At 39.8% G+C, this 57,671-nt stretch carries 55 protein-coding genes and 1 other RNA gene (2 of these 56 cut by a window edge); 49 read left to right on the top strand and 7 right to left on the bottom strand.

Going from position 1 to position 57,671, the window contains the following annotated elements:
* Positions 1 to 164, bottom strand: partial view of a hypothetical protein gene (locus tag ESZ50_RS00605; protein ID WP_148621654.1) — the beginning only. Its footprint begins 196 nt before the window's first position; 164 of the gene's 360 nt are visible here — the first part of the coding sequence; it begins with the start codon at positions 162 to 164; its stop codon lies off the left edge, out of view.
* Between the two features lie 14 nt (positions 165 to 178).
* Positions 179 to 454, bottom strand: coding sequence for a hypothetical protein (locus tag ESZ50_RS00600; protein WP_148621653.1), 276 nt, complete (start codon positions 452 to 454; stop codon positions 179 to 181).
* A gap of 415 nt (positions 455 to 869) precedes the next feature.
* Here ESZ50_RS00600 and ESZ50_RS00595 point away from each other — a divergent pair, with 415 nt between their 5' ends.
* From ESZ50_RS00595 to ESZ50_RS00565, 7 genes are all read left to right on the top strand, one after another.
* A complete protein-coding gene (locus ESZ50_RS00595) occupies positions 870 to 1,142 on the top strand; it encodes a hypothetical protein (protein ID WP_148621652.1) in 273 nt (90 codons plus the stop codon).
* Complete coding sequence (locus tag ESZ50_RS00590) at positions 1,132 to 3,483, top strand: toprim domain-containing protein (protein ID WP_187387488.1); 2,352 nt, start codon at positions 1,132 to 1,134, stop codon at positions 3,481 to 3,483. Before ESZ50_RS00595 ends, ESZ50_RS00590 begins: the two co-directional genes overlap by 11 nt.
* A 1-nt stretch (position 3,484) precedes the next feature.
* Positions 3,485 to 4,030 (top strand): hypothetical protein, encoded by a 546-nt coding sequence (locus ESZ50_RS00585; RefSeq protein WP_148621650.1) that lies wholly within the window; start codon positions 3,485 to 3,487, stop codon positions 4,028 to 4,030.
* Positions 4,031 to 4,033: 3 nt separating this feature from the next.
* The gene (locus tag ESZ50_RS00580) at positions 4,034 to 5,929 is read left to right on the top strand and encodes an AAA family ATPase (RefSeq protein WP_148621649.1); all 1,896 of its coding nucleotides are present in this window, start codon (positions 4,034 to 4,036) and stop codon (positions 5,927 to 5,929) included.
* Entirely contained in the window at positions 5,922 to 9,080 is a 3,159-nt protein-coding gene (locus tag ESZ50_RS00575; RefSeq protein ID WP_148621648.1) for a type IV secretory system conjugative DNA transfer family protein, read from the top strand. The genes ESZ50_RS00580 and ESZ50_RS00575 overlap by 8 nt, the downstream gene beginning before the upstream one ends.
* A gap of 12 nt (positions 9,081 to 9,092) precedes the next feature.
* A complete protein-coding gene (locus ESZ50_RS00570; protein WP_148621647.1) occupies positions 9,093 to 11,075 on the top strand; it encodes a pLS20_p028 family conjugation system transmembrane protein in 1,983 nt (660 codons plus the stop codon).
* Positions 11,076 to 11,186: 111 nt separating this feature from the next.
* Complete coding sequence (locus ESZ50_RS00565; protein WP_148621646.1) at positions 11,187 to 11,693, top strand: hypothetical protein; 507 nt, start codon at positions 11,187 to 11,189, stop codon at positions 11,691 to 11,693.
* A 54-nt stretch (positions 11,694 to 11,747) separates the two neighbouring features.
* Here ESZ50_RS00565 and ESZ50_RS00560 read toward each other — a convergent pair whose 3' ends face one another.
* Together ESZ50_RS00560 and ESZ50_RS00555 are read right to left on the bottom strand one after the other, a co-directional pair.
* Positions 11,748 to 12,041: a hypothetical protein gene (locus ESZ50_RS00560; RefSeq protein ID WP_148621645.1), complete on the bottom strand. Its 294-nt coding sequence runs from the start codon at positions 12,039 to 12,041 to the stop codon at positions 11,748 to 11,750.
* Between the two features lie 17 nt (positions 12,042 to 12,058).
* Entirely contained in the window at positions 12,059 to 12,859 is an 801-nt protein-coding gene (locus ESZ50_RS00555; RefSeq protein WP_148621644.1) for a ParA family protein, read from the bottom strand.
* A gap of 364 nt (positions 12,860 to 13,223) precedes the next feature.
* On the opposite strand from ESZ50_RS00555, the gene ESZ50_RS00550 reads away from it, so the two are divergent.
* The 35 genes from ESZ50_RS00550 (at position 13,224) to ESZ50_RS00380 (ending at position 48,200) form a co-directional block, all read left to right on the top strand.
* On the top strand, positions 13,224 to 13,556 hold the full coding sequence (locus ESZ50_RS00550) for a hypothetical protein (RefSeq protein ID WP_148621643.1): 333 nt from the start codon (positions 13,224 to 13,226) through the stop codon (positions 13,554 to 13,556).
* A 2-nt stretch (positions 13,557 to 13,558) separates the two neighbouring features.
* Entirely contained in the window at positions 13,559 to 14,200 is a 642-nt protein-coding gene (locus ESZ50_RS00545; RefSeq protein WP_148621642.1) for a hypothetical protein, read from the top strand.
* Positions 14,201 to 14,213: 13 nt separating this feature from the next.
* Positions 14,214 to 16,163 carry a type IV secretion system protein VirB4 gene (locus ESZ50_RS00540; RefSeq protein ID WP_148621641.1) on the top strand — a complete coding sequence of 650 codons (1,950 nt, stop codon included), beginning with the start codon at positions 14,214 to 14,216 and terminating at the stop codon, positions 16,161 to 16,163.
* Positions 16,163 to 16,405, top strand: a complete 243-nt coding sequence (locus tag ESZ50_RS00535) for a hypothetical protein (RefSeq protein WP_148621640.1) — start codon at positions 16,163 to 16,165, stop codon at positions 16,403 to 16,405. The genes ESZ50_RS00540 and ESZ50_RS00535 overlap by 1 nt, the downstream gene beginning before the upstream one ends.
* A gap of 12 nt (positions 16,406 to 16,417) precedes the next feature.
* On the top strand, positions 16,418 to 17,710 hold the full coding sequence (locus tag ESZ50_RS00530) for a phage tail tip lysozyme (RefSeq protein WP_148621639.1): 1,293 nt from the start codon (positions 16,418 to 16,420) through the stop codon (positions 17,708 to 17,710).
* Positions 17,711 to 17,733: 23 nt separating this feature from the next.
* On the top strand, positions 17,734 to 18,138 hold the full coding sequence (locus ESZ50_RS00525) for a thioredoxin family protein (protein WP_148621638.1): 405 nt from the start codon (positions 17,734 to 17,736) through the stop codon (positions 18,136 to 18,138).
* Positions 18,139 to 18,150: 12 nt separating this feature from the next.
* Complete coding sequence (locus ESZ50_RS00520; protein ID WP_148621637.1) at positions 18,151 to 18,696, top strand: hypothetical protein; 546 nt, start codon at positions 18,151 to 18,153, stop codon at positions 18,694 to 18,696.
* Complete coding sequence (locus ESZ50_RS00515; protein ID WP_148621636.1) at positions 18,680 to 19,276, top strand: hypothetical protein; 597 nt, start codon at positions 18,680 to 18,682, stop codon at positions 19,274 to 19,276. Before ESZ50_RS00520 ends, ESZ50_RS00515 begins: the two co-directional genes overlap by 17 nt.
* A gap of 37 nt (positions 19,277 to 19,313) precedes the next feature.
* Positions 19,314 to 19,598, top strand: coding sequence for a hypothetical protein (locus ESZ50_RS00510; protein ID WP_222860774.1), 285 nt, complete (start codon positions 19,314 to 19,316; stop codon positions 19,596 to 19,598).
* A complete protein-coding gene (locus ESZ50_RS00505) occupies positions 19,598 to 20,575 on the top strand; it encodes a hypothetical protein (RefSeq protein WP_148621634.1) in 978 nt (325 codons plus the stop codon). Before ESZ50_RS00510 ends, ESZ50_RS00505 begins: the two co-directional genes overlap by 1 nt.
* A gap of 133 nt (positions 20,576 to 20,708) precedes the next feature.
* The gene (locus tag ESZ50_RS00500) at positions 20,709 to 21,077 is read left to right on the top strand and encodes a hypothetical protein (protein WP_148621633.1); all 369 of its coding nucleotides are present in this window, start codon (positions 20,709 to 20,711) and stop codon (positions 21,075 to 21,077) included.
* A 28-nt stretch (positions 21,078 to 21,105) separates the two neighbouring features.
* Positions 21,106 to 23,460, top strand: a complete 2,355-nt coding sequence (locus ESZ50_RS00495) for a hypothetical protein (protein WP_148621632.1) — start codon at positions 21,106 to 21,108, stop codon at positions 23,458 to 23,460.
* Positions 23,461 to 23,462: 2 nt separating this feature from the next.
* Positions 23,463 to 24,326: a class A sortase gene (locus ESZ50_RS00490; RefSeq protein WP_148621631.1), complete on the top strand. Its 864-nt coding sequence runs from the start codon at positions 23,463 to 23,465 to the stop codon at positions 24,324 to 24,326.
* Between the two features lie 21 nt (positions 24,327 to 24,347).
* On the top strand, positions 24,348 to 26,135 hold the full coding sequence (locus ESZ50_RS00485) for an isopeptide-forming domain-containing fimbrial protein (protein WP_148621630.1): 1,788 nt from the start codon (positions 24,348 to 24,350) through the stop codon (positions 26,133 to 26,135).
* Between the two features lie 11 nt (positions 26,136 to 26,146).
* Positions 26,147 to 27,295, top strand: a complete 1,149-nt coding sequence (locus ESZ50_RS00480; RefSeq protein ID WP_148621629.1) for a MucBP domain-containing protein — start codon at positions 26,147 to 26,149, stop codon at positions 27,293 to 27,295.
* A gap of 156 nt (positions 27,296 to 27,451) precedes the next feature.
* Entirely contained in the window at positions 27,452 to 29,209 is a 1,758-nt protein-coding gene (locus tag ESZ50_RS00475) for a hypothetical protein (RefSeq protein ID WP_187387487.1), read from the top strand.
* A gap of 427 nt (positions 29,210 to 29,636) precedes the next feature.
* Positions 29,637 to 29,807, top strand: a complete 171-nt coding sequence (locus tag ESZ50_RS00470) for a type II toxin-antitoxin system RelB/DinJ family antitoxin (RefSeq protein ID WP_148621627.1) — start codon at positions 29,637 to 29,639, stop codon at positions 29,805 to 29,807.
* Between the two features lie 445 nt (positions 29,808 to 30,252).
* Complete coding sequence (locus tag ESZ50_RS00465; protein WP_148621626.1) at positions 30,253 to 31,290, top strand: IS30 family transposase; 1,038 nt, start codon at positions 30,253 to 30,255, stop codon at positions 31,288 to 31,290.
* A gap of 425 nt (positions 31,291 to 31,715) precedes the next feature.
* Entirely contained in the window at positions 31,716 to 33,593 is a 1,878-nt protein-coding gene (gene dnaG / locus ESZ50_RS00460) for a DNA primase (RefSeq protein ID WP_148621625.1), read from the top strand.
* A 17-nt stretch (positions 33,594 to 33,610) separates the two neighbouring features.
* Entirely contained in the window at positions 33,611 to 34,747 is a 1,137-nt protein-coding gene (gene rpoD, locus ESZ50_RS00455; RefSeq protein WP_148621624.1) for an RNA polymerase sigma factor RpoD, read from the top strand.
* Between the two features lie 102 nt (positions 34,748 to 34,849).
* The gene (locus tag ESZ50_RS00450) at positions 34,850 to 34,969 is read left to right on the top strand and encodes an LPXTG cell wall anchor domain-containing protein (RefSeq protein ID WP_148621623.1); all 120 of its coding nucleotides are present in this window, start codon (positions 34,850 to 34,852) and stop codon (positions 34,967 to 34,969) included.
* A 17-nt stretch (positions 34,970 to 34,986) separates the two neighbouring features.
* Positions 34,987 to 35,697 (top strand): sulfite exporter TauE/SafE family protein, encoded by a 711-nt coding sequence (locus ESZ50_RS00445; RefSeq protein ID WP_187387486.1) that lies wholly within the window; start codon positions 34,987 to 34,989, stop codon positions 35,695 to 35,697.
* Between the two features lie 71 nt (positions 35,698 to 35,768).
* The gene (locus ESZ50_RS00440; protein WP_148621621.1) at positions 35,769 to 36,494 is read left to right on the top strand and encodes a response regulator transcription factor; all 726 of its coding nucleotides are present in this window, start codon (positions 35,769 to 35,771) and stop codon (positions 36,492 to 36,494) included.
* Entirely contained in the window at positions 36,494 to 37,867 is a 1,374-nt protein-coding gene (locus ESZ50_RS00435; protein WP_148621620.1) for a sensor histidine kinase, read from the top strand. The genes ESZ50_RS00440 and ESZ50_RS00435 overlap by 1 nt, the downstream gene beginning before the upstream one ends.
* A 23-nt stretch (positions 37,868 to 37,890) precedes the next feature.
* On the top strand, positions 37,891 to 38,532 hold the full coding sequence (gene udk, locus ESZ50_RS00430; protein WP_148621619.1) for a uridine kinase: 642 nt from the start codon (positions 37,891 to 37,893) through the stop codon (positions 38,530 to 38,532).
* Positions 38,533 to 38,546: 14 nt separating this feature from the next.
* Positions 38,547 to 39,620: a glutamyl aminopeptidase gene (gene pepA, locus ESZ50_RS00425; protein ID WP_148621618.1), complete on the top strand. Its 1,074-nt coding sequence runs from the start codon at positions 38,547 to 38,549 to the stop codon at positions 39,618 to 39,620.
* 18 nt (positions 39,621 to 39,638) lie between these two features.
* Positions 39,639 to 40,280, top strand: coding sequence for a YtpR family tRNA-binding protein (ytpR, locus tag ESZ50_RS00420; RefSeq protein WP_148621617.1), 642 nt, complete (start codon positions 39,639 to 39,641; stop codon positions 40,278 to 40,280).
* A 16-nt stretch (positions 40,281 to 40,296) separates the two neighbouring features.
* Positions 40,297 to 40,656 (top strand): hypothetical protein, encoded by a 360-nt coding sequence (locus ESZ50_RS00415; protein WP_148621616.1) that lies wholly within the window; start codon positions 40,297 to 40,299, stop codon positions 40,654 to 40,656.
* A gap of 50 nt (positions 40,657 to 40,706) precedes the next feature.
* Positions 40,707 to 42,053: a UDP-N-acetylmuramate--L-alanine ligase gene (murC, locus tag ESZ50_RS00410; protein ID WP_148621615.1), complete on the top strand. Its 1,347-nt coding sequence runs from the start codon at positions 40,707 to 40,709 to the stop codon at positions 42,051 to 42,053.
* Positions 42,054 to 42,144: 91 nt separating this feature from the next.
* Positions 42,145 to 42,855 carry a Bax inhibitor-1/YccA family protein gene (locus ESZ50_RS00405; protein WP_148621614.1) on the top strand — a complete coding sequence of 237 codons (711 nt, stop codon included), beginning with the start codon at positions 42,145 to 42,147 and terminating at the stop codon, positions 42,853 to 42,855.
* Positions 42,856 to 42,981: 126 nt separating this feature from the next.
* The gene (gene polA / locus ESZ50_RS00400; protein WP_148621613.1) at positions 42,982 to 45,687 is read left to right on the top strand and encodes a DNA polymerase I; all 2,706 of its coding nucleotides are present in this window, start codon (positions 42,982 to 42,984) and stop codon (positions 45,685 to 45,687) included.
* Between the two features lie 158 nt (positions 45,688 to 45,845).
* On the top strand, positions 45,846 to 46,247 hold the full coding sequence (locus ESZ50_RS00395; protein ID WP_148621612.1) for a cupin domain-containing protein: 402 nt from the start codon (positions 45,846 to 45,848) through the stop codon (positions 46,245 to 46,247).
* 259 nt (positions 46,248 to 46,506) lie between these two features.
* Entirely contained in the window at positions 46,507 to 46,707 is a 201-nt protein-coding gene (locus ESZ50_RS00390; RefSeq protein WP_148621611.1) for a CsbD family protein, read from the top strand.
* 128 nt (positions 46,708 to 46,835) lie between these two features.
* Positions 46,836 to 47,366, top strand: coding sequence for a GNAT family N-acetyltransferase (locus ESZ50_RS00385; RefSeq protein ID WP_148621610.1), 531 nt, complete (start codon positions 46,836 to 46,838; stop codon positions 47,364 to 47,366).
* Between the two features lie 102 nt (positions 47,367 to 47,468).
* Positions 47,469 to 48,200 (top strand): DnaD domain-containing protein, encoded by a 732-nt coding sequence (locus ESZ50_RS00380; protein WP_148621609.1) that lies wholly within the window; start codon positions 47,469 to 47,471, stop codon positions 48,198 to 48,200.
* Between the two features lie 59 nt (positions 48,201 to 48,259).
* Here ESZ50_RS00380 and ESZ50_RS00375 read toward each other — a convergent pair whose 3' ends face one another.
* Positions 48,260 to 48,469, bottom strand: a complete 210-nt coding sequence (locus tag ESZ50_RS00375) for a hypothetical protein (RefSeq protein WP_148621608.1) — start codon at positions 48,467 to 48,469, stop codon at positions 48,260 to 48,262.
* A gap of 204 nt (positions 48,470 to 48,673) precedes the next feature.
* On the opposite strand from ESZ50_RS00375, the gene ESZ50_RS00370 reads away from it, so the two are divergent.
* On the top strand, positions 48,674 to 49,360 hold the full coding sequence (locus ESZ50_RS00370; RefSeq protein ID WP_148621695.1) for a YoaK family protein: 687 nt from the start codon (positions 48,674 to 48,676) through the stop codon (positions 49,358 to 49,360).
* Between the two features lie 80 nt (positions 49,361 to 49,440).
* Here ESZ50_RS00370 and ESZ50_RS00365 read toward each other — a convergent pair whose 3' ends face one another.
* Both ESZ50_RS00365 and recU read right to left on the bottom strand, forming a co-directional pair.
* A complete protein-coding gene (locus ESZ50_RS00365) occupies positions 49,441 to 51,696 on the bottom strand; it encodes a transglycosylase domain-containing protein (RefSeq protein WP_148621607.1) in 2,256 nt (751 codons plus the stop codon).
* On the bottom strand, positions 51,693 to 52,310 hold the full coding sequence (gene recU / locus ESZ50_RS00360; RefSeq protein ID WP_148621606.1) for a Holliday junction resolvase RecU: 618 nt from the start codon (positions 52,308 to 52,310) through the stop codon (positions 51,693 to 51,695). The genes ESZ50_RS00365 and recU overlap by 4 nt, the downstream gene beginning before the upstream one ends.
* A gap of 176 nt (positions 52,311 to 52,486) precedes the next feature.
* Here recU and ESZ50_RS00355 point away from each other — a divergent pair, with 176 nt between their 5' ends.
* The 6 genes from ESZ50_RS00355 to ligA all read left to right on the top strand — a co-directional run.
* Complete coding sequence (locus tag ESZ50_RS00355) at positions 52,487 to 53,035, top strand: SLOG family protein (RefSeq protein WP_148621605.1); 549 nt, start codon at positions 52,487 to 52,489, stop codon at positions 53,033 to 53,035.
* A 68-nt stretch (positions 53,036 to 53,103) separates the two neighbouring features.
* Positions 53,104 to 53,472: a cell division regulator GpsB gene (gpsB, locus tag ESZ50_RS00350; protein ID WP_148621604.1), complete on the top strand. Its 369-nt coding sequence runs from the start codon at positions 53,104 to 53,106 to the stop codon at positions 53,470 to 53,472.
* A gap of 28 nt (positions 53,473 to 53,500) precedes the next feature.
* Positions 53,501 to 53,869: RNase P RNA component class B (rnpB, locus tag ESZ50_RS00345), an RNA gene on the top strand.
* An 81-nt stretch (positions 53,870 to 53,950) separates the two neighbouring features.
* The gene (locus ESZ50_RS00340; RefSeq protein WP_148621603.1) at positions 53,951 to 55,081 is read left to right on the top strand and encodes a THUMP domain-containing class I SAM-dependent RNA methyltransferase; all 1,131 of its coding nucleotides are present in this window, start codon (positions 53,951 to 53,953) and stop codon (positions 55,079 to 55,081) included.
* A gap of 38 nt (positions 55,082 to 55,119) precedes the next feature.
* On the top strand, positions 55,120 to 57,372 hold the full coding sequence (pcrA, locus tag ESZ50_RS00335) for a DNA helicase PcrA (RefSeq protein WP_148621694.1): 2,253 nt from the start codon (positions 55,120 to 55,122) through the stop codon (positions 57,370 to 57,372).
* An 18-nt stretch (positions 57,373 to 57,390) separates the two neighbouring features.
* Positions 57,391 to 57,671: the start of an NAD-dependent DNA ligase LigA gene (gene ligA, locus ESZ50_RS00330; RefSeq protein ID WP_148621602.1), read on the top strand. Its footprint extends 1,738 nt past the window's final position; 281 of the gene's 2,019 nt are visible here — the first part of the coding sequence; the start codon lies at positions 57,391 to 57,393; its stop codon lies beyond the right edge, outside the window.

The following is a 57,671-nucleotide window of genomic DNA, read 5'->3' as shown; positions in this document are numbered from 1 at the left end:
AAAAGGTTAGTAAGTTCATTTTTTGAAAGACGGTATTCAATTTGTTCTTCCCTATCTTCATTAGCTCTATTTGCTATCCATTCACGAATTTGATTAGCTTTGCGCCAGTAGAAAACCATACGTTCTTGCTTGGTTGTCGTTGAAAGATACATATCTAGTCCCATTATTTAATCTCCTCTTATCTTGTGTACTTTAAGGCAATAGTTAAAATATCCGTTACATTGAACAGATTTACAAACTTATTTTGGTAGGAATACCAATAGGTAACTTCATGAATTTTATGTGTTAGCCGGTTGGCATCATCCACATGCCACAGTGAGATAGTAAGTTTCCCGTGCCTATCAGGGTTCTCATCAGCTAATAAAGCTAATCGGCCGGGCAGGTACATAGGTTCTTTCCCTTGTGCTTCAACAAAACGTAAAGCACGGTCAAACAAAGGTTCTTTCTTTTTCATGAAAAAACTCCTAACTAAAAAATATAGATTTGTCACACAAAAACCTTTCGGACGGCTGTCGCCTGTTACAGCTGTTTTTTTGTCGTCGTGACATAGAATTAATTGCAGTTGGCAGCCGAGATACAAGGGCGGCTTGCCGTTCATTTACCCTTGTATCTTGGCTAGAGTGGTTTACAAGCTTGCTTGTTAGCCACTCTGCCAGATGCTATAAATTTGGTGGCACAGAGACAAAATAGCTGTGACTGGAGGCAGAACGTACGTAGTAAATTTGACCCCGCTTGCGGGGACTGGGGCCGGTTGGATAATTAAAAATCGAATATTAAAGAATCAGTCTTTTATTTTGGCGCAATAAATTTTTGGTTCTTTTTTTTTGTGTATTCTATGTTCGTAATCAAACAAATATAGGAGAAATACTATGGCAACAGTAAATGCAAAGAACAAATTAAAGAAGAAATTGGAACAATTGAACGTCGCTCAAGAAAAAGTCAATGAACTTGCCGAGATCACAAAGCAGGCTAAGGATGAGTACCTAATTGAGTTGATGGGAATCCTTCAAACTAACTTGGAAACTGATGATCTTGATGAAATCGAACGTTTTGTTAGAAGTGTACGTCCATTACCAAAGTCACAAGATCAAGCTAGTCACATGGAGAGTGGTGCAGGAATGGAGGTTAACCATGGCAATTAATCGTGAAGCGATGAAAGCTATTCCAATTAAGGCCTATTTGGACCACAAAGCTATTGGATACGAGCCACATGGCCGCAATACGATTCATTTAACAGAAAAAAACGGTCATGGATTAGTTGTAAATCTTGAAAAGAATACCTTCCAGTGGTACTCAAGCCCTGCTGGAGATGTTTATGGTGACTTAGGTGATTTTATTGAGAACTGGTTTGAAATGGATAAAAAGTCTGCTTGGAAAGAATGGGCTGCCTTCAGTCGAGCTTATGGGTCAATGGATGAAAGTACAAAAGCTGATTACACGGCCCCAGTTTCTAAGAAGGAAGATTTTGATTTTGGACGCTGGCGTACTGCAAAGACCACTACAAACACTGAAGACTACCTGATAAATGTCCGTGGCTTTCATCCAAAGTTTGTTGAACCTTTACTGAAGAGTGGGGTTATCAAACAAGGTACACCACGAAAAGACAAAGAGACTGGTGAATGGATGAAACCAGCAATTTTATTTCCGTGGATCAATGAAGACTCGAAAGTTGTTGGTCTAGATGTCCAGGGGACGGACGTTGACTTTGAAAAGTTTGGTAAACGTGGAACTGAAAAGCGAATTGGCTACTCTTCCGATACAAATTATGGCTTCAATCTGAAATTTGGTAACGGCACGGATAACCTAATTGTTTTTGAAGCGCCAATAGATGCGCTTTCCTATACGCAACAAAATCTAGGAACGTTACGTCACGAGAATACAACGGTGTTGTCATTATCAGGGCTTAATACAAATAAGGTATTAAACCAACTTAATATCATGACCCAAGCAAGAAATAATTCATTACCTGAAAAGTTGATCATTGCCACTGATAATGACCTGGCAGGAATGAACTTTGCCAATGAGATTTATACCGGCTACAGCTGGCATGAACATATGGAAGTAGTTCGACAAATACCAGTCGAGGGCAAGGATTGGAATGATCAGCTAAAAGCTGGAGTTAAAGGTATTGAGCAGTTCTCACTTGAAGAGAATAAAAAGCGTTATGACACCTTGTATAAGCTTCGAGACCTTGATAGTTCATTCATACCTAGTAGAGGCGATAACGTGGTCGGAGCTAGAGCAAAACAAAAGCCCCTTAAGGATGTTAATAGTGTTGGTTCGAGTTCAGCAACTAATAAGACCACAACTAACAAGGAAGATCGTGCGCTGGAAAACCGTACCAGGAATGTAGCTATCATTTCGAATGCGATGAAAAATGTCCAAGCGAGTCAAAAGGATAGTGCGAAAGTCCGTGAGTTGCTTGATTTTGTAGCACAGGGTCAAAAATTCTCACCTAGTAATAGTTGGGCCATTTATGGTCAGCGACCCAATGCAACGATCGTTATGGGATACGAACAGTTCCAAAATGAAGGTATCCAAGTGCTGCACGAGCAAGCCAAAGGAAAAGGTATCAAAACATTTGGCGCGCCCAAAAATATAAAGACAATCGTTACTCCTGATGGTGAGATTGTGAGATGGAATCAAGCAACTGAGCAGCAACGTAAAGATGCGAATGCCGGTATTTTAAATACCAAGGAAAGTAAGTTTTATCCGATTCAGAACGTATTTGATATTTCGCAAACAAATGCGACAACTGAGGATCTAAAGAGGCTTTTACCTCAACGCCCAATTGATTTACATATTGATAATTCACCACAGCACTTGGCAAATGCCTATGGCGTGTTGAAACAATATGTCGAGAAGCAAGGTTATCGAGTTGTTGATAACGATGCTCAAGCAAATACGTTCTTAGATAACAACGCTAGTCACAGTCCAAATGAAGTTTATGGTGGGGCTTTCAGTCACAAGGGTGCAATTTATACAGATAGTAAACATCCTGAGAATAATACGATTATTCTTCGCCCCGATATGTCTAACCTCGATAAGGTACAGACACTCGCCTATGAGGTAGGTAAGGTCTCGCTATATCAAAATTCAAATGATGCAGCAGTTGATAAAGATAGCCATTTACGGGAAGCAAAAGCTAATTTGACAAGTTATGTCGTGCTTAAAAACCTAGGACTTGATCCAGAAGAATTGTCGCAAGTGAACTCAAATGGATCCGCTGAAGGTCAAGAGGGTAAAAAAGGCAGTTTGACAGATGCATTTATGAATTTAGCCGATTCGGATAAGAGCGCAGAACTCATGGAGGTAACGCATGCAGGATCCGAGGTGACGCGTTTTTTATCAGACAGGCTGGCAAACGGAGAAGTAATCCACTACGAGGCGTTAAGCAGCAAGACAGTTAAGAGTAACAATGCAACTAAATTACAAGAACAAGTTATTCAAGATCAATCACAGGAAGCCGTAAGGACTAGATAAGATGAAAAAAACAATTATTGGAATGCTGTTAGATGTTGCCTATGGCAGAGGTTATTACGTTCTATCAGTACAGATTTCAAAAGAGGATTCAGTAACTTTGGTTGTGAATGGGGAAGAGTATTCAATCATCTTCCCAGCTGGAGCCCCATTATTGCGAGAGATTTACGAATTTGAAATACAAATTATTGAAGACAAGCCAGTTGTAACGTCTGTTTTCCCGATGAATGCAGAAGTCATTGCAGCTGAAGATATACCAGATTTTGAAGCAATTAGGAATTTAGAAGTTAGAGGGAGAAAAGCTATGGATTTCAAGAGTTTACAAGAAGCACATGACAAGGAATTGAAAACCATTGAAGGTGATAATGCATTGCAAGATGAATTGGAAGCGATGGTAAAAACCGAAACAGAGTGGCGAAAGTCCAGTATTAATAATCGGTTGAGTGCGGTTGGTGTAGAACAGCTTTTTAGTGACTCAGATGTTGATACTATTACTAATTCAGACAAACCAACATTGTCGGAGTTAGCACGCCGTAGCCGTGGGGAATAAGCGATGGCAGAAGATAACTATATTGAAAGGTTTACAACTAACTTTTCTAAGCTGGTCGCACAAGATCCAGGTAAATATGGAGCCTTTGAGCGTGAGAGTGAATTAAGACAAATCATTCGTACTTTGAATCAGGCCCGTAAGAATAGTGTTGCTATTGTCGGAGAAGCCGGTGTAGGTAAGACAGCTTTAATCGAGGAATTGGCCAAAAAGATTGAATTTGAGCCGGATGATTTACCTGAAAACCTGAGAGCGAAAACCATTTTAGGACTCGAATTATCAGCACTAATGGAATATCAGGATGGAGCAACTTTTGCGTCAAATCTTTATAACTTAGTGGATCATGTGAAAGCTGATAAGAGCATTATTTTATTCATTGATGAAATGCACGAATTAATTGGTACTGGATCAGATGGTAATTCAAGTATGGACGCTGCCAATATCTTGAAACCAGCAATTGGTCGCGGTGAAATCCAAGTGATTGGTGCTACTACTCTGGAAGAGTATCACGAATACATTGAATCAGATAAAGCAATCAGACGTCGATTTAGCCGTGTGCATTTGGATGAGCTAACGACTCAGCAAACTCTTGCGGTCCTAAATAACATCAAAGCTGATTTTGAAAAGCGAACGGGTGTTAATGTTCCTGAAGGTAAAGGGTTGCTAGAGGCAGTCGTATCATTCTCAGATCGTTTTATTACCACTGAATATTTCCCTGATAAGGCAGTTACATTACTTGATAGTGCACTTTCAGAGGCTAAATTAAATGAGCATTCATTATTGGAATTTGATGATATCGCTGAAATTATCCATGAACAATACTTTGTCCCTCTTGCGGTCTTGAATGAAACTGACAATAGTCGTTTATACAATTTGCTAGAACGTATGCAGGGTGACGTAATTGGCCAAGATGAGGCTTTAAAGAAAATTACTAATGGTATTCGCGTACGGGCGGCCGGTCTTGGCGATATGTCTAAACCCTTATCGTTTCTGTTAGCTGGTACGCCTGGTGTTGGAAAGACGGAAACTGCAAAATCATTGGCTAGGCATTTTTTTGGTGGTGAGGATCAAATTATCAGATTTGATATGTCTGAGTTCAAGTTTGCTAAAGCGTCGATGGAGCTTTTCATTGAACGTGCAGCTGAAGCAGTTAAATATCATCCATACTCTGTTCTTTTGCTAGATGAGATAGAAAAAGCAGATCCCATGATTTGGGACTTGCTGTTACAGATATTAGATGATGGGCGGCTAACTGATCGCTACGGTCAATTAATCAACTTCAAAGACCTGATTGTCATTATGACCACGAATATCGGCCACAAGCTAATTCTTGATCGTGACGAACGAAGCGAAGAATACAAACGTGATGAAGCAAGCAAGAATACTTTTAGTCAAGACTTTGAAAGTGCATTACGAGGAGCTGGTATGCGACAAGAATTGATCTCTCGTATTGGTTCAGTCGTTGTGTACAGCCCACTTAGTGATTTAGATGTGCTTCAAATTATTGATCTAAAGATGGCAAAGCTATCAGCTCAAGCAGCAAAACAAAACTATCAAATTATTTACAAACAGGATCAAATTGAAAAATTGATTCCAACTTTTGCCGAGAATTATGAAGAAATTGGAGATGAAACAACGGGTTCTTTTCCACTATCAGATTATTTACTTGAACGTGGTTATAAGCGTAATCAAGGAGTTCGACCGTTAGATGATGTGATCTTGGACCATGTCGAAGCATTGGTGGCTGAAGGGATTTTGGAAGAGCGTCGAACTGGAATCTCTAAAGGTCATTCATTTGTGTTTAGGACTTGGGGAAATCCACCCGATGATACACACCCTCGTGGACGTTGGGACACAGTTGTGACTCAATTTGAAATCGAGGAGGTGGCCTCAGATGTTTAATCGAAGGAGATACGAACGCGAGCGTGGTTTTGAACAGAAAAGTCAGATCCGCTTACGTGGAAAACTTTGGTATCAAGTATTCATATTCTTTTTGTATGTCGCTGTTGGACTTTTATTAGCACTCTTAGTTGGTACATTTGCAAGAGTGCTTTGGTATGTTTTAGCAAATGGTTTGGGTAATTTGATATTTAACCCGCTTGGTTATTATATTGATCCGGCGTTTAGCTTGGATTACCTGAAACGGTATTTTATGTTTTCGATATCTGGCGGGACCTTCCAGGATAGGTCATGGATCACATGGATATTGATGGGAATCACTTTCCTATTGATCTTACGACTAGCATTCAAAAACTCTTATGACTGGCTTCAAAAGTTCAGTGATCGAACTACTAATCAAAATCGGTGGGCAGAATTGAAGGAAATTGATGCAGTTTATAAGTTAATTCCGGATAGAAATAAATATTATAAGGGCCAAGCTGGAGAACCAATTGTTCACATTTCTGGTTACTCTTTACAATTTTTGTCGATTCACCCACTTTTGTGGGTAATCCAGTTTCTCAAGCTGCCATTTGGGCTGAATATGCAGATATTTCCCTTATACTACCGGTTCATTAGAAAGATACTGTTAAAGACACCAATTGGAAGCAAGTTGTTTCAAGGGCAAGAGAATGTCAAAGGTGGTTTTTCTGGTTTTTATTGGATTGATACAACACCCACGCATACTAGTATTACCGCTCCGACCCGAATTGGTAAGGATCAACGAATTGGATATCCGACGATTGATGTAATAAGGCGCGCAGAAATCCAGCCAAATATTATTGATACTGATGCAAAGAATGAAGATGGAAAAATGGCGTTCATTCCATTGTTGGAAGCTGGATATGATGTGAGTTTCATTAATATTATGGATCCCTATTGGTCAGAACTTTGGAATCCTTTGCAAGTAGCGCTCAATTACGCCATTGATGGTGAAATGGACAAAGCAATAGATGAATCAAACGTTATCGTACAGATTATTGGAAGTGCTGGAAATACCGATCAATTTGGAGGAGATGATCAATGGGATAAATCGGCCGAAGATACACAACTAGCAATTATTCTTGTTCTACTCTGGTTGGCAATTGATCATAATGATCCAACCTTTGCAACTCCTGCTAGTGTGCCACAATTTATTAACTCATTGGGCCAATTTAGTGATCCAAAGGATAAAAACAAGGATGGCTTATCAGAATACTTTAAAATGCTCAGTCAACTTGACCCAAAGCCACCGATAATTGACCAAGCGATTCTGAAAGCAGCATCGTACCTTCAGTCAACTGGTGATACGAGAACTTCAGTTATGTTCACACTGCAACGACATTCTAGTCTGTTTGCCAGTCAAACTGTAGCAAAGCTTACTTCACGGTCAACCATTCAAATATCAGATTATGGTTTCCCAAGAATGTTAAAGATAATGCTGCCAGTGGCTTATGCCGGTCTGACAGCTTACGTCGAATTATATGACCTATTGAGTGATGATCCTAAAAAATTTGTGGAACAAGATTCCATGAAGGTTAGTAGCACAGGTGTGATCCATTATCCTTTTAAAAAATACTTCTCTGAACAGTGGGAAATTCGTGTTCACTTTAAGAGCAATGACAATCCGCATCATCTGAGAAATGACTGGGTTCGTCTGCAAGGTGAAAAACGGCAGAAGCATTCAATCGGAGGTAAACCATTATTTGATAAGTATTCTGGAAAACCTGTATTAAAAATTGTACCAGGGGCTTTGAAATTCGAGTTGTTTGAAAACGGACGTGCAAAGTATGACCTTCGTTATTCTGAAAAGCCAAAGGCAACCTTTATTGTGGCTCCGCAGAATAATGATAATTACTCTGCACTAGCATCGCTGTTTATTGGCCAAGTTTTTTCGGTCAATACAGAAATTGCGTCACAGATTACTCGTAGGAAGATGGATCGTTGGATTATTTTCAAATTGAATGAGTTCTCGATGTGGCCAAAAATTCCAGGCTTTTCAAATTTCCTTACCCGCGGACTTACTTATGGGCATATTGTGAATCTTTATTTACAAGATGATGTGCAGATAAGTAAACACTATTCAGATATTGAAAGTAAAGAAATTAAAAGTAACATGTTGACTCAGTATTACCTCCAGACCAAGGATTCAGGAACTAAGGAAGAGGTATCAAAGAGATTAGGAAATATCGAAGTACAGAAGGAATTGGTTAACTCACAAATGGGTGAGCAACAACAAGATCGAGGTAATCGTGTGGTTTCAATTGACAGCGTGCCCCTCATGCCAGAGAAAAACATCGAAGAAATGCTAGAAGGTGAGGCAATTGTTTTCAGAACAGCAAAGCGTTCTAACCGCCATTGGAAGCCTGTGCGTGCGTTACCGATCTTTGATACGGAAGGAACGGCGATGCCTAATTCGCGTGACTTAATTGGTAAGTCATACAGATTAGACTATTTCACAACAAAGTTACCAATCAAGAATCACATCAAGAACTTTACTTATGATGATTTGTTCCAGGACTTCAGTAGATATTTCTATGAGCTTCAAGAACGTCTCTCTCTTAATGCTCGTGTTGGAGATGACTTAGGCACTATGTTGAAAGATGCTACCGACCTTAAGGCAGTCATTGATGAGGCTTATGGCCGTGATCATGTGCAATTGTCGGAGAAGCAGGTTAGTGATGAAGATTATCGAACAAAGTGGCGTGAACAATTTACTGCCAACTTGGATGAGCCATTTATACCTGAAGATCAAATGAGTAATCTGTCAGTCGTAATGGAAATTGAAGAACTCATTAACGGTATTCTTTCAACAAAGCACTACCTTAGTCGAACGGTTCCTCAGACTAATGCCTTACAACTATCAGAACGCGGTGAACTCTTCGCGACGATGCCACAGTTAAATACAAACCGAAAGTTGCTCGATTTGTTGGATCGAAATATGGATTCGATGTTTGAACTTCAGAAGCGATTAGATGGTCGAACGCATACACCATCAGCATCACAGGATGCTGATGATGAGGCGGAAGATTCAGAGAATGCTGAAGTAAGCAAGGATACCGATACTACCGGTATGTCTGATGATGAATTAAGACGTTTAGAAGAGGCTCAAGGTCTGTACGATGAAGAAAATTAGAAAGGAAATATAATGCAAAATATTTTTTACCTGGCAGCTTTAATGAAAGTACCGGATGGGGGACCAAACACGGCTTTCTATGATGCCTGGTCAAATTATCTGTCACCAATGCCACGAGTGTACCTAAGCATGATTGAAACGATCATGCATGGTATTGCAGAAATATTTTTCGATCTTGGTAATGCAGTTCTAACTGCATGGACCAAGGTTTGGGATTTAGCTGATTTTAGTGGAATTTTTGTGGCCAACACGCATGGTGATATCACTGGCTACAACCTTGGACAGTATGTACCAATGTTTGCAACGATTGGCTTTGTAGTATTTGCTATCATGATGTACATTAGCCTGTTTATGTTCACTCTTACCAACGGTGAGAAAGGTAAGGAATGGCCTAAGGGAATAATAATAATCTTTATGGTGCTTGGAACTATGCCGTGGCTTATTACAGGTGGTACTGCGATTAGTAAGAGCGCTAATGATACTTTCTTACCAAAAGATAATAATGTCCTTGTACAGGTTTGGAAGAATAATAGTGTGGATCTTGAAAAAGTCGCGGATAAAAACTTTGATGTAAAAGTCGAAGAGCTCAAAAATTACAGTCCAATTAAAGATGGAGATGATCCAGCAATAGTACATGCACCATTCTTTTCAAAGGTGATGGATGATAATGAAGTTAAAAAAGTCACAGGTGATAATGCCAGAAATAATCAAGATGTTTTCAAAAATAAAAGAGGTGTTGATGAACAAAAAGAGGAATTAGACAAGGGAGTATGGTTCACTGGTGGAATATTTAATGAAATTTATCCAATGATCAAGGTTAATTGGATGGGAATTATTGGAGCTGAAATAACGTTTAGTATTGTTGGCTTTCTAGCAATAATTGAATTAGTCGTGCGTTTATATCGAATTGCTTACTACACGATAACAATTCTAGTGTTTGCCTTCCGTGACCTGAAGGGTGAAAAGGCCATGCAGATTATGCATCTGATTGAAGGTTCATTTATCGGAATGGCCTTAATGCCATTAAATGTAGTCTTGTTTTTTGCCTTCATTCAATGGTCAATGACTAAGCTTGAAAGTATGGGCCTCAGTACAATGCCATATACAATTCTCTCAATCGGAATCATGATCGGTGGCGCAAAAGGACTGTTTGGTGGATTCTCATTAATTGATGACTGGACGGGTGTACCCACTGGACATGGTAATACCGCACAATCATTAATAGCTGGAGGTATGGCAGCAGGAGCAGTTGGAAACATGGCTAAGAGTGCTGGAAATACTGCTAAGAGTGGTTTGGGTGCAACTAAAGCCCTAGTGGACAAAGCTAGTGCTGCTTCTGGAAAAATATCAGATAAAGTTGCCGAGAAAGCGAACGACTTGGCTTTGAAGCATAAGGCTAAAAGTATGCAACAGCCACTTAATAAATCAACAAATGGAGATGATGCCAATAAACCTGATGGCAGTGGCTCGAAAAATGATGGAGGTACAAATACAGACACAGACGAAAATAATCCACAGTCATCTGGAGGAATGGGATCGAGCGATAATAACGACCAAGCGGGACAAGATGGTGCTGGCCAATCAGGATCAGATGCGCCTACGGCCCCTCCTAATCCAGCTGGTCCACAATCTTCAGAATCAAATGGAGATGAGAGTGGAATAGGCGAGCCAGGTAGTGATAACTCTAGTACGAATAAGGTACCACAAACATCTAAAAATTCCGCTTCAAAGGGTGATACCGGCACAGTACATGTACCGATGAACGCTGGTTCTTCTAAAGGTCAAAATAGTGCTGGTAATAATTCTAAGGCAAAGACGGGAATGGCGCCGATTAATACCCCAAGTTTTGTAGACTCATCTGATAACCGTCCTGGTGATAATTCAACTATGACCTCAACAGATGATTCAAATTACCAAGACTTCGAGCAGAACATGCCACCTTTGCCTACGCAAGCAGAGTTAGACGAAATGATGCCTCCTATTGAATTATACTGATGATTATAAAAAGGATATATCCATCATTAATTGATATGGATATACCCTTTTTTTATCACTGTGATTAAGGTAACATTAAGGTAATAAAACGATTTGGTGGAGTTGAAAATTATGACAAAGAAAATTTGGTGGATTATTGGTGTTCTGCTAGCAGTGGTGATTGCTGGTGGTGGTACATTTGCATATGTTAAGGCTCATCCAACCAAGGCTGCGGCAGCTAAGATGTCTGATGCTGAGTGGCGAAAACTTGATATTAAGAAGCAATTTGAGTTAGCTCCGGAAGGACATTATGTGCATCTTACTAAAACAAGTAAGTTTTTATATAAAACCACATGGACCAAAAATGATTTGTATAAGTGGTACGGTTCTGGTAAGCTCCCAAATGATGAGAAAAATACATTTGGAACAAGTAAGACCTTTGACAATACCAAAATTGTTGATACTTCTCTTGATAGTGGAGAAGTAAGTTATATCTGGGGTGCGTTAGCAGATAATGGTGAATTTAATAAATATGCCACGAAATATCCAGATAAGGTTTACGAACCTTACTTTGACAATTTGAAGGATGCAAAGAAAGATACCGATGTAAGTCAATACGTAACAGAAATTGTTAGATAAATAATTTAAGCTAAAAAGGCTCTAAAAGCATTATGCTTTCAGGGCCTTTTTTGTTTACTTGTTAAAATCGATCATCTTTTGAAATACATCTACTGCGAATTCTGACAAACCTGAATAACCATTTTGCTTTGCTAACTCAAGAAGTTGAGCTTTCATGGTAGGCGTCATTGTGATTGAAACAGATTGCTTGCGTTCCTTTGAAGACTTTTTCATCGAAAGATCCGAAACAAAGTTATCAACATTGAACACTGCATTTTTTAATGGATTCTCTTGCATGGCCTTGGCCATTGCTTCCTTATCGGAACCAACCATAGAATCAAGCTGTTCTTTTTTTGAATTCAATGACATTTGCGTCCTCCTAAAATTTAATTCAAGTTATCAATTACTCTTTGGATTTTCGAGAACTCATCAACTAAATGGTCCTTATAGCCCTTGTAAGAGCGAAGTTTGTCGGCGCTCATATTTGTGACTGCAACCTTTGTAAACGTCGAGGTGGGCATTATTTCGCTAAATTTAATGACCCCAATATTATTAGGAATACTTAGCAATTCTTCACGGAATAAGCGACTCGATGTGGTGGTTGTACGTGCTTTACTACCGACGAAAAAGACTTGTGCGTCAATATCACTCGTATTAGTACGAGGATCAATGCTGGCTTCTCTAAATTCAGCCATACGAAGCTCAAACTGATTCTTTAGTTGTGTAAAGCCATATTCACTTGGCTCAAGAGGAACAATCACTGCATCACTTACGGCAATCATATTCTTAGTCAACATACTAAATTCTGGATGTGTATCAATAAATACATAGTCATAAGTGTAGATAAGATCTTCATTCTTATGCATCCAGTTTAGTAGCATGTATTCACGGAACATTTTACCTTGAATCAATGTTTCTACTTGATCGAGATTAGGCGAAGCCGGTATCAGATCTATGTTTTCTGCAACGTGCCGCACGGTTGGTTCTCCGCCCATGAACACATCTAGTAATGTATGTTGATTGGTTATTACGTTGAAAGTTGAGCTTAGACTTGCTTGAAAGTCTGCGTCAATAAGTAGAATCTTTTTTGAATTTGTAGCAAGCCAAGAAGAGATATTAAATAGAATGGTTGTCTTTCCAACACCACCTTTAGAACCTGTAAATGTAACAATTTTTGTATTAGCCATTGTAATTTCCTCGCTGTTTAAAGTATTTGTCAAAATGAAATAAACAGTAGTTAATCAAGGATATTATCAATTACAACTATCATTATACTCTAGTTATAATGATAAGTATACGTTTAATGATACTTATAAGCATAATTAAAAGTATAACTAAAAGTATAATTAGAAATATAATCATAAGTATACGTATAATTTTCTTAATAAGTATAACGGAAGTTATACTTTGAAGTATGTTTTCTGTTTAGCAGAGAAATGAGACTCAGCAATATTTGCTGGTCTTTTTTTTTGGCGCAAAATTTTTTTCGGCCTTTAAAAATAAGTATTCTTAGCCTGTAGTTAATCAAGGAATAAAAAAGGAGATAGTAATTTGGCACAATATATAACATTTTCGCCAGGTAATAATATCTGGAAAAAGCCAGCGCGCGTAATGGCGCTGAGTTTTGAAAGAATAGGAATTGCAGCCGGACATGGCATTTTTACCTATGTAATTGTGAATACAGCATTCTCGTATCAATTTTCGGTTTTGCAGCTAGGTTTCATTATCACGATGATTGTAGCGGCGATTTATGCAATGTTACCAGCTCCAAGTAATCCACATGCGACGGTATTATCTGAAGTCACCGTACGGTCATTTAAATCAATGTTCCACCCTCAATTGCGAGGATCAATCAAAGTGTTGCCATTAGAAAGAGAGGACTAGGAATGGCTTTCAAACGAAAAAGCAGCAAGGTTCTTAATGCTAAGGATGTTGTGTCTTTCAGATCTACAATGCCTTTAGTTTCATTGCTACCTTGGCAAAAATTTGAGGGGACAGATAACTTACTCAGATTAGCAAATGAAGATGGTGAGCCTGATGGATATTTAGACATGCTATCAATTGAAGGTAAGGACTTGGACTTTGTTTATGGTATTGGTTCAGATGGAGCAAGTCGAATTATTCAGGACTATCACATGCTACTTAATACCTATCTAAGTGATTTTGACATCCTAATAACTAAGATGCCTGCATCTACTACAATTCAGCAACGGAGCTGGATTAATAATCGTGACCAAATATTAAAAGAACTACAAAACAGTTCTGATGCAAACTTGCGAGAACAGTTACGGCGTCGTTACATGGCGGCTGAAAAGATCGTGGGTAATTTACAGACAGTTGAAGATGTAGTTGTGCACCAAGCTTATACTGCGTTGATTTACGGCGATTCGATGAGCGAGACTAGGGAAAATCGTGATTCATTTATTAGGCTGGGCGGCATGGCTATAAACGCTAAACGAATTTCATTGAAACAGAAAAAGAATGTTCTTTCAATGCTTCAAGACCCAACTCGTCAACTAAAAAACTAAAGGACTAAGAACTATGAAGAAAAGTGAGGCATCAAAGTTAAGGGGTAGGGGTTATGACCTAGATTTAATTCATGAGGTTAAAAATCCAGGTCCTACAATTTATCACTCAAACTATATTGAGTATGGTGATGGTGTTGCAAGTATTACCACTGTTTGGGATTACCCCAAAGAAGACCAACAGCAAATGTGGTTTAGAAATCTATTGGATACGCCCAACTCAATTACACAATTAAAGATTGGTACTGAAGATCGTGCGAAGGTTCAAAAAGCATTGAACGATGCGTTAAATGCAAATGAAGGAATTGCTAATGATAAGCTTCAAAATAAGCAACGTCAGATTTTAGCGGTCGACGAATACCAACAAGACCGTGAGGATTTACGTAATGCTGTGAATGGGCTGGATGTCTATAAGCGTCTGTATACACGTATCATGCTGATCGCTCGAACGCCTGAAGAGCTGCACAAACAAGAAGATGAATTCAGGCAAAAAGTGATGAACTTTAAAACCAAGATTTTCATGGATGAGATGGTGAATCAGTCTATACAGTTCTTGAAACCAGCTACAAAAATTGAACATCTTGGGTTAAGAGATCGCGGTTTTCCAATGAAGGCTAAGGCTCTGGCGGGAACATACGCGTTCAATCAGACGTTCCTATCTGATCCTCGTGGTACCTGGCTAGGTACTACCTTTCAAGAAGGTGAAGTGACTTTTGATCCCAGTCATTCTGACGGTCAACATCGAAATACAGCATACAATCTTGTAATTGGAGATGCTGGCTCTGGTAAGACAACTTGGATGCATCAAAATTTAGATCCCTTATTCGCAAGAGGCGATACTATTTGGGCTTTTGATCGATCGCAGCGATATATACCTCACATTAAAAATCTTGGTGGCATTGTTATGACTATGGATGGTAGTAAGAACATGGTAAATATTCTCCATATATTTGCTACCGAATTAGATGAAGAGGGTAACGTCAATACCATTGCTTCATTTATCAACCACTTAGATAAGGTTGAGAATTACTACCGTACGATTAATCCTGAAGCTGGTGAAGCTGAAGTAGCACTAGTTTCGACTGAGTTGCAGAACTTTTATCAAGATCTGGGTATGTGGTCTAGCTCTCCTGAAGATCATCCTGAAAAGCTGAAAGTTCTAGGATTGGCTAATGATGCATATCCAACATTGGAAATGTTCATCAGTTATTTGAGATCTAAGGCTTTAGAGGCTAACAGCATGAGCCCTAAAGATTATGAACGCTTAGATTCAATAATCACAACATTTGGCGCACTTCTTAGAAAGTACGGTTCAAAGGTCAGTGGATATACAAATGTACCCGATTTATCTAAAGAGAATTTGATTCTTTTTGATACATCAGGAATGTCTGCTTGGGACAAAAAAGTTTACAGTGCTCAGTATTACAACATTTTATCGTTAATGAGCGCTTATGTTGTTATGAATGGGTTCACCCAACTGAAGCGTGAGAAAAGTGGTGAGATTTCAAGGGCTACCATGCTAGATGGAACCGCTGCACCCAAGTATTTCTGGTGGATTCAAGATGAAGCTGATGACATCATCAATGAAACTAATCCACGTGGAGCAATTTTTGCAGATCAAATGATGCAGCAGCAACGAAAAAATTATTTTGGAACATTTATGATTTTCCCTGGTTTAAAGCAGGTTGTCCTTGATGGTAATCAGCAAGTAACTGAAGGAACAAAGTCAATTCGCGATTTCTTCAATCGTTTTCAAAATCATCAAGTTGGCCGCCTCCCACAAGACGAGCTCACTCGCTATTCTCAAATTACAAGCCGAACCGACGTAACTATGGATCAAATTAATACTCTACCAATGTTGCATCAAGGGCAATTTCTGATGGTAATAAGAGGCGTACAATCAACTTTCTTTACAGGAAATAGACCAGAACCAGATGACGAGGTCTTGTATGGAGGTGGAATCTAATGGCAAAGAATAAAACTAAGAAGGCAAAGCCTAGGTTTGTTGAGAACAAGCATATTAATCCTTACCGTCCAAGCACAATTCGTCGTGATGCCGAAAGAGATTATGCGAAGTTTAAAGAACGCTTGGATGCTGGCGAAATGCCCAGCACAGTCACAAAAGGCTTCGAGAAGAAAATTGGTACTGCCTTCTTGTGTCTGGTTGTAGTGATTCTCTTAATGGTCCTTATAACATTAGTGTTTTAGTAGGTGATCTCAATGGATGAAAATAATCAAAAGCAAAGTACCGGTGGAAGTGCGGTGTTAGGCACAATCAAAGGTAGCAAAAAACTAAAGGTATTCATCTCAATTTTTTCAGTGTTAATTCCGATTGCGATTGCTACATTCTGTGCGATGTTCCTAATAATTGTGATTACTGGGGGAAGCAAATCCAGCTGTTTTAACACTAACACTCCTTCTACTAGTGGTGGGGCCGCTATTGGGGGAGATTGGAAGGATGAAAACTCAGATACACACAAAGCTATGCAATATGCGGCTGATCAATTTAAAAGTCGGCTACATATGAGCGGAACAAATATCGCAGCAGCATTAGCTATTGGGTTACGCGAAAGTGGCTTTAATACGGCGTCTGTAAATCCTTCTGGTCATGTTATCGGTATTTGGCAATGGGGTAATGGCGGTTTAAATGGTGATCGTTATGGAAACACTGAAAGTACATTAGAAGGCCAAGTCGGCCTAGCAATTAAAGAACTAACGACAACACATGTAAAAGCATTGAGTGAGATGAAGGATGCAGACTTAGCAGGTTCTTTGGATGCATGGGATGTGAATTTTGAAATACTATCACTTAATGATCCTCAACGAAAACTTCCAGAGACAACGGCAACAGCAGTTGAAGTCCAGAAAATATTCAATCTTAATTTCAACGGTGATATTAACGTTGGTGATAGTCAGATTAGTAATGGCGACGGTGTGGCAAATTCAGGATCAGATAGTGATATGGCAATATGCGACTCTGGAGTATCCGGTACTACTAGCGGTCTACCAATCAAAGGAAAGTATAGGATTACAGGAGGATATCCAAATTATGATGGTCAAGAAGGATATATACATTGGGGTGTTGATTTTCAAACTGTAGATCACACAGAGACCGGCGAAGAAAGTAATGTTTACTCTGTATCAGACGGCACGGTTGTTACCAAGACATTCGATTTAGCCGGTGGAAATTATGTTGTAATCCGAAATTCAGATGGTGTTTATGCCTACTACGGACATGCGCCAAGCCAACAAGCAATTGTCGTGAATGTAGGTGAGCAAGTTAAGAAAGGTCAACATATTAGCCACGAGGGTCAAACGGGTAGTGCAACTGGAATCCACGTCCATTTTGGGGTTAATCCCGTGCTAAATAATTTTAACCCTCATACTCCGAAGGGTATTGATAGTCCTGCAAAATATTTGCAGAATTTCCCAAAGCAACTGGTTCCAAAAGATGGTGTGGTAAATCCTGATATGTCTACTGTATTTGATGCGTCAGAACAGAAAGATCAGTAATTTAAGAGGAGAGGTGAAAGCTAATGAGTAAGTGGGTCAAATTATTAATTGTCATTGTCGGCATATTTTTAGGCGGATTGAGTGCAATTTTTTATAGTAAGTCAATCTCATATCCTGACTCTGACAATCCAAAATCTCTGATTGAATCGGCAGTAAAAAATAAAGAAAACGTTGTGATTGTATTTCATAAGACTGGTTGTTCTGATTGCGAAGCCATCAAGAACACCGTCAAGAAAACAATCAAGGCAAATAGCAATCATGTTAGATATATCGTGGTTGATCTAAAAAAGTCTCAGAATCGCTACTTAATTAAGCAGTTCAATCTGACCTCTACTCCAACGATTATGCAGCTACACAATGGCAGAGAATATCGAAGATATGAGGGCACAGACAATGACTTGGTTAAAGATATTCTGAAAGGTGAGTAACTGGAGTTAATTATGAGTAAAAAGATAATTAATACATTGTTGGGGTTAATTGGTGTATTGAGTCTACTAATTGGGTTTGTGGAATTATCAAGCATTGATCACAGTAAAAATGATCTAGTAAAAGCAAATCAAGTAATGGCGTCAAAGCGAGAAAATTTTGAAAATGTGAGATCAGAAGCAGTTGATGAATTACCTGACTTAAGTGAAAAATTTAATGTCTTAGACAATTTTATTACCAATTCAAATAATGATCTGACTAAATCGCCAGAGGCATCTGGCATCTCATATAAGAAATATGGAAGTGACTCATCATTTCAAGCCCTGCAAAGCGTTCTCGGGGCAGAAGGACAATATTCAGCAAAGGTTGTTCTACAAGACGTTTCAATGTCACAGAGGGTTGAGAATTCAAATGTAGTAGATGCATTAGGATCATTATTAGTTAAGCAAGATGGTGCTCAGGATGTTTCTTATACAGTGCTTGCAACTGTTAAGAATAATAAAGTGACTGAGATCAAGCTACTGACGAATGCGGGGGTTAATGATGAAAAAGCACAATGATTCAATTCTCACAATAGTAATAGCTGTATTTTCATTAATCTCGCTAACATTTCTAACGGTCAGTGTTATTGATACAAATAATCAGAAGGCTAGTATCAACGACAAAATTCAAATGACTCATAAAAAATCAGAAGATCTTGTGATTGATGAGGCAAAAGAAAAGAAATCCAAGCGTCCTGGCATTTCAAATAGTCTTGATGCATTAAATGATTTTTTTGATGGTTATTATACCTTTGAGAATCAGCAAGAGTATAACAACAGAGCAAAAAGTTTGAGGAATGTTGCTAGCTCAGATGTTCTTACGGATGAAAAAATCTTTGAATCTGATCCCTACAAAAAGGTTAAGCAGTTAGAGTTGCAGAGCAAATTTACTAGTCTTAAATTCTTCCCAGCAACGTTAAATGATACTGAAGTCACTGGTTCAGTCTATGTCTCATATTCTGCCAACTATGCAGATAAGAAAGCGGGTACTGGACAAGCGCTATATGATGTAACGTTCAATCGAAGTGATAACAAGATTACTAATATTTCTAAAAAGGGAGATTTGTCTGTTAATACAGATAGTACACTTTATGAATAATTCAATAAAAAAGCTAAGTGAGTCAAGAAACTGGAAGATGACTAAATTATTGTTAGGATCATTCATTAAATCATGGCTTATATCAATTGGGTCAATCGCAACTATTTTATTGTTTGGTGCAATTCGAATGGCACCGAAAATGGACAGTAAAATAAATAGTCAGGCGTTACAAATGAAGAATTTGCCAGGAAACTTCTACCAAACATTTTCGATGGGATTTTTCTGGATGATCTTATCCATGACTATTTTTATCATGGCTGTAAGTTTGCTATTCAGGTATGGTGACAGTCGAAATACGGCAAAAGCCAAAGGGAGGGTGTAATGTTTCCATTTAAAATGTTAAACGTCAACAGAGATGAATATATTGGTCTAGGTCACCACGAGGAGAAGGCACAATCAGATGCGTCTTTGTTCTATGGAGACCATAGATTCCTAAGTTTTTTATACTCAAAATTGTTTGTAATTTTTAATGCTCCAGGTCTGATTTTTGATTATCTAAGTTACTGGATCAGAGTTGCTGGATCTTGGGTCATGACCGAATTAATATTAAGTTTTAAGGTCTGGCTTCTGATCGTTTTTTTACAAATTTTTACAAGTCTGCAAGGCGATATTACTAATACAATCACATCTTCAAACTTCACATCTGTGATAGTGCAATGGTACATCTACTTCGCACTGCCAATCGCATTCGTTATAACTTTTTTTGGTGGATTAGGTGCAATATTAGGTGAAAATCATATTTTCACCCCTATCTGGGTTACTTATTTGACTACAAAACTCCCTTTTAACCGAAGAATTCCATTCTTTATTCCCAGAGTTCTAGTTTTCAAAAAGCAAGAGGAATTTTGGGATCAACATAGTCAACAGCAAGACACAGTGACGATCCCTTATATTTACGATATCGACCGTGCAGCTGTTTCGAAGCTGCTTGAGGACAACTATGACGATATCATCCAGATGAATATCAATGTACAAACGTTGATTAAGTATTTGTTCCTGAAAGGTCAATTGCCTGAGTGGGCAGTTCAGATAGTTGAGGATAAAGAAGTGAATAGGTCACTAGACTCTATTCCTGAATACTCATTTAAAGACCAACTTGCAAAGAACTTGCTAAATTTCTTACGTAAGCATGATTTAATCGAGCAGCACGCACTCTCAATTGGAGTTACGGATGCAGATAAGAAAAAGCTGATAAAGGAGCTTAAAGAGCAACTATCAGTGAATTTCACACATGCAGATGAAGGTACGATTGTTGAAAACGGGACATACGTAAGATTTTTACAGAAGAAACATTATTAAAAATAGATCCAACTTTGGACGTAACTTTGGTTACGTCTTTTTTTTTGGCGCAAAAAATTTTGAAGCTAAATATATTTGTTAATTTATGGGTGCACATTAAGTGCAAACTAAAATTTTTTGGAGGTACAACATTATGAATGTTGGAATAAAGCGCTTTGAATGGCGCACCACTATGACAGCCCTGTCAGCTAGTGTTATGGCATTTTTAACTGCAAATTCTTCAGTATTTGCAGCTGAGTTAACTAATAGTACGAAGGACACTGCCTCAACAATCATTACTTATCTGATTGTTGCCACTATTGTAGTCGGGGCGATAGGCGGAATAGTTGGTATTTTGTCAATCACGTCCGGTATTTCTTGGTTGACCCAACAAGGTCAAAAAAGACTTATGTACTCTCTTTTTGGAATTGCAGGAGCCTTGCTATTCGTAACTGTGGTTGCTTTCATCATCAAAGCTGTAACTGGCGGTGGTGGTTCATTCACTTGGAGTTGGTCGTTCTAGTTCTATTTGAATAAGGAGTAAGTAGAAAATGAGTAAGTGGAAAAGTTTTAAGCGGCATCCTACAAGTGAATTAGGACCGTATTTTGCAGAAATTCAGGACGGTGTCTTGGATTTTGATAATGAAATTATTGAGGAGATTGTAGAAGATACAGGGTCGATCACAGATACTTGGCCACAATTATCCTTAAAGGATCTAAGAGCTCTAACTGAGCAAATAAGACAAAAGATTTCAATTCCGTCTGGGGCAATTGTTCCATTGGGAACAGTAACTTACTTGCATCAAGAGGCTGGTAAGAAACGTCCGAATGAATCAGGGTTGACCTGGATGGATGCAGAAATATCACCTAACTCAAGTAATTTCGTTATTGAGACTGTTAGAAACACCATTAACGATGAAGAGACTAGGTTAGACGAGGATACCTCGTATGGATTACTAACTAATGCCTTTGAAGAATTGATCGCAGGTGCACAGGAACTGGCAAATTTTGATGCAGGTGATTTACCTAAGTTACCAAGTGAAGATGAGTATATTGATGCGCTTGAACACAATAAGCAGCTTACTATCTTGCCTAGTAAAGCGGTAATTGGAGAATCAATTCAGTCCAGTACGCAAACAAAAGTAACAGAATCAGAGACACCCACAAGTGATTTTCCTATGCCTACTCAAAGTCATGCCAGTGACGCGCCAATTCCAGCTCCAGTTCCTGCTTCAGAACCAGGAGTCGAAGAGTCAGGTGCAAGTGCGGGTGGTGCAAATCCTGAGCCAGCGGGTGACTCTGATGGAGCTAAACCCGTACTTCAAGCTCCAGCTAGCGATGCAAACGGCGAACCAAAGCCAACATCAAATTCGCAAAGTACAATTTCAAAGCTAATGCAGGGATTTAATGTAGAAGCTCCGCAATTTCCTTTGCAAGGTGGTTTTGAAGGTGAAAGTTTCACTGCTATTGACGATAGCTATGTAAATGCTCAATTAGAGTTGGAGTATAAAGAAGCCAACGAATTTTTAAAATTGTCAGCCAACCAGCTAACGAACACCATTCGGACAAAGTTGGTTGAGGTTGCGGCAGCAGTTAACGTAACTAAAACTGCGAGCGATTTCGTGAGTGGAGATTGGCAGGAGAAAGTAAAAGCTAAGGTTACGTCCAAGCTCCAAGAAGAATTTTCGGACTGTCAGAGTAAAGAACTTAATGCTCTGGAGGCAAATTACCAAGATGATGTTCAAGCTGAAAATCAGCGACATGAGCGCCAACTCCAGGAGCTAGAGAAAAATTACCAAGTTAGTAAGGACGCAAAGGTCAAACAAAACCAAATTGCATTGCATGACAGCATTGTCGCTGAAGCGAACAACTTAATTGCTGAACAGCAGTTATACGCTGAAACAGAAGTTAAGCAGCTCAATGAGGATTTGGTCCGTAAGACTGAACAGCAAATTGCTATGCAGGCAACAGCTTACTTACAACATGCTAACGGTCAAATGACAGAAGCCTTTAAGCAATTAAAGACTCAATTGGAGCAAAAGTCGGTGGAACTCCAAGAGATTCACGAAAAAGCCGTTCAAGAAGCAAAGGATCTGGCAGCAAAACGTCAAGAGATGCAAAAGACTGAAGTTGAACATGCTGGGATTGTGAAATTACAGGAACAAAATACCGCATTAACTCAGAAGAATAACTCATTCGCTGAAACTCAAGCGAGATTGGATCAACGCATAGCAGACCTCCGTGCAGCAAATGAAGATCTGCAACTTAAGTATCAGAATGCGCAAAGTGAGGCGGAGTCTACCGCTCGGCGACTTTCAGATCAATCGCAGCAACAATTAACAACTGCTTTAGTCGCAAATCTTAATGGTGGTCCAAAGTCAGCTGCATCAGAAACCCAATCTTCAGCGCCACAAAAGAAGCATGGCTTTGTTCGTGGAATGCTTACAAGTGCCGGAATTATTGGTGTTTTTGGAGCTGGTGTGTATGGTTTCCACTATGTACAGGCATCAAATGCAAAGGCTGATTCGGCTGTTGCGACTGCCAAGGCGGCTCAGGCAAGTTATGAGAAGAAGTCTCGTCAAATTGTATTGTCTAGCAGCAAGTCGTCAACTGAGTCATCAGAGAAAGCTAATACTGCTTCAGATGAAAACACTCAAACGAGTAAATCGTCAGCTTCAGATACGTCTTTTGAAAGTCTTGATCAAGATATCGCTAATAATTCGCTAAAGGTCTATTACCAATCTTTCTATAACAAGGACTTAGGTACAAATAGTCGCGTTTTGTTGGTTGGAAAGAGATTGATAGCGAGTGGTAATATCTCTGACGCAAAATTGTTGGCCCAAGCTAATCCAAATCACAGTTCTGATTTGTGGATGGCGATCGGTGAAGCACAGGCAGGTAACTAGTTATGGCATTTCACGTAGTAGATGGAAGTGGGCCAAAGAAGCCCATAAAGAAAAATTCAAAGCGTCCATTTAAGAAGTCGATGAATAAGTGGCTTAAACGATTATGGATTGTCGTAGCTATTTTGACAGTTGGAATTGGTGCAGTCAGTGGATACGTCCTCATTAATCACCATCAAATTGAGCAACAAGTCTCGGCAAATCAGAAGGCAGATTCAAAGACTAAGCATCACGCAAGTACACATGCTGAGAAGTTAGCTAATAAGGATATTTCTTTTGATCAAAATGGCGATATTCCGGATGCAAAGACTCTTCAAAACTACCGTAATTTGCCAGAAAAGCTCAGTTTCGATGGATATATCGCCGTTCCCAAGCAAAATGGTGTATCAACACCTATTAAAACGCTACAAATCAATGAGGGTGCTTCTAACAAAGTTTTGGCTTATGGTGCAGGAACAATCAAACCAAATCAAGTGATGGGCCAAGGAACCTATGGACTTGCAGCACACAATGTAGGCTACGGTGGTGGATCGTTAATGTTTTCGCCAATGCAGAAAGGCATTGATGTTAATCAAGAACCTAAAGCTTATCTCAGCAACGGGAAAAATATCCTTGTTTATCAGTTTTATAAAGAATCAGACAGTGTGAAAGGCCGTCAGGTCATTTCTTACAAGGGTGGCGGAAAGGTTGCTGACGATGTAACTAATGGAGAAGATCCTCGATTAGTTTTGGCAACTTGTGATGAACCAGGAGCTTGGAATAGTCACCCTGAAAATCGAATTATCATGACTGCTCATTTGATTAAGGCAGTTAGTTTCAATGGAGCAACTGACTACGAGAAGTCATTGTTTCCAGCGTTTAATAGGTAAAACCTAGGAAGAGAAGAGGAAATGAATATGTCAAAGGGAATCAAAGTGGCTACTAGTGTGGCAATTACAACCATGCTCATGGGAGTCGCAGCTGGACAAATTTCAGCGTTTGCGGAGAGTACAACTGGTTCAAATGACTCATCTAAAGGCGTAACTGCTCCTAAAGCGACTATTGTTTCACCAGATAGTTCAAAATTAGATAAAGCAGTAGCAAGGGCAAAATCAAAGGATTTTGGCATCGAAGTAAAAAGTAAAACCACGACAACCGTAACGACAGCGGATAAGGCTAAAAGTCTTGCTGACGCTGCAACAAAGGATGAGGATTCACAAGCTGATTCGATAAACGCTGCCCTCGATAAATATGCAAAAGATACGTCAGATTACAATGATGCTGTGAAGGGGCAATTGGATGACGCCAATCCGAACGACCCACTGCAACCAGGACAGTTAGCTTACGAACAGCCCTTTACAATTAATAGTGATCGGGATAGTTTGCAAACTATTGATTCTAACTACGATGGAGGATTGAATTCTCAAAATGACTATAACTCTGACAAGACTTATGGAATAAAAATTAAGGAAGATGCTAGCGGAAGTTATTCATTTAATTGGAAAAACGTAGCAACTGATAAAGAAAGCGGCCGTCAGTTGAATGCGAAGATTACACTCAGTGATGGTCAAGCATCTACGAATACTGACGGTAATCCAGGAGGCTTTGTTTATTCCAACTTTGTAGATAACGTCGGTATCGGTGGTATCACGGCTATGAAAGAAACACTCAGTTATACTTATGCCGACAATGGAAAGAACTATGATAAAAAATTCTATTGGACAATCGGTTCTTTGAATTTTCAAGATGGAATTAGGGCAGAATTTACGGCGCCTGATAAAGGTGTAGTTGCTACTTTCATGAATAAGGACACAATTCTTGAGCCAACATTGCAACAGTTGTTTGGAACGGCCACTAAGAAAGTTCAAAAAGGCTTTGCCGGTAAGATCGGTACAGCCCAGCCTGGTATCTCAGACGAATCACCTGAAGCAATTACAAAAGAAGGTGTTACTTACCTAGTGAATAATGGTGCTTCGATTTGGGTCGGAGAATCAGGTGTGGCAGAAGGTCAAGAGCCACAAGGTAATGCAAATCTTCATTCGACATTTAATCATATTATGACCGCAACAGACACAATTGCGCCGACTGCCGTTAAGCCGGTACTTCCAGACATATCGGCCAATTATCAACAATTTGAAGTTCCTACTTTGGCCAAAGATGTCCAGGCAGGGGAAACAGATGGTAGTGATTCGAATACTTCGATTGATGGCGAGGAGGTTAAAAACGGGGACACTATTTCTTATGTACTAAAGAGTAGTGATCTTCCAGCGAACCGACAAGATGATATTAAAGATGATGTTATCTCTGACACTTTGCCTGATGGTGTTTCCTTCAAGTCTGCCAAGGCTTACAATGCAAATGGCCAAGATGATTCAACTAATTGGGAACTTAATAATGATGGACAAACCTTCACGGGCACAGCAAAGGACACTTACCTGGCTCAGCAAAATGCTGATAAATCAAAGGCATTTGCAAAGGACTACATTGTAATCACTGGTCAGGTCAATGTTGATGGAGCAGATATTAAAAACACCGGTCATGAATCTAGTAACCAGGTCGAAACGGATTCAAATACAGTCGAAAATACGACTCCAAAGTTAGATACTCCAGTTGAAGCACCAGCCAAGGATCTACCAAGTACAGGAACAACTAATCCTGTAATGTCATTCTTCAACAAGCTGTTCAATAGCTTCAAATAATGGTGGCTTGAATGAAGAAAGCATTATTATTTGCGACTACATTACTGTCATCATTAACTATTGGCCTGAGTGTTTCTGCGGTGCATGTAAATGCTGACGTACAAGCAGCTTCTCAATCCTCAGCCTCCAGTGACGATCCACAACAAATGGGAACGGTAACCTATCAATTTATTGATATGGATTCCGGTGAAAAAATCAGAGATGATGAAACATTGACTGGAAAAGTGGGTGATACATGGTCTTATGATCCGCGCAAACACGTTCATGATTATCAAATGCCAAATGCTGTGGCCTTTGATGGTGCATTCACGGTTAAACCACAAGTTATCAAAGCATTCTTTACACCCGCCAAAGACGGTAGCCTCAATGTCTATTACAAGTATTCAGACCAAAGTGGCAAGGAAATTAAAACCACGGATAGTACAACTTACGGTATGTGGGAAAATTTTCAAGCTGATATTAACAAGTTTGAACTGAATGATTGGGAACTGGATTTAGACAAATCAATGTATTCTGTTGATTTCGGCGGTGGTGTCAGAATTGCGGCTTCTTTACGTCAGTTAATGGGCATGAACACATTGGCAGCTACAGTTAATCAAATTCATGCGTCTCCAGGTTATGGTAACGATGGAATAATAGGTTTCAACTTAGTCTTTACCCGTGTTAAATCAAACGTCACAGTGAATTATGTGGACTCTGATGGTAATAAGATTGCAGAGAATACACAACTATCGGGTATGATCGGTAGTCAGTATTCGCTTAGTCAGAAAGCCATTGAAGGGTATACCTTGAAGAGTGTCGATGGAGACACTTCAGGTGAGTATGGTACTGAAGCTCAAAGTGTGACTTATTCTTATGTGAAAAATGAGCCTATTTCAACTACTGAAGATAATTCAGGTAGTCAGATTATAAATGGTTCAAAACCTAATGACAGTCAAAATCTCGCCAAAGCAACAACTAATATGACTAACATTGGACAACCTAAAACTAATACTTCAAGAAGCTTCACAACATGGAATTCTTCACAGCTACCTCAAGGTCAACAAAGTGATGAATTACCAATCACAGGAATGAATAATATGGCATGGCTAACTCTATTGGGAATTCTTAGTGTTCTTACTGGATCACTGTTCTTCTTTAAGAAACCACGTCAGTTCTAATAACAAAATAACTTTATAAGTACAATGGTGGCCATGATCAATAGGCCACTATACATAATTTTCATAAGCAATACTTAAAGAAAGTAAATTCCTTGTTGTGATAGAAACAACAAAATGAGATTATTAATACAGAAATTATAGGAAATGGTGTTTATTGTGTCGTTAAAAATAATAACGAATAAATCTAAAGTTGCAGGAACGATCATCGCGCTAGCTTTTTTGTTGGTACTTCCAAGCATACTTTATGGCCAACTGCCTGGGTTTGGTGGGGCAGACTCGTTTTTCCATATATCACGATATATGGATACAGCCATGCAAATTAAAACGGGGCATTACAGCTTCTTTCAACAGTTCTTTACATTAAATAATAGCGGAAAGATTGTTAATGCCCTATATGGCCCTCTAGTAGCATATTTTCAAGGTTTGCTTCTTAACATCGTACATTTCAATGGAATTATTTGGTGGTATTTGTATCTATTTCAAATAAACCTAATTGGAATAGGTAGTATGTATTGGCTTCAACGTGAGAATGGTGTTGCTAAAAAGAAGTCATTGATGTTGGGAATATTGTTTGTAGTTGCGGGGAATGTTACCGTAACAGTAGTTTCAGGTGCTTATGCTTTCGGCTATGCGTTCTTTCCTTTGATCGTAAGTGCAGCAATCAGATTATTGAAAAATAGAGAACAGCCAATTAAGTTTTGGGAACTCGTATTATCAATAACTGTTTTAGCACAGACACATGTCTTATCATTGGTTTTAGGATTAATTGTCTATGCACTTGCTTTTATCGTTTATATTTTTTCTCGAAAAAATATAAAAGCAATATTCAAAACAATCAAGGTATTAGTTGTTGCTGCACTAACGGTCTTAGTCGTTAATTTCAATGTTTATGGTGCTTACATTGAGGTCATGCACTCAAATTCGAAGATCATAAGTCCATTTACACCAACACAAATGTATTTCAATACGGTGATTGATTTTGGTAACATATCCTTTGCCTCAATTTCGGGAATTGTATTCATTGCGTTGCTGATCGCTTGGGCGGTGAGATTTGCACAATGGAAAGAATCACAATTAGCAGACAAATTTGCATTGATAGTTAGCCTGTTGTTCTTACTAATTGCCATGGGCATCATCAATATCAATGGAATTCCAGGAATGACAACCTTCCAATTCTTAACTAGATTCTTCTTGATCACATTTACGTTTGGATTGTACTCTTTAGGTCAATATAGCGAACAGAATATCAGCAAATATGGTAGCGTGGTGTTAATTGTTGCTACCATTGGTGGGGCAGCAATTTACTTACAGCAGACAATTCCGGTCGGAGTTGACTCAACGACAACTAGCAAAAAATTGACCAATTCTATTCCGCCATTAGATTCAGATGAATTAACTTACCAGGTATATACAAGACCAATGGCATTTACCGATCAAAGTATCTATAAACACGCAAAAATGCCTATGGGGTTAGCGGACTACCTACCAAATGACTCACCGTTTGAAGAGGATTATAAATCTGAGGTTGCTAGCAGCAATGCGTTTAATGCATATTTCTCGAGTGAGATTTTACAGAACAATAACTTTAAAGGGAGAAACTTGGAGCGAAAAGTTGGCAACAACTCTATGATTGTTTCATGGACTTCTAATACAGGGGGAGTTGAGCAGCTCCCAATTATTAAATATGCTCATACCGAATTGACGTTAAACGGTAAAAAATTACCAAATAACTACTCTAATTTGTCTTATATCGGTACAGTATCAGTTCAAAGTAAGAAAGGTGTTAATACGCTCAAGGTATCATATAAGCCGTCTTTGTGGTTTGTGATTGGTTCATGGATTCAAATTCTTGGAGTGCTTTCCATTGTATTAATCACAGGTGGGTATGTAATTATTAGAAGGTTTAGAGTATAATTTAGTTATTCGAATAAGTTAACTCACGTGTTCCGCGCTCGCTAAGTTTGGAACTGCACGTGGGTTTTTCTTTTTGTCTTTCTATTCATTCTTCGGATAAGATAATTTAGTCACAAAGTCATAATTAAATAACGTTAGTGAACTGTAATTTCTTTAAAGTTAGTACCTGGACGTGTTGGAAAGAAGGTGATATATTGAACATGTTAAGTGATCCATAAATAACTTAACGTATCAATTTTTACTTTCTGCATGGGTTCTGGATCCCTCAATCTGGACTCTTTCAAAAACACCAGGTATGATATTCCTTTCATAAAATGTCATTAGCAACTTACCTGGTGTTTTTGTTGTGTTTTAAGGTCTATTTATTGTAATACTATCCTATAAGTCTTATAATGATATTTATTATTAAATGAGGTAGGTGTTTAAAATGGCAGAAAAACTAATTCAATTACGTGTAGAAGATGCAATAAAGGATCAAGCGGACGAAATTTTCAAGAAGCAAGGTTTGACTACACAAACAGCAATCAAGATTTTCCTTACACAAGTAGCAAATACTGGAAAATCACCTTTTGATAACTTGTTTGTAGCTAAAGATTAATTCAATCTTATGGCTAAAATAAGTCTTCAGTTCACGTGTGATATTGGAGCATTTTGACATTTAAACTTACAATTTAGTTGATTTTTTTGCTACTTTGCATAAAATTCCGCCATATTGTAACGAAATTCGCAGTTTAAATTTAGATAAAAAGGGACTATCCAATTTTTTGGAAAGTCCCTTTTTTTATGTATGATCCTATGATCAATGTAATTCAATAAAGATTCGTATCTGAGGTGTGAAAACACTTGCAAACAGTAAGTAGTTTGGTCTACTGTTTTAAATGTATGCGGAAATTGCATTTAAAGCCCTATTTAAAGGGCTTTCTTGTTGGATGTCCAACTAAATATATCAGACTATATTTTGGCAATATTATTTGTTGTTAAGGATAAAGTATTAGTTGGTTCAAAAACAAGAAGGTGATTAAATAGCTTGGGAGAATGATTCTATGAGAACCTATACAAGACTGACCACTAGAGAACGATATCTGATATGGACTTGGCGTTACGAGACAAAGCCAGCATTATCTTATGCAGTCATTGCAAAACGCTTAAATAGAGCGAAATCTACAATCTTTAATGAGGTGCATAAGAATAGAATGCGGCCCGATGTTTCATTGAATAAACTTCCATATAATCCAGAGTTTGCGGACTTTAATGCTGAGAAGAAACGGAGGCAGAAGAAACTGGGAACTTATAAAGTAAATGCAAAACAACTCAGAAAAATTAAAAAGTTACAAGTTGAGAGACATATGAGTATACCAATGATCGCTCATCATAATGGCATTGAGCTTGCACCAGCAACGTTGTATAAGTACCTGAGAAGAGGATTTGCCGCTCTGTCAGAGTATAAATTGAGAAAGTATCGCAAAAAAGCTAAACGTTTTAAACCAACAGCAGTCCAGCAAGCTGCCATCACTGCTAGATCTATTGAATATCGTCCTGTCAGAGCCACTAAAAGACAGCATTTTGGTCACTGGGAAATGGACTGTATTGACTCCAGATCGGGTGTTAAAGCAGCTTTGTTAGTCTTAGTTGAAAGATTAACTCGCTTCACGGTCGTATACAAGGTTAGTGATAAAAGCTCTTCACAAATAGTCGGTGCATTAAGGAAGTTCAAACAACGTTATAAGAGTGCGATAAAGACAATTACCACAGATCGTGGAAGCGAATTTACGAATACCAATGTTATGTTCTTTCTTGAATCAAACAACATAGGGGTTTACTACGCCCATCCATACAGTCCTGAGGAAAAGGGAACAATAGAAAGAATCAATCGAGATATACGTCAGTATTTCCCCAGAAAGACTTCGTTTGCAAATGTAACACCCACTGAAGTAAGGTATGCCGTCAATTTGATAAATGGATATCCAAGACAAACTTTACAGTGGGATACACCAAACTACCGATTTAATCAGGCAATCAGTAGAAATGAAAAAAAGTCAGCTGTGAACTACGTTTCCAAACAAGTAAATCTTCACGCCTAATTAGTAAATTATATTGGTAATTGATACACCTGGTAAAAATGTGTAATTTACGAGGTGCTATTTGTCGTTGTTCTAAAATTTTGAAATCATACATAGTAAAAGTAAGATCCGAAACTCAGACCTGAAGGTAAGTAGATAGTTCTAAAAGGTAGAAAAAAGTCAGTTTTGTAACAATATTGTAAAAAAAGACTACAAACCCTTTCACTGCGGGACTGGTAGCCTTTTTTTGATGAACTTAACTCATTTTTTCACATTTACGTACTTGATAGGTATTGACATTTCCCGGTGAAATCCTAGTTTACATAATAATGAAGCGATTATTCGAGTCTCCTATAATACAGGCGCTCAGCGACTTTCACAGGGGTTGACAACCGTTCTAAAATAAACTATCATTATATATCGAATTAAATTGGGGGTGGTGACCAATGGCCAGTAGAGTACCTGAAGAATTGGTTGAAGAAATTCGCCAAAAGGTAAATATTGTTGATGTAGTTTCCCCATACGTTCAATTACGAAAAAGGGGGCGTAATCTCTTCGGCATTTGCCCTTGGCATGAAGAACGGACTGGTTCATTTACCGTCAATGAAGATAAACAAATTTTTCATTGTTTCTCATGTGGTCGTGGTGGTAATGTTTTCAATTTCATGATGGAGATTGAAAATCTTTCTTTCCCACAGGCAGTTGCAAAAGTTGCTCCTTTTGCGGGTGTTAATGTTGATGATAGTCTTGTCAACAATGGGCGTACTGAGAATGTATCTGCTGATGTTCGCGAATTGCGTGAATTATATGCAGATGCGACCAAGTTATATCATCACCTACTTGTTAATACCGCAGCTGGAGAGCAAGGTTTAAATTACCTGCATGGTCGTGGTCTTGATGATGGAACAATTGATGCTTTTATGCTTGGATTTGCACCTGAGGGCAACGTACTATTAAATTTTTTCACTGAACAAGGCCGAGACTATCAGTTATTACGACGTTCAGAATTATTTGTCGAGCGAGATGACGGTAGCTTAGTTGATCGATTTAGTAATCGAATCCTATTCACGATTCGAGATCGCTCTGGTCATCCAATTGCTTATTCGGGAAGAAAGATGTCCAGTGATGACGATCAACCCAAATACATTAATAGTCCTGAAAGCCCCTTATTCAATAAATCCCAAGAGTTATTTAATTTCGATCTGGCTAGAAATGGTATTCGCCAGGCGAAGGAAGTAATCCTTTTGGAAGGCTACATGGACGTTATTGCAGCATTTCAAGCAGGTGTCACTAATACTGTCGCATCGATGGGTACAAGCCTGACTCCAGAGCAAGTACAAATACTTGGTCGGAATGCTGAAAAAATATTTATCAGCTATGATGCTGATCATGCTGGACAAGCGGCCACAAAACGGGCACTTGATATGATTCAAAAAGATGGGAAGATGGCTGCTCAAGTAGTTCATATTCCTGGGACACAAGATCCTGATGAATTTTTTCGTGCGGAAGGTGCGGATGCGTTTAAGTCGTTGCTACAGAAGAATGTCGAAACACCGGTTGCCTTTGGTTTGCGCTACTTACGTGATGGTCGAGATTTGTCGAATCAACAAGAACAGCTTAGTTACATCAGCGATGCAATTAAACTAATCGCTGGAGAGCGTGAACCGGTTGTTCGCGACCGCTTCTTACGCCAACTGGCTGATGAATTTAGTATTTCCTTGCCTGCTTTGAATGAGCAATTGCGCCCTCTGTTACTGCAACAGACCGCTAATCGGACGCATCAGAGTAATCAAAATGAAAACCGAGGTAATTCCACAAATTATTCAAGTGCCGACAGGTCACAAGAAGAATTCGTATCTTCACAACCTCAGTTGGTTTCAGGGGTTGAAATGGCGCAACTGATCTTGCTTGACTGGATGCTAAAGGATCAAGAGGTCTGGCTACAGGTAACTGCAAACCCAGCCTTTCATTTTTCGGACTCTAACTTTGAAACGCTCGTGATGCTTGCTTCAGCTTACAAAGCTGAACATAATAATACGACAACCGTTGATCTAGCAAGTTTTATGGATTATGTACGACGCCCTGAATTGACGCGAATATTAGCTAGTTTTGATAGTATTGCAGATGACCTGCTAACAGACAGGACAAAAGTTGCCGATTATATTGAAGTTATAATGAATAAATTACCATTATCTGATAAAATTAAAACACTGCGCCGTGAATATCTAGAGGCAAAACAAACTGGGGATATTGCGCGCTTACGACAAAAAGGTGCTGAACTGATGAGCGCTTTAAAGCAACAAGAAGCTGCTCGTTATGAATGAATACTTGGGAGGCCAAAATGGCAGACGAACAAAAAAAGACGACAACTAGTGCTTTTGATCAAAAGGCATTTGATGCAACGATTAAAAAAATCATTAAAGAGTTCAAAGCAGACAAGCAAGTTAAAGAAGACGCTTTACAAGATGTCTTAGTAAAGCCAATGAATTTGAATGCTGATCAAATCGACGAGCTTTACGAAAAGATTGAAGCCGCTGGTATTTCAGTTGTTGATCAAGATGGAGAACCTACTGCTCGCGCTTTGGAGAACAAAAAGACTAAGTTATCAGAAAAAGAGTTAAAGCAGGCGGCCGATGCACCAACTGGCTTGAAAATTAATGATCCAGTCCGGATGTATTTGAAAGAAATTGGTCGTGTTTCATTACTGACTGGTGAGGAAGAAGTTTCACTCGCAGAGCGTATTGAACAAGGCGACGAACTGGCTAAACAAGAACTAGCAGAGGCAAATTTGCGTCTGGTTGTTTCGATTGCTAAGCGTTATGTAGGTCGTGGTATGCAATTCTTGGATTTGATCCAAGAAGGTAATATGGGCTTGATGAAGGCTGTTGAAAAGTTTGACTATCGTAAGGGATTCAAGTTTTCAACCTATGCAACTTGGTGGATCCGTCAGGCGATTACTCGTGCGATTGCAGATCAAGCACGTACGATCAGAATTCCTGTTCACATGGTTGAGACAATCAATAAGTTGATCCGGATTCAACGGCAATTGTTGCAAGATCTTGGTCGCGAACCTACGCCTGAAGAAATTGGTGCTGAGATGGATATTGTTACCGATAAGGTTCGTGATATCTTAAAGATTGCTCAAGAGCCAGTTTCATTGGAGACACCAATCGGTGAAGAGGACGACTCTCACTTGGGTGACTTTATTGAGGATAATGAGGCCGTATCACCAGCTGATTCGGCAGCTTACCAAATGCTTAAAGAGCAATTGGAAGGTGTACTTGATACACTAACAGATCGTGAAGAGAATGTTTTGCGATTGCGTTTTGGGTTAGAAGATGGTCGTACTCGGACACTAGAGGAAGTTGGTAAGGTCTTTGGTGTTACTCGGGAACGGATTCGTCAAATCGAAGCCAAGGCTTTGCGCAAGTTGCGTCATCCCTCACGTTCAAAGCAATTACGTGATTTCCTAGATTAATAGATAATGGATCAGCTTAATCGCATTGGGCTGATCCATTTTTGTTTTGTAAATTTTAAGCTTGTAAATGTTATTATTAATAACAAAAGGGGAACGAAATATATGACAGAATTTATTACAACTAACTTAAATTATTTTGCTTATGCAATGATGGTTATTGGAGCAATATTGATTATCTTAGCGCTATTCTTCATGCTTAAAGGTCGGCGTCGTAGAAAGTAATTTATAGGAGTATTGAAGTGGATATCGCTGTTTATGCAATATTTTTGCTTGGCGCACTAGCTAGGTATGTTTTCGGCTTTGGAGAAGCATTGGTAACGACGCCACTGCTATTGTTAGTGTCGTTTAATACGAATAATGCGATTGCTATGATCGGCATTCTGGGATTGGCTTTGGCATTGCCAGCAGCAATTAAGAATTATCAAGCAATTGATTTTCACTTAATCAAACACCTTGTCTCCGGTGCCATCCTGGGTGTGCCACTTGGATTGATCTTTCTACATTATGGCAACACATATATGCTAAAAGTTCTGATGGGAATTTTCTTAGTCTTGTATGGTCTGATAAATTTAATTGGTATTCGGATTGTTAAAGGACATCTGAGGATCCCTACATTATTAGTTGGAATCGTTTCTGGATTTTTAGGAGGCGCCATTAATACTCATGGGGCACCTGTGGCCATGTTTGGACAGGCAGCAAACTGGCCGGATAAGTATTTGCGAGCCAATCTACAAACGTATTTTGGTATCGTTGGTCTTGTAATTGTATTTGGGCAAGGAGCTTCAGGTCTATGGAATATGACAGTATTTAAAGACTTGCTGTTCTTAGTTCCCGGGGTGGTAGCTGTTTTAATTGTGTCCGAAATCTTTCTTAGGCGAATCAATACGGCAACGTTGAATAAATATTTATACGGATTCTTCGTGATTGTGGGAGGATTAATGTTTTTTTGATAGGACTTAGTTCCAACAAGCAAAGACTTGCATGGTAAACTGGAAAAAGAAATGCACTGCGAGGAAGCGAAATGACAAAAGTTTTAATTGTTGACGATGAACCATCACTAGTAACCTTGATGTCCTATAATTTACAAAAAAATGAATTTGATGTTTTAACAGCCACAAATGGCCCCGATGCGCAGAAAATGATTGAAACAACCCCCGACTTGGACATCGTGCTCTTAGATGTTATGTTACCAATTAAATCTGGGATTGATGTAACCAAAGAGCTACGTGGTAAAGGGAACCAGATCCCCATTATTTTGGTGACTGCCTTAGATGAAGAAATAGATAAAATTCTTGGTTTGGAAATCGGTGCTGACGACTATATAACAAAGCCGTTCAGTCCGCGGGAAGTAATTGCCCGAATTAGGGCCGTACTACGGCGTTTTGACAAATCTAGTAATGTTGTCGAAAGCACAGATAGTTCTGACAATATCACTAGAATTGGATCAATTACGATTGATTACGATAAGTTGGTTGTGCAAAAGAATGGTGTGTTAGTGAAATTGACACCGAAAGAATACGAATTATTAGTTTATTTAGTGGCGCGTTCAAATCGAGTGTTGGCCCGCGAAAATATTCTAGACGGTGTGTGGGACTTTAAAGAAACCGGTCCAGATACTAGGATGGTTGACATGCATATTTCTCACTTACGCGACAAATTGGAAATCGATCCAAAGCATCCAGTGATGTTGCAAACAGTACGAGGCTTTGGATATCGTTTCAATACAAATGGTTTGGGGGATGAATAGTGGTAACATTTTTTAAACGTTTTGTTCAAATTTTCATCGCCGGTTTGCTAGCAACCTTGTTATTCCTTGAAATTTTGATTAAAAGTAGTTCAATTTTAAATGAAATTAATTGGTCTGAAGTTATTATAATTGTTTTTTTCTTTGCGGCATTTGGTGGCGGCGTAATGGCATATCGCGAAAAAAAGCGAATTGATCAATTAGCACTAATCATGGCCAAACTCGAACTCTTGCAGGGGGCGACAACTAATGATGGCTTGATTTTGCTGAAGCCTAATGATGACTATTACAAGCTGGCGCAGGCGATTAATGCAGTTCAGTCAGTAAATACACAACATCTAAAGCAATTGCAGCAACAAGACGCTACTCTACAGACGTTGTTGGCAAACCTGCCGATTGGGGTGCTCCAGATTGAAGCTGATCGCCGATTAAGTATGATTAATGATCGTGCGGCTGATGTGCTTGGGTTAGAACGATCAAGTGTTGATAAAGCATATGATGATATTATCCAACAGCACCAACTACTAAGCATGATTGAGCGAGGGTTAGCTGATCATGAGCCGGGGCGCGAACAAATTAATGCCCAAAGCAGTGGTCAAGCGAAGGTCCTTGACGTAACGACGGTTTATTACCGAACTCGTTCGAACCATTTCGCTCTATTGGTTTTGCTTTACGACATTACTGATTTGACACGGTTGCAGAATGGACAAAACGATTTCGTAGCAAACGCCTCGCACGAATTGAGGACGCCCTTAACCGCAATTTCAGGGTTCGTGGAAACCCTATTGGCTGGTGCAGCAGACGATGTTGAGGTTCGGCAAGAATTCCTCGAGATTATTCAAAGCGAGACTAAGCGCTTATTGGCGTTAACGGAAGATATTCTGACTCTCGCAAAAAATAACTTACATACAAAACAGCGCGAACCAATTAAACTTGCTAATATCAGTCAAGATATTATTCGAAGTGAAGAACGCCGGATTAAAGAGCAGAATTTGCAAGTCGTGGATCACATTAATCAACATTTGACGGTTGATTATACGGTTGAACCAATTTACCAAATTTTAAATAATTTGATCACGAATGCTGTTAAATATAATCGTCAAAATGGTAAAATTGATGTGTATGCACATGTTTCAAATATGATTTTAACCTTGCAAGTTAAAGATACCGGTCTTGGAATTTCAAGCGAAGAGCAAGCGCGAATTTTTGAACGCTTTTATCGAGTTGATAAATCACGTCAGAAACAGATTGCAGGGACCGGCTTAGGTTTATCAATTATTCAAAATTTGATCGATCAAGCTGATGGAACTGTCACTGTTGACTCACAAGTTGGCGTTGGAACAACCATGACCGTTGTGTTACCTTTAAATAAATAGTTATATAGTTAGGAAAAAAGAAAATGTTAGATGCACGTCCCGTAGTTATTGGTGTTACCGGTGGTTCAGGCTCTGGAAAGACGACTGTCAGCCGGGATATTATTGAGCGTTTACAAGGTGAATCAGTTGTGATGATTCCGCAAGACGCTTATTACAAAGATCAAAGTGACAAGATTATTGAAGAACGGGTTAAGACTAATTATGACCACCCGGATGCATTTGACCATGAATTATTAATTCACCAAGTTAAGCAGTTATTAGCTGGCGAGACAATTGAGCTACCAACGTATGATTACAGTCATCATACACGAGCAGCGGAGACTGTCACGATAGAACCTGCTGATGTAATTATTTTAGAAGGCGTTTTGTTGTTTGTTGACCCAGCTGTGCGTGATTTGCTGGATATTAAGATTTTTGTCGACACTGATGATGATTTGCGTTTTATTCGAAGATTACAACGTGATGTTGCAGAACGTGGACGAACGGCTGAGACAGTTATCGAACAGTACTTAGAGACCGTTAAGCCAATGTATCATCAGTTTGTCGAGCCATCAAAGCGTTATGCTGACATCATTTTGCCAGAAGGCGGTGCCAACAAAGTTGGAATAAATATGTTAGAAGCACAAATTCGCGATATATTGCTACGAGTTGCGGCCAGTCGCTAGGAAGTAGGTATGGCATGGAAGATCGAGTTTGGGAAAGAATTGTTAAATATACTGAATTGCAAGGCACCTCAGGGCAAGAGCAGCTTGTGCGCCGCGCCTTTCGTGAGGACTTAACACCACTAGTTGATCGAATTGAGCAGAATGGTTTGGGTGGCCTTTACGGCATACGCGAGAACTCTGACAAACAAGCCCCAAGAGTGATGTTCGGTGCGCATTTGGATGAAGTCGGTTTCATCGTAATTAAGGTAACTGAACGGGGGATGTTAGAAGTTCGGGCAGTTGGTGGTTGGAATCCTTATACGGTATCAGCGCAACGGTTTACGCTTTTTACTAGAAACCAGACGTTTCCGGTAATTTCATCGTCCGTATCGCCACATCTTTTGCGGGGTGAAGGTGCCAACCGACAGTTGCAAACAAATGATATCCTCTTCGACGGAGGTTTTGTTGATTACGCAGACGCAATTGCGACCGGTGTACGTCCAGGTGATTTTATTGTTCCAGATGTTAAGACTGTTAAGTTAGCCAATGGAAAACGAGTTGTTTCAAAAAGTTGGGATAATCGTTTTGGTCTGGTTACGATCTTGAATGCACTTGAGAATTTACGTGGCAAGGCTCTACCAAATGAGTTGATCATGGGCGCCAATGTTCAGGAAGAGGTCGGCACTCGTGGTGTTGCTCCGGCCGTGCATCAACTACAACCAGATCTTTTCTTTGCGTTGGATTCATCGGCCGCTGATGATATTCGAAGTGCGTCTGGACAAGGGCAACTTGATCAAGGGACAATTCTAAGAGTCTTTGATCCGGGGGTCATCATGCCACTTCGACTTAAGGAATTTATCTTAGACACAGCAAGCGATGCCGGAATACCGCTACAGTATTTTGTGGCACAAGGTGGGACCGATGCGCGTGCAGCTCAATCTGAGAATTTTGGAATTCCAGCAGTTGCTTTAGGTGTCGTATCACGGTACATTCATACCCATCAAACAGTTTGGTCAATTGCTGACTTTGAAGCGGCTCAGGCCTTAGTTGAGATTTTGGCAGAACGCTTAGATCGTACAACTGTTGATACCATCGTTTATGGGGATTAAAAAAACGGAGAGTTATTTATGTTAATTGCAAGTTATAATCGTGCCGCAATGGGCGATATGCTGGTGGTGTTAACTGCGCCAGCTACGGAACAAAAAATTATTAAGCAAAAAGGAAATGTCACGCGTATCGAAGATGGCGCCGGTCAACTAATCGGTGTTAATTTTGCAGAAGCAAGTACGTTGTTGGATCTATCAGGGATTGCTGGGCCAGTTGTTTTATCCACTGAACAGGTAGCAACGCTTAATGAAACAATGATTTCTTTGGACTTTCCCGGTGATTTAGTTGCCGACCCGGAGCCTAAATTTGTAATTGGCTATGTTGAAAGCATGACGCCACATCCTGATTCTGATCATTTGCAAATTACGACGACTGTGATTGATAATGATCAGCGTTTGCAAATTGTGTCTGGTTCACCAAATATGGCAGTCGGTATTACTGTTGTTGTTGCTAAAGTTGGCGCAATGATGCCATCGGGCTTGATCATTTGGCCCGGTGAACTACGTGGAATACCTTCAAACGGGATGATTGTATCTGGACGAGAATTGAATTTGCCGAATGCACCACAAGTTCCTGGGGCGATGATCTTACCAGCAGATTTTGCGGTCGTTGGAACACCCTTTGATCGAATGAGTGCTTCCGCTCAAGCCATCTTCAATTAATGTATGGGGTGGTATGATGATAACACCAAGACCAATTGTTTATTATGAGAATTTAGCAAATTCAAAACAGCCTTTTGTTGATCAATTAATGGCTAATAAGGTGAGCTATATTTTATTGGCAGATGATGTTGTAACGCATGACTTAATTGATCTAGATCACTTACAGGATGCCAGCGATGAAGCTCAATCAGAAATGACGCGACCAGTCGTTGAGCCATTAAAAGATAAGCCGAAATCTAAGGCTGTAAAGAGCAAGGATCAAAATAGTAAGAAAATCCCAAAGATTACGACGGGCTTGGGTTTGAGCTTGGATGATATCCTAAGCGAAGAAAACCGTGTTGCCAGTAAAGAGAATGATCATAACTATTTTGGATAAAATGGTCTGTCTTAGGACGGACTTTTTAATATGGAGATAAGGATAAAATAATGGATAAAGATGCTTCTTACTACTTTATTGGAATCAAAGGTTCTGGAATGAGTGCCTTGGCCCTCATTTTGCATGACGAAGGCCATTATGTTGCCGGCTCTGATATTGATGAATATACATTCACACAAAAGCCACTGGCAAATGCAGGAATTGAGATGTACTCATTTTCAGCTGATAATATTAAACCTGGTATGACGATTATTCGCGGAAATGCGTTTACGGATGATCAGGTTGAAGTTGCGGCCGCCTTGGCTTTGGAAGATCAAGTTACTATTTTAAGCTATCCTGAAATGGTCGAACAAATTATTGAGCAATATACGTCAATTGGGGTCGCTGGTGCGCATGGAAAGACATCAACGACTGGGCTGTTAGCGCACGTCTTATCAAGAATCGCGCCTACATCATACTTGATTGGTGATGGTACTGGTAAGGGAATTCAGGATGCTCGTTTCTTCATCTTTGAGGCAGATGAGTATCGCCGGCATTTTGCTGACTATACGCCAGACTATGCCATTATGACAAACATTGATTTTGATCACCCAGACTACTATACAGGTGTCGACGATGTTAGAGATGCCTTTGAAGATTTTGGTAATAAGGTTAAAAAAGGAATTCTTGCATGGGGTGATGATCCCGAACTACGCAAATTAGCGGAACACGTAAAAGTGCCAGTGCACTTTTACGGCGGAAATTCAGAAACTGATGATTTCTATGTAAGTGATGTTAAGCGAAGTACAACTGGGTCAACATTTACGGTCTTTTATCATGATCAAAACCTAGGAAGCTTCACAGTACCGCTATTTGGTCGACATGGAATTTTGAATGCGCTTGCGACAATTGCAATTGCTTATATGGAAGAAGTCGACATGGATCTTGTTCGCCAAGAATTATTGACCTTTAAGGGTGTTAAACGGCGTTTCACTGAAAAGCAAATTGGTCCGGTCACAATTATCGATGATTATGCGCATCATCCATCAGAAATTACAGCAACTTTGGATGCTGCAAGGCAGAAATATCCTGGGCGTGAGTTAGTGGCAGTCTTCCAACCACATACATTCTCACGGACGATTGCTTACTTAGATGATTTCGCAAGTTCACTAAATTTAGCGGACAAAGTTTATTTGACAGAAATTTTTGCTTCAGCTCGGGAACAGGCCGGGGCAATCTCTTCTGCTGATCTAGGTGCTAAAATTGCGAAATTCAATGGAATTGTCTCACCAGCAAATGTTGCACCATTGTTGGACCATGAAGATGGTGTCATTATTTTCATGGGTGCCGGTGATTTGCAAAACACAGAATTTGCGTACGAAAAGATCTTGGCGAACACGCAAAGCAATTTGCAGTAATTCGTAGATATCGTTATAATATTTTCATGGGGATAACGGCACCCAAAGTCCATTTCTGAAAGAAAATTTCAGGTAGAAAGAGGGAATTGCTATGGATAATTTTAATCAAAAAATGCGAGTTGTTAATCCTGATAAAGCAGGACTGAATAGCTTCTTTAAAAAAGTGTACACTTATATGGCGTTAGCCTTAATTGTTACAGGAGTTACCGCTTACCTAGGCGCAACAATTTTCAGACAACAGATCATCGTACTGTTTAGTTCAGGGATTGCGCAGTTGGCCTTGCTCGGAGTGATGTTTGGAATCGTTTGGATCTTCTCAAGACGAGTATTCCAGAATCCTGCACAAGCATTTGGTATGTTAATGGGTTACTCTGTTCTGAATGGGGTTTTCTTCTCAACGATTGGTTTGATGTATAACCTTTCAACGATTGCGGCGGCACTTTCTACCACGGCACTGTTATTTGCTGGTATGGCAATTTACGGATTGGTAACTAAGCGTTCGATGGCATCAATGGGATCTATTCTGTTTGGTGGTGTGATTGCTTTAATTGTTGGTGGAATAATCAACATTTTCTTCTTTAATAGTGTTGTATACTTCTTCCTTTCAATTGTTGGAGTAATTGTTTTTGGACTATTAACTGCATACGATATGAACCGGTTGAAGGCGATGTATCTTGAACATGGTGGTCAAGGCCAAGTTACTTTAGAACAAAGCTTGGCGGTCTCAGGGGCATTAAGTCTCTATATGGATTTCATCAATTTGTTTATCTACATCTTGCGTTTGTTTGGTGGACGCGACTAATAAAGTTTAAAAAGAAGCTCGTGGGTCGACATGAGCTTCTTTTTTTTTGTGCCAGATGCGCTGAGATTGGTTTCATGCGGGGGAGTTTGTTAAAATAGAAATAACACTAAAAGAAGAGGTCATAACATGGCGAAACCAACATTACTCTTAATTGATGGAAATTCTCTGGCCTTTCGGGCATTTTACGCACTAATTAATCAAGTTGACCGCTTCTTGAGTCATGAAGGTTTACATACGAATGCACTAGTCGGTTTCAATAACTTACTAGATGGCATTGTTGACCCATTCCAACCAGATTTAGCATTGGTGGCTTGGGATGCAGGGAAGACCACCTTTAGAACGGAAAAATTTGATGACTATAAAGGACATCGAGACACGACACCATCAGAATTGGTTGAGCAGTTTGAGCCTTTACGACAAATGGTCGAATTACATGGAATTAAGAACTATCAGCTACCAGGTTTTGAAGCTGATGATATCATCGGGACGATTGCTACTAAGGGAGCGGCTGCTGGCTATGCAGTTACAATTGTGACTGGTGACCGAGACATGACACAATTAGTTTCAGACGACATCACTGTGTGGGTAACTAAAAAGGGTATCTCAGAGGTTGACCACTATACGCCTGCAATGGTCGCTGAAGTATATGATGGTTTGACACCAAAGCAAATCATTGATATTAAAGGTCTGCAAGGCGACACATCTGATAACTACCCTGGGGTTGCTGGTATTGGTCCAAAGACGGCCGTTAAATTAATGAAGGAATATCATTCAATTCCAGAGATGTATGAGCGAATTGATGAAATGAAGACTTCTAAACAGAAAGAAAAGCTCATCGCTGGTAAAGAGGATGCTTTCTTATCAAGGGAGCTTGCCACGATTGAAGTTGATGCACCGCTTGAAATTAGCTTGGATGATCTAAACTACCAGGGTATTCGCTATGAAGAGCTAGTTCCTTTCTATCAACATCTCGATTTCAAGGCGCAGCTCGTTAAGCTTGCAAATATGGGTTATGTGATCGGTGAAGCTGGTTCGACGGATGCGGGTGAGACGAGCGTCAATATGACTAATACGGAATTAAATGTCCGCGAATTAACAGTCACAAACCTCAGTGCCATCGAGGAACTAGGGGCAGAGATCGACTTCTACCTAGAGCTTGACGGAGAAAACTATCATACAGCGGCTCCCGTTGCCTTTGTCATCGGGAATGAAGCTCACGGTTATTTTGCCTCACGTGATATTGAATTGTTAACACAGAGAACGCCGGTTAATCAAATTTTGAATGATGATCAGGTAAAAAAGAATGTCTTCAATGCCAAGGCGATGATTGTGGCCCTTCATCGGTTAGGAATTACGTTAAAGAATGTGAATTTTGATTTATTGCTAGCGTCATATTTATTGGATACAAACGATAATCAAAATGATTTGGGAGCATTAGCACACGAGAATAACTTCTTTGCGGTTAAAACCGATGAAGAGGTCTACGGTAAGGGTGCTAAGTTCCAGATTCCTGAAATGGATGCAGATTTGTTTGAACATCTAGGTCGAAAAGCTTTTGCAATTGGCTCTTTAGCTCAACCATTATTTGAAAAGTTGAACGAACATGCTCAATTAGAGTTATATGAAACAATTGAATTGCCACTATCTTTTGTGCTAGCGGACATGGAAATCACTGGAATCAAGGTTGACGCAGAGCGGTTGCTGCAAATGCGTAGTAAACTAACTGAGCGTTTATCTGAGCTCGAACAGAGAATTTATCAACAGGCTGGTCACGAATTCAATATACAATCACCAAAGCAATTGGGTGTCATTTTATTTGAAGAGATGGGCCTGACCCCGTTGAAAAAGACTAAGACCGGTTTCTCGACGAGTGTTGAAGTTCTTGAACAAATGACCGATGTGCCAATCGTTGAGTCGATATTGATGTATCGGCAATTAGCCAAGATCCAATCAACATATATTGAAGGATTGTTGCGCGTCATTCATGGCAGTGACTCAAAGGTGCATACGCGTTATCTTCAGACGCTCACACAGACTGGTCGTTTATCCTCAGTTGATCCTAATTTGCAAAATATTCCCGTGCGAGTTGAGGAAGGTCGTAGAATCCGACAAGCCTTTATCCCGCGTGAGCCAGATTGGATTATCATTGGAGCTGATTATTCGCAAATTGAATTGCGTGTATTGGCACATATTACCGGTGATCCTGAAATGCAGGCGGCCTTCCGGGACGATCAAGATATCCACGCGGCAACGGCTCGTCGAATTTTTGGTTTAGCAGATGACACGCCTGTTGATGCTGAGATGCGTCGCAAAGCTAAGGCGGTTAATTTTGGAATTGTCTATGGTATCTCTGACTTTGGCTTAGCACGAAACATTGGTGTTACACGTAAGGAAGCTAAGCAAATTATTGAGACTTATTTGAATGAATATGCAGGCGTTCGAAAATGGACTGAAGAGATTATTGAATCAGCGCGAGAATTGGGATACGTTGAGACAATTGCTCACCGGCGCCGTTATCTACCGGATATTAAAGCAAAGAATTTCAACTTACGATCATTTGCTGAACGAACTGCGATGAATTCACCTATTCAAGGATCAGCTGCGGACATCATTAAGATCGCCATGATTAATATGAATAAGATCTTACAGGAACGTGGTCTAAAGGCCAAAATGCTCCTGCAAGTACACGATGAATTAATTTTTGAAGCTCCCGCAAGTGAGTTGGCGGAACTAGAAGAATTGATTCCTAGTGTAATGGATTCGGCGATGCAACTAGCTGTTCCATTAAAAGTTGCAACTCATGAAGGCAAAACGTGGTACGATGCTAAATAATTAAAAGAATTTTCAATCAACTATCAATTGTTGTCCTAAACGACTGCATTGATAGTTGTTTTTTTCATACTTTGGACTAAAGGTGTACCAATCTATTAAGTATAATAAGTGATACAATGAACTTGTGAAGATAGCCAAAGTTAAAGGAGATTCTAAATATGGTTAAGCAATTTAAAGATAGTGGTAAGCAACCATTTGTTGCAAATTTGGTTGAGATGGCCAAGTTAAATGAGAACTATCGTGAAGCAATTTGGACGGGTGAAGAGTTCCAAATTACTTTAATGAGTATTCCAACAGGTGGCGGTGATATTGGGATGGAGATTCATCGGGATCACGATCAGATGTTGTACCTAGCAGCCGGAACCGGCAAAGTTCAAATGGGAGACGCAAAGGACCAAATCTCTTTTGAAAAGACTGTTACAGCTGAGCAAACGGTGATTGTTCCCAAGAACGTCTGGCACAACATCACAAATATCGGATCAGAAGAAATGAAGGTCTTTTCATTGTATGCGCCAGTTAAACATCCAGCAGATGTTGTTCAGGAAAATAAGCCTGAATAGACAGATTTTATGATATTGTGAAATAAGTAACTGGTGTGATAGTGATATAATATACAAGCAAACGAATTCTGCACAGTAGTTTGCGCCCTCAAAAATAATTTGAAGAACTCTTCAAATTTGCCACAGAGATGATCTCAGATCTATCTGTGGTTTTTTATATCGAAATAGTTCATTATTGACCAGTAAAAAACAAAAATGAGTTACAATGAACTCAAGAAATGGTTTTTATTTCTGTAAAATTATGAGGAGGAACTAAGTAATGACATTGGATGAACAAGTTAAGGGGACAGCAGAACAAGTTTCAGGTAAGGCAAAGGAAGTTGCAGGGGCGGCGACCGGTGATTCTAAGTCAGAAGCTAAGGGAAAACTCGAAGGTTTGACGGGAAAAGCACGTAAGGCCGTTGACGATCTAAAAGAACATGCAGAAGATGTTGTTGATGATGTAAAAAAGAAGTTCTAGTTTTTAAAGCAGTCAGTCTCAATGAACTGGCTGTTTTTTTAATTCATAAACATGCTAAGAATTTGCTTTTCTGGTAGCATAGTGAGGGTAGTCAGTAAATTTTGATGAAAATTACTTTGGGGGATTCTATGCAACTACAAGAATTAACACAAGATGGTTACCAATACTGGCAGAGTATCTATTTAGCCGCTTTTCCGCCTTATGAGCGCATTGATTTTGATGATTTAATTAGAATTGCTCAGGCAAATCAGATGATTAAGCTAAACACCTTGATCGAAGACGAGCAACCAGTTGGGATTGTTCTGAATATTGAGTTAGATCATCAGAAAAGCTTTATATTATACTTTGCAATCGATGAGTCGAAGCGAAGTGGCGGGCTTGGATCAAAGGCGTTAAATGCTTTGAAAAGTACTTACCCAGGCGGAATTATCTTGGAGAGTGAATTGACTGGTTCCGATGCACCTAATGAGGAGCAACGTACCAGACGGTATCGGTTCTATCAAAAGAATGGGTTAATTGATACTAAGTACGTTACAGAGAACTTAGGCGGGACCTTCCATCTGCTAGCAAGCACCTCAGAAATCACGGTTGCTGACTATGAAATGGCCAGCTCACAGATCGGAATTGAGACCCACGTTGTAGATACTCAAATCGATTAATCCACAGACTAAATTCGTGATAGAATGAAGTTAAGCTTTTCGGCATAAATAAGAGAACCGGCTGATTTGGCCGGTTCTTTTAGTTAAAATATTGAGGTTATTATGGCAGAATACAAGAATTTATCAGCATATTTACAGGCAAAAAACACGACAATTAATAATTTTTTGCTAACTCATTACATTGAGTTAGGAATGTCTAACGATGAATTTTTGGTGTATCTACAGGTAAAAATGATGATTGATGGTGGCTCAAATGAACCTAGTACTGAGAAGATTGGTGCTCGTTTAGGATGGACACCTCAGGTCGTTTTCGGGCATCTAACTGATCTTAGAGGTAAGGGATTACTGCGTTTTGACACACACCGTGATGAGACGGGGCGAGTGATTACAGTATTAAATTTTGAACCGTTACTTGAACAATTATTAGAAATTAGTCTAGATGGAGAGCGAGCTGTCGCTGAGCGAATCAACGAACCGGTTGTAAAGCAGGTGCAATCCAATAACCGAACTGAAGTTTACCAGATGCTTGAGCAAGAGTTTGGCCGCCAACTAACCCCGATGGAATATGAAACGATTGGTGCTTGGTTTAACAAAGATCATTTTGAACCCGCGATGATTAAGCAGGCATTACAAGAAGCTGTTGTAAACCAGGCGCTCAGTTTGCGTTATATTGAAACAATCTTAGTATCTTGGCAGAAGAAAAACTATCGTTCTGTTCAAGAAGTGATTGCAAATCGTGAATATCGACAGAATCGTGCTGAGACCAAGGTTGATGATGTGCCAGATATTCCATTGGATATTGATCTTTCAAAAGTTGATTGGAGTGCACTATAAAAAGGGCTCATTTCATCGCCCCTTTGAGAGATGAGATAAGTCCTTAGCCACCATGAATTTTATTCAATATAATTTTGCCTTTTTATATTGATCACGGCTTGAGAGAATAAAAATGTCGCGATCACTAGGGCGAGCGCCATTGTGATAAACAATCCCAAATTGATATTTGCGCCTTGCTTTGTGAAACCGAATGGGACAAAGATAATTAATAACCCACAGCTATTGCCAATGATGGTGAACAAGATACCGATTGCTTCTAATGATCGCATAGCATACTCCTATTCTAGTGGTTAGATTTTTCGGGGCATTTAATAATCACTTTCCTGAACAAGCGATACTCATCCAGTCATTGTTGAATATTATTTGTATTCGATGTGCTTATGATATATATTTTAAATGCTAAATTAGACTAAATTGTGGACAAATTATGTTCCTAATTTTATTAGAACATGAAAATAATTAAAGGAGCAGAGATGGATCATTCTTTTCATGAACGCCAATCAGTGGGTTTAATTCTTAGCCTAATTGGTGGTTCATTAGACGGTTATACTTTTATTCATTATGGAGCCTTTGCCTCTGCACAGACGGGTAATCTAGTCCTGGCAATTATTCAAGCGTCAGATGGTGATTGGATCAATGTTGGAAAGAAGCTATTATCGACGTTAGCCTTTCTGGTTGGCATCGTGATGGCAAAACATTTAATCAGAATCTTTAGTACTAGCAAGATATATTTCTGGCGCCTCTATATCTTATATTTTGAGGCTGTTATTTTCTTTCTACTTGGGTTTGCTAATATTAATCGTAATCAAGTACTTGTTACGACTGCAATTGCCTTCACGGCTGCAATTCAATGGGTTACATTTGACAAGATTGATGGGATTCCGTATACAAACTTATTTACAACAGGTAATCTGAAAAGCCTAGCAATTAATTTTTACGATATGATAAGTGAGAAAAATGAGGTTGCGTATCGTAAATTTCTGAATTACGCCTTGGTAATTGCTTTTTTCATTTCAGGGGTGATTATCGCAGTCTTTACCTATAAAACACTTGGAATTGGAGCAATTCAGATCATCGCAGTAATAGCGCTTGGTTTGGCGCTACGAGAAAGTTATAAACTCTGGCGCTTCCAACGTCTTAATAATCACATGCTTAAGTAAGGTTGAGCGTCAAAATGAGAATGTAAATACTAGCAAAAAAAGATCCACAACATTATGTATTATGTTGTGGATCTTTTTAATTATTGTGTATTTGTTGTCGTTGTTGCTGAGCTAGAACCTGAATTGGAACTCTCAGTAGTAGTGTTGTTTCCAGCTGTTCCTGTAAAGGTACTTGCGGCTGAACTACTTGAAGAAGAACTACTTGACGCTATCACTGAACTAGTCAATGTTGAACTTGTAGTAGCACTGCTGGAAGTTGTCTTAGAAGACGTGATCCCAGGATCTGTGAACTTTGCATCTTTAACTTCGTATTCAGTATTCCCGTACTTCGTTACTTTGTCGACCGTTGAAGGCATCGACCAAGAACTACCATCACGATTCGAATCGGTCATGATGTATTGCATCAAGTTCTTGTAGAAGTAAAGCGATAGATACTGTGGCGAACTAGCCGAAGCGGTTTGAGCAAGGTAGTTCCCAGGATCATTTGGACTATCATAACCGGTCCAAACAGAGATCGACATTGCCTTGGTGAAACCTGTAAACCATGAATCAGAGACTGCATTGGTTGGCACGCTGACATTTGAGTCATAGTTAACAGTTCCAGTCTTTCCACCTTGGGCGTAAGATGATGTATTAATGAACTTTGCGTAAGAATCACTCACGTAAGACTGCAACATGCTAGTCATCATGAAGGCAGTTGATGACTTCATGGCTGTTGTACCAGGATTATCGAATTTCTTAGTTTCACCATTACGTTCATCAATTGAAGAAACATACTGCGGCTTGTAGTATGTTCCACCATTATCAAAGGCAGCATAAGCAGCAGCTTGTTGCTCGGTTGAGACATTGATTCCGATGGCGCTTGCAGGCTTCAAAGCTGAATCGAGTTTGATACCAAGCTTACCTAAGAAGGTAGTTGCTTTAGAATTTCCAACTGCTTGTAAAGTACGAATGGCAGGGATGTTACGAGACTCGACCAATGCTTGACGCATGGTAATGTAGCCCTTATTCAAATGATCGGCATCATAAACCTGGATATCCGTGCCGGCATAGGTGTAAGGTGAATCATCAACTCCGCGATAGGTTGGCCAGTTTAAGTTCTCAATCGCTGGCGCATAGTCAACAATTGGCTTAGCAGTTGATCCTGAAGAACGAGTTGTTTGCGTGGCACGATTTAGACCAAAGGTCGTATCTTGTTTACGCCCACCAATTTGGGCAACGACTTTACCATTATTTGGATTAAGCACCGTTGCACCAATTTGAACTTCATCATCCATCCAATAAAGTGGGGAATCGTCTGAATTGGCCAAGTCATATGCTTTTTGTTGAATATCAATATCAAGATTTGTATGAACAATAATCCCATCGTTGCCTAAGTCGTAGCCCTTTTTCTTAAGTTCGGCAATTGTTGAAGTCAAGTAGGCGTCTGAAACTTTAGCTAGTTTGGCTGTTTGCTCAGCTGCAGGATGTTCAGTCAATAATCCATCATTGATTGAGGTTGCTGCATAAGTCTTTGCATCACTCTTTGAAATTGCACCAGTTTCGGCCATTGCTGCAAGGACCGTATTACGACGTTGAGTTGCTCCTGTTGGGTTAGTGTATGGATCATGACCACTCGGGGATTGGGGGAGACCCGCTAACAAGGCAATTTGCGGAACCGAAAGCTGATCCATAGACTTACCATAATAGTATTCAGCAGCAGTCTTCATTCCATAAACACCATTTCCCATATACACCTTATTAATGTACATTGTTAGAATTTGGTTTTTAGAGTATTTCTTTTCAAGACGTACAGCTAACCATGCTTCTTGCGCTTTACGACGCAATGTTTGGTCACTAGCGGCAGTTGAGAAAACTGTTAGCTTAACAAGTTGTTGCGTTAGTGTTGAGCCACCACGCATACCTAAGCTTGAGCCAGTTAGGTCGCCAAGGGCTGCACCGGCAATTCCTTGAAGATCAACACCACCGTGTTGATAGAAACGTCGATCTTCAATCGATACAACGGATTTCTTCAAAATAGATGGAATTTCTGATTGAGCTGCAATCTTGCGATCTTGGGTACCAGAGGTCCAAACAACATCACCTTTAGTATCAAGGATTTCTGATTGTTGTGTGCCAACAAGGGCAGCGTTCGTTACTTTTGGTGCTGATGAAGCATAATAAGCGAACAGACCCGCACCGGCTAGTAAACCAACTGCACCAATCGTTACCAAGGTTAGTAGTGTTAATTTAGCATAGTGGCCAAAGCCCTTCTTTTTATTCCCGCGGGGAACCTTGCGCTTTTTTTGCCCGCGCTTTGATGCGTTTCGGCTAGCGCGCGTTACTTCCTCACTCATAAGTTAGGACTCCTTTTTTCTGTTTGTATTAATGTATCAATTGCATCAAGATAGGGCGTTGTAGGTTGTAGCTTATTTGGCACGAGTGCTCCGTGATCTACAATTGTTTTGTAGGGGATCGATTTACGCTCTACATTTTGATTTTGCCAAAACTCAACTAATAAATTAGCCCAAATAACATAGGTTTCTGAGCGTTGAGTAAAGCGAATAATCATAAAAGCTAAACCGCCTTGCTCCATAATCGCTTGCAAATGTGTAACTTGATGCTCATGAACATTCTTTAAAGGAAAGGAATTCAGATTACCGGTTTCTTTGGCATCGAAATCAATATACTTCCCTTGATAAATTCCGTTATAATCGGTGGTAGAGGCTTGACGAAAAAAAGCCTTTGTAATGCGAGCCGCGGAGCGGGCAGGGTAATCAACGTCGACGATTTGAATTGGCGTTGGCTTTTTATAAATTACAGCAATTTTTTCTTTACGATAATATTCATTAGCCACGTTAATATCCGCTTCAAGCGACATTCCACGCCTACTTTGCGATGATGCCTGAAGTTTTCTTTGCACCAAAGCTTGCGGTTTGTATTCTTGACCATTAGGATATTTGAATACCATAATAACCTCCACTTTATACTATCTTGAGTATTATCCCACTGCTCGGGACGATTAGGCAAGCAAAATCTCCTAAAAACAGCCTAAATTTCACCAAAAAAGGCATTAAAAGTTCACAAATTTATTTAACCTTTAAGGCGGAAATGTATAATGAAACTAATATTGAAAAGGACAAACGTATGAATAGAATCTGGATGACCGGTTTTAGAAGCTTTGAACTTGGTATCATGGGTACTAAGGATCCTAAGAAAGTTGTGATTGATTTTGCTTTGAAGAAGGTTCTTCAACAATTAATAGCAGACGATGCAGATTGGCTAATCACTGGTGGACAATTAGGAATTGAGCAATGGTCGATCGATGCCGCCTTGAATTTAGAAGACCAAGATCAGAAGCTCAAGGTTGCTTTAATGACGCCTTTTAATAATTTTGGAAAACAGTGGAACGAAGCTAATCAGGCTAAATTGAGTCAGCTCAAAGCAGCCGTCGACTATACAGCACCTGTTAGTCAGCTCGATTACAGTGATCCAAGCCAGCTTAAGAATTATCAAAGGTTCATGCTGGAGCATACAGACCAGGCAGTATTTTTCTATGATGATAGTGCAGAGGAGTCCAAGGCACGCTTTGACTATCTTGCTGCTAAGCAGTTTGCGGTTGATCATGATTATCCGATTCGCCTAATTGATTTTGATCGTTTACAAGATTTCGCAGATGAATTGGAATTTAGATAATTTTTATTTGCTTGACCTGTAAAGAATGTTACAATTACATGTATATCAGTACACGAAGGAGTTCCGTGATGGAAAATGTTTTACATACTCGCGAAGAGATTTTAAGTAAGGAATTTAAGAAGACCCGTATTGGAACCGGTTATGATATGGCCGATGTGGATGCCTTTCTTGATGAAATTATTGGTGATTATCAAGCGTACCAAAGTAACCTCACTGAGGCACAAACCAAGGTTGACTTGTTAGAATCACAAGTTGCTGATCTTACGAAACAAATTTCTGCAGCAAGCACTGCTCAACCAAAGCAGGCCCCTGCCTCAAATTTGAACACTAACATGGATATTCTAAAGCGTTTGTCAAATTTGGAACGCCGGGTATTTGGAACACCATCAGACGCCTTTACTGCAGGGGTACAAGAAAACCCTACACAAGAAGCGTAATTAGTGTATACTTATTCTAGTTTGATGTATTAGTGGGTGATTGCGTACTGGTTATCCAGTATGAGGAAAGTCCATGCTCGCACTGGCTGAGATGCCAGTAGTGTTCGTGCTAGGTGAAAAAATAAGCCTAGGCAGCTACTTTGTAGTTGACGGCCAACGAACAGCCTAAGGGAAACTACGGCTTACTAGTTGTTAAGGTGCCACAGTGACGAACCACCAAAGAAATGCGGTGGGTGGAACGCGGTAAACCCCTCGAGCGGGCAACCCAAACTTTGGTAGGGGCGCTTGACCTAATAAAATGAAATGATGGTCGGGGAGGCAGCAATGCCTGAGATAGATGATTGCCGCCAGTATTGACTCGCCAAGTTAATACTGGAACAAAACATGGCTTATAGCTAATACATCTGGCAGAGCCGGCGTCCTCGTGGCGTCGGCTTTCTTTTTGCAATTTTACTTGAAATGATAATAGGTGATAATAATGAAGACATTTAATCTGATCGCAACAATGGGTGCCGGAATGGAAGCGCTAGTTGCCAAAGAACTAAAAGAGATGGGTTATGCAACGCAAACAGAAAATGGGAGAGTGCGTTTTGCCGGGGATATTTCTGACATCTATCGGACTAACCTTTGGTTACGTGTAGCTGATCGTATCAAAATCGTTGTTGCCGAATTTGATGCAAAAACATTTGATCAATTATTCGAACAAACCAAAGCCTTACCATGGGATGAGTTATTGCCTTATGACGCTGAATTTCCAGTGAATGGACGTTCAAAGAATTCAATTCTTCACTCCGTTCCAACGGTTCAGGCTATCACAAAGAAAGCAATTGCGACGAAACTAGCAGATGTATATCACTCACGTGGTGCCCTTCCAGAAACGGGTAATCTCTATACATTAGAGACAGCTATTGATAAGAACCACGTAATGATCACACTGGATACAACCGGTGCATCATTATTCAAGCGTGGCTATCGTACAGAAAAAGGTGGTGCGCCATTGAAGGAAACCATGGCGGCAGCATTGGTAAATCTTGCCCACTGGTTTACAGACAATCCATTTGTCGATCCAACGGCCGGTTCAGGAACGATTCCGATTGAGGCAGCTCTAATTGGTCGTAATATGGCCCCTGGATTAAATCGCGAATTCGATATTTCAAATTGGGATTGGTTTGATCCTGAAATTGGTAAGCAACTTAAGCGTGAGGCACGTGCATTAATTGATTTTGACGTTGAATTAGATATTTCTGGTTATGATATTGATCCCGAAATGGTCGAAATTGCAAAGTCTAATGCAGAGGCTGCTGGCGTGGGCGAGGATATTCATTTTGAAGAGTTAGCTGCCAAAGATTGGTCGACTGACAAAATCAATGGAATCATTGTTTCTAACCCACCATATGGTGAACGACTAGATGACGAAGCAACTGTACGTCAATTGTATTCTCAAATGGGGCACGTATATCGGCAAATGCCAACTTGGTCAAAATATATTTTGACTTCTGATGAAGGCTTCGAAGATGCATATGGTGAACGTGCAACGAAAAAGCGCAAGTTATATAATGGAGCTCTAAAGGTTGATTTGTATCAATATTGGGGTAAGAAGATTCGTTAATTATTGGAGGTGGGAACGTGGCAACGTTAACAGACGGAATGAATGAACGCCAAGCAGAAGCGGTCATGACAACTGAAGGACCGTTATTAATCATGGCTGGTGCCGGTTCGGGAAAGACGCGTGTGTTGACCCATCGGGTAGCCCATTTGATTGATGATTTAGATGTACGTCCATGGCGGATTTTAGCAATCACGTTTACGAATAAGGCAGCGCGTGAAATGAAGGAACGGATCGCACAACTTGTTGGCAGTGAAGTCGCTGACGCGGTTTGGACATCCACATTTCACGCATTAGCTGTTCGTATCTTACGGCGTGATATTGACCGCCTAGGTTATAAAAAAGATTTTTCGATTCTTGATGCCGGAACTCAACGCACCTTAATCAAGCGAATTATGCGCGACCAGAATATTGATATTGAAAAATTTCAACCACGTTCAATTCAATCGGCAATTTCTAATGCAAAAAACGCAATGGAAACACCGGAAGAATATGTTGCTAATGCTGAAAAGGGGCAGGTTCCTTTCGAAAAAATGGTAGCCAAAGTCTACCAAGAGTATCAACATCAATTAGCTTTAACGCAAAGTGTCGATTTTGATGATCTAATTATGTTAACCATTGAGCTATTCGAAAAAGCACCAGATGTCTTGGCGTACTATCAAGAGAAGTTTTCTTATATTCACGTTGATGAGTATCAAGATACAAATGATGCACAATATCAGTTAGTTGCGATGTTGGCTGCTAAACATCAAAATCTGGCAGTCGTTGGTGATTCCGATCAGTCAATTTATGGTTGGCGGGGAGCTAATATTCAAATAATCTTGAATTTTGAAAAAGATTATCCGAGCGCAAAAACAGTCATGTTGGAGCAAAATTATCGTTCAACACAGACAATTCTTGACGCGGCTAATGCAGTGATTGCCAATAACAGTGAACGAATCGCAAAAAATTTGTGGACTTCGAATGGTGACGGCGAAAAAATCACCTATTATCGTGGTCAGTCTGAACGTGATGAAGCGTTATTTGTGGTTGCACAAATGCGCAAAGCTGTTGAAGATCAGTCACGACGGTATGCCGATTTTGCGGTATTATATCGGACAAATGCACAGTCCCGTGGGATTGAAGAAGCCTTAGTAAAGGCGAATATTCCATATACAATGGTTGGCGGCTCAAAGTTCTATGAGCGTAAGGAAATCCGCGATGTTTTGGCGTATCTTTCGCTGGCTACGAATCCCGCCGATAACGAAAGTTTTTTACGGGTTGTCAATGAGCCCAAACGTGGATTAGGTACAACCTCGTTAGAGAAGTTACGCGGTTTTGCTGGTCAACAAGGTTGGACGTTACTAGAGGCAGCCAGTAATGCTAGTTTGGTTAATGGATTGCAAGCCCGTGCGGTAAATAAGCTCGGTGAATTTGCTGATTTGATCCATGAATTTCAACAACAACAGAGCTTTGATCTTAGCTTAACGGACTTAACCAATCAGATTTTGGATCGTTCCGGTTACCGGCAACAACTTCTGGATCAACCAACTCCAGAAAATCAAAACCGACTGGAAAATCTAGATGAGTTCTTAACTGTTACTAAACAATTTGATGATCACTACGAACCTACCGAAGAGTCAGTTTCTAAGTATGTCGACTTTATGAGCGAGTTGGCATTGGTCTCAGACTTAGATGACGTTGATGAAGCCGATAACGATACCGTAACCTTGATGACTTTGCATGCGGCCAAAGGATTGGAATTCCCAGTTGTCTTCTTGGTTGGCCTTGAAGAAGGGATTTTCCCACTTGCTCGTGCCAATGAAGACGAAGCTCAAATGCAAGAGGAACGTCGTTTGGCGTATGTCGGGATAACACGTGCAAAGGAAGCATTGTTCGTAACAAATGCTTATTCACGTCAGTTATATGGTCGGACCTCTTCGAATCCACCTTCTCGATTTATTCAAGAAATTGATCAGCGTCTACTTACTCAACCAGAGGGGCAAATGATCTCATCTCATGCAAACAGTGAGCAAAACCTACCTTTTGCACGCCGGACGCAGCAAGCTGTATCAACTACCTTTAGCGGTCGTCAAAGCAATCGCACATCTTCAGTTCAACCAACTCGACCTACGACTGGTGCGGAGAAGGGAGATTGGCAGATTGGGGATGCCGTCTCACATAGAAAATGGGGCATTGGTCGCATTGTTAAGACAAATGGAGCGGGTGAAGATCAAGAACTTGATATCGCCTTCCCAGATCAAGGAATTAAGCGTTTATTGGCCGCCTTTGCACCGATTCAAAAAGCTGAATAAAAGTGAGGTAACTATCCGATGGCAAATTCAGATATGACGGAAATCCAAGCCCAAATTGATCTTTTAGAACAAAATCTGAAGCAATGGGCCGTTGAATATTACGAAAATGATGCTCCTTCGGTTGAAGATTCTTTATATGATCAAACCTATGAAGAGCTAACTCAATTAGCAAACACTTATCCAGATTTAATCAGTACTGACTCCATTACCAAACAGATTGGTGGTGCGGTAACTAAAAGCAATTTGCCTGAAGTAACGCACGAAGTTCCAATGCTCTCACTTGGCGATGTTTTCTCTAT

Source organism: Weissella muntiaci, from assembly GCF_008107635.1.
GTDB classification, from domain to species: Bacteria; Bacillota; Bacilli; order Lactobacillales; family Lactobacillaceae; genus Weissella; species Weissella muntiaci.
This window is presented reverse-complemented; position numbering and strand designations above follow the sequence as displayed.

Excerpts from the sequence above, each read along its gene's own strand:
- ESZ50_RS00380 (WP_148621609.1), top strand. The coding sequence starts at position 47,469 with ATGGCAGAATACAAGAATTTATCAGCATATTTACAGGCAAAAAACACG.
- ESZ50_RS00370 (WP_148621695.1), top strand. The coding sequence starts at position 48,674 with ATGGATCATTCTTTTCATGAACGCCAATCAGTGGGTTTAATTCTTAGC.
- udk (WP_148621619.1), top strand. The coding sequence starts at position 37,891 with ATGTTAGATGCACGTCCCGTAGTTATTGGTGTTACCGGTGGTTCAGGC.
- ESZ50_RS00470 (WP_148621627.1), top strand. The coding sequence starts at position 29,637 with ATGGCAGAAAAACTAATTCAATTACGTGTAGAAGATGCAATAAAGGAT.
- recU (WP_148621606.1), bottom strand. The coding sequence starts at position 52,310 with ATGGTATTCAAATATCCTAATGGTCAAGAATACAAACCGCAAGCTTTG.
- rpoD (WP_148621624.1), top strand. The coding sequence starts at position 33,611 with ATGGCAGACGAACAAAAAAAGACGACAACTAGTGCTTTTGATCAAAAG.
- ESZ50_RS00585 (WP_148621650.1), top strand. The coding sequence starts at position 3,485 with ATGAAAAAAACAATTATTGGAATGCTGTTAGATGTTGCCTATGGCAGA.
- ESZ50_RS00545 (WP_148621642.1), top strand. The coding sequence starts at position 13,559 with ATGGCTTTCAAACGAAAAAGCAGCAAGGTTCTTAATGCTAAGGATGTT.
- pepA (WP_148621618.1), top strand. The coding sequence starts at position 38,547 with ATGGAAGATCGAGTTTGGGAAAGAATTGTTAAATATACTGAATTGCAA.
- ESZ50_RS00495 (WP_148621632.1), top strand. The coding sequence starts at position 21,106 with ATGAGTAAGTGGAAAAGTTTTAAGCGGCATCCTACAAGTGAATTAGGA.
- ESZ50_RS00415 (WP_148621616.1), top strand. The coding sequence starts at position 40,297 with ATGATAACACCAAGACCAATTGTTTATTATGAGAATTTAGCAAATTCA.
- ESZ50_RS00450 (WP_148621623.1), top strand. The coding sequence starts at position 34,850 with ATGACAGAATTTATTACAACTAACTTAAATTATTTTGCTTATGCAATG.
- ESZ50_RS00530 (WP_148621639.1), top strand. The coding sequence starts at position 16,418 with ATGGATGAAAATAATCAAAAGCAAAGTACCGGTGGAAGTGCGGTGTTA.
- ESZ50_RS00565 (WP_148621646.1), top strand. The coding sequence starts at position 11,187 with ATGACAAAGAAAATTTGGTGGATTATTGGTGTTCTGCTAGCAGTGGTG.
- dnaG (WP_148621625.1), top strand. The coding sequence starts at position 31,716 with ATGGCCAGTAGAGTACCTGAAGAATTGGTTGAAGAAATTCGCCAAAAG.
- ESZ50_RS00575 (WP_148621648.1), top strand. The coding sequence starts at position 5,922 with ATGTTTAATCGAAGGAGATACGAACGCGAGCGTGGTTTTGAACAGAAA.
- ESZ50_RS00405 (WP_148621614.1), top strand. The coding sequence starts at position 42,145 with ATGGATAATTTTAATCAAAAAATGCGAGTTGTTAATCCTGATAAAGCA.
- ESZ50_RS00355 (WP_148621605.1), top strand. The coding sequence starts at position 52,487 with ATGAATAGAATCTGGATGACCGGTTTTAGAAGCTTTGAACTTGGTATC.
- ESZ50_RS00520 (WP_148621637.1), top strand. The coding sequence starts at position 18,151 with ATGAGTAAAAAGATAATTAATACATTGTTGGGGTTAATTGGTGTATTG.
- polA (WP_148621613.1), top strand. The coding sequence starts at position 42,982 with ATGGCGAAACCAACATTACTCTTAATTGATGGAAATTCTCTGGCCTTT.
- ESZ50_RS00525 (WP_148621638.1), top strand. The coding sequence starts at position 17,734 with ATGAGTAAGTGGGTCAAATTATTAATTGTCATTGTCGGCATATTTTTA.
- ESZ50_RS00540 (WP_148621641.1), top strand. The coding sequence starts at position 14,214 with ATGAAGAAAAGTGAGGCATCAAAGTTAAGGGGTAGGGGTTATGACCTA.
- ESZ50_RS00535 (WP_148621640.1), top strand. The coding sequence starts at position 16,163 with ATGGCAAAGAATAAAACTAAGAAGGCAAAGCCTAGGTTTGTTGAGAAC.
- ESZ50_RS00485 (WP_148621630.1), top strand. The coding sequence starts at position 24,348 with ATGAATATGTCAAAGGGAATCAAAGTGGCTACTAGTGTGGCAATTACA.
- ESZ50_RS00595 (WP_148621652.1), top strand. The coding sequence starts at position 870 with ATGGCAACAGTAAATGCAAAGAACAAATTAAAGAAGAAATTGGAACAA.
- murC (WP_148621615.1), top strand. The coding sequence starts at position 40,707 with ATGGATAAAGATGCTTCTTACTACTTTATTGGAATCAAAGGTTCTGGA.
- ESZ50_RS00580 (WP_148621649.1), top strand. The coding sequence starts at position 4,034 with ATGGCAGAAGATAACTATATTGAAAGGTTTACAACTAACTTTTCTAAG.
- ESZ50_RS00390 (WP_148621611.1), top strand. The coding sequence starts at position 46,507 with ATGACATTGGATGAACAAGTTAAGGGGACAGCAGAACAAGTTTCAGGT.
- ESZ50_RS00440 (WP_148621621.1), top strand. The coding sequence starts at position 35,769 with ATGACAAAAGTTTTAATTGTTGACGATGAACCATCACTAGTAACCTTG.
- ESZ50_RS00570 (WP_148621647.1), top strand. The coding sequence starts at position 9,093 with ATGCAAAATATTTTTTACCTGGCAGCTTTAATGAAAGTACCGGATGGG.
- ESZ50_RS00510 (WP_222860774.1), top strand. The coding sequence starts at position 19,314 with ATGACTAAATTATTGTTAGGATCATTCATTAAATCATGGCTTATATCA.
- ESZ50_RS00365 (WP_148621607.1), bottom strand. The coding sequence starts at position 51,696 with ATGAGTGAGGAAGTAACGCGCGCTAGCCGAAACGCATCAAAGCGCGGG.
- pcrA (WP_148621694.1), top strand. The coding sequence starts at position 55,120 with ATGAATGAACGCCAAGCAGAAGCGGTCATGACAACTGAAGGACCGTTA.
- ESZ50_RS00480 (WP_148621629.1), top strand. The coding sequence starts at position 26,147 with ATGAAGAAAGCATTATTATTTGCGACTACATTACTGTCATCATTAACT.
- ESZ50_RS00560 (WP_148621645.1), bottom strand. The coding sequence starts at position 12,041 with ATGTCATTGAATTCAAAAAAAGAACAGCTTGATTCTATGGTTGGTTCC.
- ESZ50_RS00600 (WP_148621653.1), bottom strand. The coding sequence starts at position 454 with ATGAAAAAGAAAGAACCTTTGTTTGACCGTGCTTTACGTTTTGTTGAA.
- ytpR (WP_148621617.1), top strand. The coding sequence starts at position 39,639 with ATGTTAATTGCAAGTTATAATCGTGCCGCAATGGGCGATATGCTGGTG.
- ESZ50_RS00385 (WP_148621610.1), top strand. The coding sequence starts at position 46,836 with ATGCAACTACAAGAATTAACACAAGATGGTTACCAATACTGGCAGAGT.
- ESZ50_RS00515 (WP_148621636.1), top strand. The coding sequence starts at position 18,680 with ATGAAAAAGCACAATGATTCAATTCTCACAATAGTAATAGCTGTATTT.
- ESZ50_RS00490 (WP_148621631.1), top strand. The coding sequence starts at position 23,463 with ATGGCATTTCACGTAGTAGATGGAAGTGGGCCAAAGAAGCCCATAAAG.
- gpsB (WP_148621604.1), top strand. The coding sequence starts at position 53,104 with ATGGAAAATGTTTTACATACTCGCGAAGAGATTTTAAGTAAGGAATTT.
- ESZ50_RS00505 (WP_148621634.1), top strand. The coding sequence starts at position 19,598 with ATGTTTCCATTTAAAATGTTAAACGTCAACAGAGATGAATATATTGGT.
- ESZ50_RS00395 (WP_148621612.1), top strand. The coding sequence starts at position 45,846 with ATGGTTAAGCAATTTAAAGATAGTGGTAAGCAACCATTTGTTGCAAAT.
- ESZ50_RS00590 (WP_187387488.1), top strand. The coding sequence starts at position 1,132 with ATGGCAATTAATCGTGAAGCGATGAAAGCTATTCCAATTAAGGCCTAT.
- ESZ50_RS00555 (WP_148621644.1), bottom strand. The coding sequence starts at position 12,859 with ATGGCTAATACAAAAATTGTTACATTTACAGGTTCTAAAGGTGGTGTT.
- ESZ50_RS00340 (WP_148621603.1), top strand. The coding sequence starts at position 53,951 with ATGAAGACATTTAATCTGATCGCAACAATGGGTGCCGGAATGGAAGCG.
- ESZ50_RS00465 (WP_148621626.1), top strand. The coding sequence starts at position 30,253 with ATGAGAACCTATACAAGACTGACCACTAGAGAACGATATCTGATATGG.
- ESZ50_RS00375 (WP_148621608.1), bottom strand. The coding sequence starts at position 48,469 with ATGCGATCATTAGAAGCAATCGGTATCTTGTTCACCATCATTGGCAAT.
- ESZ50_RS00500 (WP_148621633.1), top strand. The coding sequence starts at position 20,709 with ATGAATGTTGGAATAAAGCGCTTTGAATGGCGCACCACTATGACAGCC.